This is a genomic window from Massilia sp. Bi118 (genome assembly GCF_918697865.1).
Classification (GTDB): Bacteria; Pseudomonadota; Gammaproteobacteria; order Burkholderiales; family Burkholderiaceae_D; genus Telluria.
This window is the reverse complement of record NZ_CAKKMV010000015.1, coordinates 114,280-155,214: the sequence shown is the minus strand read 5'-3', so window position 1 is coordinate 155,214 and position 40,935 is coordinate 114,280. Positions and strand designations below refer to the sequence as shown.

Sequence of the window (40,935 nt, the reverse complement as noted above, 5' to 3'; positions counted from 1 at the left end):
ACTTTGTTGGGGGGGGCGATTCGGGTGGAGAGCGGACAGGGGAAGGGGACCGCTTTTATTCTGGATTTGCCTCTGCGGGCTTTGCAGGAGAGCGCAAAGGCAGCCTGAACCCCTTACATACCGAGCACCCTGATCAGGTAAAAAGTGAAAAGTCCCAGGCCCAGCAGCGTCAGTACGAAGACTGCGGCCGCCTTGCCGCTCGCGCGCAGCACCGCGCGCATCTCCATCTTTGTGTCTTTGTCCTTCTGCCCTTGATCGTAATGCCACTTGATGGCGAAGAACATACCCGTGCCTAGCACGAGAGCCTTGATCGAACCGAAGACTATAGGAAACCAATCCATGATTTTGCGTATTTCCAGGCTGTTAGTTATGACGATTTATCGTGCATCCGCTTAGAAATTTTCATTGCGCCCATGCACGTTTGAATACATTCTACTGAAAAGCAGTTGCCATATCTCGGGACAAAATGTCCCAGTTGCAAACCATGCAAGCGCATGCGCGCGAGGGCAGATTCGGCTGGAACGTGGACGGTACAGGTCTCGCTCAACTAATGGGGGCTCGAGCGAGCGTGACAGTTGGTGAGCTTTCCCATCCAGCTGCCAAGCTAAAATGGGTAAATGAACCAAGCCGCCAGCCTGCACCAAACCGCCATGCCAAAAGGCCCCGATGCCCGCGGCCCCATGCTCGGTTGGAGTATCAGCCTGGTGGCCCACGCCATCGCCGCAGTGTGTTTGTGGCATGCCTGGCTTCCCCATCGGGCCGACCTGGACGCCGGCCCGGACAAGCGTATCGAGGTCAGGCTGGTGCCGGTCGCCCCTCAAGCGCCGCCCCCGGCGCCCTTGCCGGACAAGGTCATGCCGCGCCCCAGTCCTTTGCCGCTGCGTCCGTCGCGCGGACCGGCGCTACAACGGCAAGCGCTGCCCACGATCGAAGAATCTGAACCGCCGGCGGCTGCCACCCCTGCGACCCCGGCCGACGCCGTCGACCTTGCCGGCAGCGAAACCAATGCGCCCACCGTCGACCTGGCATCCGCACGCGCCACCGCGCGCCTGATCGCACGCGAAAGCGGCAAGGGCCTGGTGGCGCTCCCGGGCCGCAAGCCGGTGCTCAAAGCGCAGCCCGAGGCTCCCATCGTGGGCGCGCTCGAACGCGCCCGCCGTGTCGATTGCCAGAAGGCGCGTGCGGAAAGTGCCAACTTGTTGGCGAATGTGATCGGGCTTGCGGTGGACCTGGCGAAAAACGCCTATGACGACAGTGGCTGCAAGTGGTGAGCACGTAGTCGCCGCGCCGCCTGCACCGGCGGCGTATCCCCGAGCGGCAGCAAGGTCGCCCCACGCCCGAGCGCCCGTACCAGCGCTTCCTCCCCAAACCGCAGCCCCAGTCCACGCAACTGCGGCAAGGAACGCACCGGCTCCGGCGACATCTCCACCGCCGCCCGCACCAGCAAACGCTGAAGCGGCCGCATCGGCCCAGGCACAATCGCCGCCTCGGCCATGATCCGCAAGAACGCCGCCAGAACCTCCGACCCTTCCAGCCCGGGCGCAACAGCAGCCAGCATCGCTTCCCAAGCGGTCCACGATGCCGGCGCGCCGACCGCCCCATACAGCAGGGCAGAAGCCCGGCCCTCGGCAAACGCCGCATCCTTTTCAGCCGCCGACAAAGGCCGCACATAACGGTGATAGGCCTCGGTGAACCCGAAGCTCGCGGTCGCATGCACCCAATCCAGCAGCCGCGGATCGTCGGCCCGATACGGCAGGCCGTCAGGCGTCGTGCCGGATACGCGCCCATGCATCTGCACCACCTGCGCGATCATCTTCTCCGCGGCCGAGCGCGGCCCATACACCGTCATCATCGCTGCAAAGCCGGTACGCCGGAGGCGCCTCACCGGATCGTGCCGGAAGCCGCTGTGGTCCCAGACGCCGGAACGCACCGAGGGCTCGGCCAGCTCCAGCAGCACCGCCGCCACCTCGCCCACGAACAGGGACACCGGATTCGCAAACACGCGCCATGAAACGCCATCCGCCGGCGTCAGCGCCGGCTCGCCCGCCGGCTGGCTGAAGTCGAACTCCATGCCGGCGGGCGGCCGCATCAAATCGCGTATCGATGACAGCATCGACCGGCCGGGTCGACGGCAAGCTTGTTACGCGCTCTTGTGTTTCCGGCGTCCGGCGCCAAGCAGGCCGGCCATGGCGATTCCCAGCAGCGCCAGCGAACCTGGTTCTGGCACCGCGGACGCATTCACGGTCAGGTCGTCGAATACCACGGCATTTGGATCGTTGGTAAAACTGACGGAAGTGACATTGCCGAACAGGCTCTGGTTCAAATTGATCAGCGTGTAGTGCTGGTCGGTGATCTGGAAGGTTTGCGAGCCAAGAAGCGCGCCATTCAGGTAGGCCGAAATCACCAGCGGCGTGCCGCTGCCGTCGAATGAGGTGAAATAGCCGCTATTGAATGCAAAGCTGGTCGCCGAGCTGAACGAGGTGGTGCCGAAGGTCGGATTGAAGCCGACGTGGGTGCCCGACACCAGGCCCTGCGCGACGCCCTGGTAGCTAGGGTAGTCGCTGGCTACGATCGCGCCCGCATTGTTGAATGAAAAGCCCTGGTAGTTGTTGATGTTAGCGACATTTTCGAAATCGAGCACGGTCGCCTGAGCGCAGGACATGCCCACGACGCCGACAGCCGCGGCCAGTACTTTTGCAAGTTTGGTGTACATTTTTTCATCCCTGGTTATTAGTATGCTTTTACTTCAAGCAATTTACATGCCATGAGGAATCATGCTTTAAAAACAGGTATTCACAGCGCAAGCCGATTCTTCGATTGGCAGGATGTAAATTTTTCCGACAGGAATGAACATAAAGGCGGACAGGCCAGAGAGGCAGGGATTACGGAGGTCAGGGTGACAAACCTGCCGCCTGGCCGCCCTGATGCCCGGCAAAGCGCTCGAAGGACTGCGACAGGAATTCGATCAAGGTCCGGATCCGCGCCGACTGGTGCTGGTGCTGCGGGTAGATCGCGTAGATGTCGGCGTCCGGCGTGCGGTAGGCGGGCAGCACGCGCACCAGGCGTCCGCTCTCGAGATAGCGCTCGATGTCCCACTCCGCGCGCATCAGGATGCCGTGGCCGTCGAGCGCCCAGTTGACCGCGATCTCGCCGTCGTTAGTGGTCAGGTTGCCGCGCACCTTGACCGTCTCGCCGGGACCGGGGCCGCCATCGCGTTCGCGGTGCAGGCGCCAGGTGCCGTAGGCTTCGTCGCCCTGGCGGATGCAGATGCAATTGTGGCGCACCAGCTCCCCCGGCGTCGACGGCTCCCCGCGCGCGGCAAGGTACTTGGGCGAGGCGCAAAGGAGGCGTCGGTTCGAGGCCAGCTTCCTGGCGATCACGCGCGTGTCGCCGGGTTCGCCGAAGCGGATGCAGACGTCGAACTGGTCCTCGGTCAGCGGTGGCGGGTTCACCGACAGCTGCAGCTGCACGTCGACCTCCGGGTATTTGAGGACGTACTGCGAGATCGCGGGCGCGATGTGCAGGCGGCCGAAGCCGAGCGTGGCATTCACCCTCAATAAACCTTTCGGCTGGCTTTTCGAGCTGCTCAGCAGCTGGTCGAGGTCGCCGATCTCGCCCAGGATGCGGCGGGCGTGCTCGAACAGGACTTCGCCATCGGGCGTCAGGCTCATGCGCCGGGTGGTGCGGTTCACCAGCGGCACGCCCAGCCGCGCTTCCATCTGCGACAGGCGCTTGCTGACGGCCGCCGTGCTGATGCCGAGTTCGCGCGCGGCGCCGCTCAGGCTGCCGCAGGTGCCCAGCGATACAAAGAAGCCAAGTTCAGCCGGTTGGATGCCGCTACTCATGTTGATTGTTAACCTCGGGTTAAAGACGGATTAAGTCTAGCCAACATCTTTGCCCTCGTCCAGCGTCTAAAGTCGTTCCACGGATGCACTTTCATCGATCACCCAGACAGACCCAGACAGGAGACAGGAACATGAAGACCTACCAAATCGCAACGATCCCCGGCGACGGCATCGGCAAGGAAGTGGTGCCGGCAGGCCGCGAAGTGCTGGAGGCGCTGGCTTCAGCCAGCAACAAGTTCAAATTCGCTTTCGAAGATTTCGACTGGGGCGGCGATTACTACCGCAAGCACGGCGTAATGATGCCGGCCGACGGTCTCGATGCCCTGCGCAACAAGGACGCGATCCTGTTCGGCTCCGCCGGCGATCCGGATATCCCTGACCACATCACCCTGTGGGGCCTGCGCCTGAAGATCTGCCAGGGCTTCGACCAATACGCCAACGTGCGTCCGACCCGCATCCTGCCGGGTATCGACGGCCCTCTGAAGCGCTGCGCGCCGGAAGACCTGAACTGGGTCATCGTTCGCGAGAATTCGGAAGGCGAATACTCGGGCGTCGGCGGCCGCGTGCACCAGGGCCACCCGATCGAAGCCGCGACCGACGTCAGCATGATGACCCGCGTCGGCGTCGAGCGCATCCTGCGCTTCGCCTTCAAGCTGGCCCAGTCCCGTCCGCGCAAGCAGCTGACCGTCATCACCAAGAGCAACGCGCAGCGCCATGCGATGGTGATGTGGGATGAGGTGGCGGTGCAGGTTTCGAAGGATTTCCCGGACGTGAAGTGGGACAAGGAGCTGGTCGACGCCGCCACCGCGCGCATGGTCAACCGCCCGGCCACGCTGGACACCATCGTCGCCACCAACCTGCACGCCGACATCCTGAGCGACCTGGCGGCGGCGCTGGCCGGTAGCCTGGGCATCGCCCCGACCGGCAACATCGATCCGGAGCGCCGCTATCCGTCGATGTTCGAGCCGATCCACGGTTCGGCCTTCGACATCATGGGCAAGGGCCTGGCCAATCCGATCGGCACCTTCTGGTCGGTCGTGATGCTGCTCGAGCACCTGGGCGAGAACGAGGCCGCGCAACGGGTTATGGATGCGATCGAAAGCGTGACCGCGACGCCATCCCTGCACACCCGCGACCTGGGCGGCAGCGCCACCACCGCCGACGTCACCGCGGCCGTGTGCGGCATCCTCGACGGCAGCCAGGAGCGCGCCGCCGCCTGAATACAACATGCCCAGTCCCCCACCGGCCGCGAAGAGCCGGGGGGCGGAAGCAGAAGACCACATAAAGGAGACATCATGAACCGTCGTTTCTTTGGAAGGCTGTACGTCCAGGTGTTGATCGGCGTGATCGCAGGGGGCCTGCTCGGCTACCTGTATCCCAAGCTGGGCACCGACCTGAAGCCGCTGGGTGATTTGTTCATCCGGCTGATCAAGATGGTGTTCGCACCGGTGATCTTTGCGATGGTGGTGCTCGGCATCGCCAGGATGGAGAGCCTGAAGGAGCTGGGGCGCGTGGGTGCACGCGCCCTGATCTATTTCGAAGTCATGTCGACCTTCGCGCTGCTGCTTGGCCTGATCGTCGTGAACGTGGCCCAGCCTGGCGTCGGCATGAACGTCGATCCGACCCACCTCGACACCAAGAGCATCAGCAACTACACGGCGGCCGCCGCGAAATCGACCGGCTTCGTCGACTTCCTGCTGAACATGGTGCCGACCAGCGCGATCGACGCCCTGGCCAAGAACGACATCCTGCAGATCCTGGTGTTCGGCACCATGTTCGGCATCGCGCTGTCGCGCATGGGCCGCCACGCCAAGCCGGTGGTCGACATGCTCGAAGCCTTCAACACCGGCATGTTCATGGTGCTCGGCATGGTCATGCGGATCGCGCCGATCGCCGCCTTCGGCGCGATCGCTTTCACGGTCGGCAAATACGGACTGGGTTCGCTGCTGTCGCTCGGCCAGCTGATGGGTTCCATGTACCTGACCTGCATCGGCTTCGTGTTCATCGTGCTCGGCGCGGTGTCTCGGATCTGCGGCTTCAGCATCTGGAAATTCCTAAAATTCATCCGCGAAGAGATCTTCACCGTGCTCGGAACCAGCTCGTCCGAGTCGGTGGTCCCGCAGCTCATGAAGAAGCTGGAGTACCTGGGCGTGTCGAAGCCGGTGGTGGGCCTGGTGGTGCCGTCCGGCGTCACCTTCAACCCCGACGGCCAGTGCATCTACTACACCATGGCCGCGATCTTCATCGCACAGGCCACCAACACCCCGCTGTCGCTGATGGACCAGTTGGTGGTGATGGGCGTGCTGATGATCACCTCCAAGGGCTCGGCCGGCGTCACCGGTTCCGGCTTCATTACCCTGGCCGCGACGCTGGCGTCGATGGGCAAGATCCCGGTGTCGGGCATGGTGCTGCTGTTGGGCGTGGACCGCTTCATGTCGGAGGCGCGCGCCATCACCAACACCATCGGCAACGGCGTCGGCACCCTGGTGGTCGCACGCTGGGTTGGCGCGGTGGACCGCCAGCGCATGAACCGCATTCTGGACGGCGAGGAGATCGCGCAGGAAGGCTTGCCGGTGCCGCAGCCCAGCGAAGCGCGTGAAGACGTCGGCATCAATCTGGTGAAACCGCAGAACGCATCGGCCTGAGATCATGGAAGCGAAGGAACTCTTGAAGGCGATGTTCGACGCCGCTATCGCCGCGGCCCAGCCGGCGCTCTGCATTCCGCCGCACCTGTCGGCGCCGCGGCGCGGCCGGCTGGTCGTGATCGGGGCAGGGAAGGCGTCGGCGGCGATGGCGCGGGCGGTGGAGCGCCACTACCCTGGCAAGCTCGAAGGGCTGGTGGTCACGCGCTACGGCTATGCGGTCCCGTGCGAACGGATCGAGATCGTCGAGGCGGCGCACCCGGTGCCCGATGCTGCCGGGCTCCACGCGGCGGAACGCATGCTGGAGACGGTGCGTGGCTTGACGGCCGACGACACGGTGCTGTGCCTGATCTCCGGCGGCGGTTCCTCGCTGCTGCCGCTGCCCCTCGAAGGCATCACGCTCGAGGACAAGCAGGCGGTCAGCCGCGCGCTGCTGGCCTCGGGCGCCAGCATCGGCGAGATGAACTGCGTACGCCGCCACCTGTCCGCCATCAAGGGCGGCAGGCTGGCCGCGGCCTGCCACCCGGCGCATGTGGTGACGCTTTTGATCTCGGACGTGCCGGGCGACGAAGCCTGCGACATCGCTTCGGGGCCGACGGTGGCCGACGCCAGCACCTGCGCGGACGCCCTCGACATCGTGCGCCGCTACGGCATCGCGCTGCCCGGCAAGGTGAGGCAGGTGCTGGAGAGCGGGGCAGGGGAGTCGGTCAAACCGGGCGACCCGCGCCTGGCCGGGCACGAGGTGCGCTTCGTCGCCACCCCGCAGATGGCCCTGGAGGCGGCGGCGCGCGTGGCCGGGGAGGCCGGCGTTGCCGTGCACATCCTCGGCGACAGCCTGGAAGGCGAGGCGCGCGACGTCGGCAAGGTCATGGCCGGCATGGCGCTGCAGGTTGCCCGGCGCGGGCAGCCCTTCAAGGCACCCTGCATCCTGCTGTCCGGCGGTGAAACCACCGTCACCGTGCGCGGCGACGGGCGCGGCGGACGCAACGTCGAATTCCTGCTGTCGGCCGCCATCGCCCTGCGCGGCGAGCCCGGCGTCTACGGCCTGGCCGGCGATACCGACGGCGTCGACGGGCAGGAAGAAATCGCCGGCGCCTGGTTTGCGCCGGATACGCTGCAGCGCGCCTTCGACAAGGAGATCCGGCCCATGCAAAGCCTGGACCGCAACGATGGCCACGGCTTCTTCCAGGCCCTCGGCGATGCCATCGTCACCGGTCCCACGCTGACCAATGTGAACGACTTCCGGGCGCTGCTGATCACTGCAGGAGCGTAGTCAGACCTGGACCTGGATGTCGCCGAAGAAGCCCAGCTGCAGGCTGCTGGCGATGCGGTTCGCGACCACGATCGCGGGTTCGGCATGCTCGGGGCCGAAGACCTCGATCGCGGTCATCCTGAACAGGGTCAGCCAGTGCACGAAGTGCTCCTTGCCGATGCCGTTCAAGGCCATGTGCTTGCCGAAGACGTTGCCCTGGAATTCGCCGGCATCCAGCAGGACCTTGGTCCAGAAGGCATACATGCGCGGCATGTGCTCGTGCCAGTGGCCGGCGAGCTTTTCCTCGAACACGGGACCGAGCACGGCGTCTTCCCTGACGCGGGCATAGAAGGTGTCGACCAGCTGGACGATGCTCGCCGGGGTGATGGTGCTGGTGTCGCTCATACCAGGTTCCTGGGTGTGCCGGCCGCCCAGGCGTCGATGTTATCGACCAGCATGTCGGCCAGGGTTTGCATGGCGCCGCCGCTCGCCCAGGCCACGTGCGGGGTCAGGACGAAGTTCGGCAGATTCAGCTTCAAAAGGGGATTCTCGGGCACGGGCGGCTCCTTGCTCAATACGTCGAAGCCGGCGCCGGCGATCACGCCATTGCGTAGCGCCTCGGCCAGTGCGGCCTCGTCGACCAGGCCTCCGCGGGCAGTGTTGATCAGGATGGCGTTCTTCTTCATGGCCGCCAGTTCCGCCGCGCCTATCATGTGGCGGGTCTGCTCGGTGAGCGGCAGGTGCAGGCTGATCACGTCGGCGCTTGCCAGCAGTTCCGGCAGCGGCAGCTGCAGCACATCCGCGTCAGGTACCGGCGAGCGCGAGGCGACCGCGATCTCCATCCCGAACGCGCGCCCGATCTGCGCCACGCGCCGACCCAGCGCGCCATAGCCGACGATGCCGAGCCGGCTGCCGGCCAGGTCGCCGATCGGATGGTCGAGCAGGCAGAAGCGGGTCGACTGCTCCCAGCGCCCGGCCGCGACGTCGGCGGCATAGGCCAGCAGGTTGCGCCTTACCGCCAGCATCAGCGCGAAGCAGTGTTCCGGCACCGACACCACCGAATAATCGCGGATATTGCAGACCGCGATTCCCCGTTCGCGGCAGGCCGCCAGGTCGACGTTGTCGGTCCCGGTGGCGGCCACGGCCACCAGCTTCAGGTCCGGCAGCTGGGCAATCTCGGCGGCACGCAGCGGCACCTTGTTGGTGATCGCGACGGTGGCGCCGCGCAGGCGTTCTACCAGCTCGCGCGGGGCGGTGGCGGGGTAGTCCTGCCAGGCATGCTCGAAGGCGGGCGGACGGACGGTGGCGAGCAGGCTGTCGCGGTCGAGGAAGACGATCTTGTGCATGGCGGCTCTCAACAAGGAAGGCCACCATTGTAGAACGAGGGCGAAAAAAAGACAGGGTGCATGTCCCTGTCTTCTGGAAATGGAGGGGCTTGAGCCGCGTAGGCTTAGTGTGCTGCTGCCGCGTCGGCTTTCTGGTCTGCGTTGGCGGCGGCCTTGTCGGCAGCTGCGTCCGCTTTGGCCTTTGCGGCCTTCTTGTGTGCTTTTACCTTGGTCTTGGCGGCGTCGGCCTTGGCGACGGCGACGTCCGAGCTGGCTTCGGCTTCCTTCTTCTCTAGCTTGGCATCGGCCTTGGCTGCTTTTTTCGCTTCCTTGGCTTCGGCCTTGGCCATATCCTTGTCTGCTTTTACATCTGCCTTGGCGGCATGGGCCGTGGCCGGCGCCGGCGACGTGGCGGTCGACTGGGCGGCGAATGCCGAGGTGGCGAACAGACCGGCGATCAGGGTAGCGACGATTTTGCTCATGGCGATGTTTCCTTCAGTGTCGTTGATATGGTGGGACATTCCCGGGGTGTTACTGGTCCCTCAACGCGCCTGTTCGCCGGTCAGTTGACGCCTTTTTACATCCACTTACAAATAGCTATCAGGGTTCCTTCCGCGCGCCAGCAAGCTGGGCAATGGCCGCCAGCGTGGTCTGCGCCGCGTTCAAGCCCAGCAGGTAATCCTTGTCGCTGAAGGTCGATACCAGGTCGGTCGGCTGGTGCCAGTGCGGGTTCCAGCCGGCGCCGATCTGCTGGCCGCGCTCGTTTTCGCGCAGCGAGATCGAGGGCACGTGGTCCATGAACGGGGTCGAGTCCGTGTTGGTCATGTGCGGGCCGACCGAGGCCGGGTAGTCGGCCGCGTATTTGTCGTTCGCGGCGCGGAAGGCCCAGGCCAGCTTCTGCGCGCCTTCGGCATGCTTCGAATTCGCCTGGAACTCGATGTTGACGTCGGCTTCGCGGCGCTGCTCCAGCGGCGGGGCCGCCACCGTCTTGCCGCCGGCGCCCGTATGCGAAACGGGCATGCCGTGGTCGAACATCATCATGTCGTGCTGGATCATGCCCAGCCAGCGCGGTTCCGGGTAACGGCCCGATCCCTTCGGCGACTCGATGCCCTGCAGATCCTTGCGCTGGGCCACATAGGCCGAGGCGCCGTTCAGGCCGGTCTCCTCGTTGTTCCACAAGGCGAAGCGGATGCTGCGTTCGGTGCTGACGCCGGGCGCATTCAGGATCCGCGCCAGTTCCATGACGAGGGCGGTGCCGGAGGCGTCGTCGTTGGCCGCCTCGCCAAAGCCCAGGCCGTCCATGTGGGCGGCGACGATGTACATCTCTTCGGGATGGGTGCTGCCGACCTTGGTGCAATAGACCTCTTCGCGCGGACCGCCTTTCGGATCGGGCTGTTCGGCATTCAGCGCGCGCAGGCGCTCGTCCGGCTGGGCCATCGGATCCTGGTTGACGCCGGTCGGCGCGCGGGTGCCGAACAGGGTGCTGCCGCCCTGGCCGGACGGGCCGCCGCGGCCGCCGCCCGTCGCCGGCACACGCTCGCGCGGCGCGGCCACGTAGTCGTAATGGATGCGCTCGGTGGCGCAGCCGTAGGACTTCAGCTGCGCTTCGATCCAGGCGATCGCCTTGCGGTTGCGCTCCGTGCCCTGCTTGCGGTCGCCGAAGCGGGCCAGGCCGCGGATGGTCTCCTTGTAACGGCCGAGGTCGAGCTGGCCGACCAGCTGGGCGATCGGGGCGGCCGGTTTGGCTCCAGGTGTGGTCTGCGCCTGGGCGGCGGGTAGGGCCAGGCTGAGGACGAGGAACAAGGCGGAAGGGGCGAGCACGGTGGACGGTTTCACGAGACATCCTTGAAGAGTGCGGAATGGAAACGCCACTATAGGCGATGCGCACGATTGATGCATGTTTGACATTGGAATTTATAAACAGGATACTCATTCGGCATTTCCATCCACTAACAAAACCAAGAGACCGTGAAGACCACCACCTCCCTCGCCATCCTGTCCGCGGCCGCCCTGGCTGCGTCCGTGCAAGCTGCGCCGGCCGCCACGGCCGTCAAGCCCGCCGTGCCCGCATCGCAGGCCGTGCAGATCGAAGCTTCCCACCTGTCGCACGACGTGAAGGTACTGTCCTCTGACGAGTTCGAGGGCCGCGGCCCGAACACGCCGGGCGAAGCCAAGACCGTCGCCTACCTGATCAACCAGTTCGAAGCGGCCGGCCTGAAACCGGGCGGCGACCTGGTCAACGGCAAGCGCGGCTGGACCCAGGACGTGCCGCTGGGCCGTTTCGAGATCAAGGGGCCGGTCACGGTGAGCGTCAAGGGCGGCGGCAAGGAGGAGTCGCTGACCCAGGGCGAGCAGATCGCCGTGCGCGCGGCGATGAACGGCGCGAAGAGCGTCGAGTTCAAGGATGCGCCGCTGGTCTTCGTCGGCTACGGCGTTACCGCGCCGGAGCGCAAGTGGGACGATTTCAAGGGCCAGGACCTGAAGGGCAAGCTGGCAGTCGTCCTCATCAACGACCCCGACTTCGAGACGGTCAAGGGCGAGTTCGGCGGCAAGGCCATGACTTATTACGGCCGCTGGACCTACAAATTCGAAGAACTGGCCCGCCGCGGCGCGCTCGGCACCCTGATCGTCCACGAGACCGCGCCGGCTTCCTACGGCTGGGCGACCGTGAAAAATTCGAACACCAACGTCATGTACGACGTGGTGCGCACCCATCCGACCGCCTTCCACGCGCCGGTCGAGGGCTGGATCCAGCGCGACCTGGCCGTCGACCTGTTCAAACGCGCCGGCCTGGACTTCGACAAGCTGAAGAAATCGGCGCAGACGCGCAGCTTCAAGCCGGTCGCGCTGACGGGCGTCTCGATGTCGGGCAAGTACGCCGTCGACGCCCAGACCATCGTCTCGAAGAACGTGATCGCGCTGCGCGAGGGCAGCCAGCACCCGGACCAGTACGTGGTCTACAGCGGCCACTGGGACCACCTCGGCATCGGCCTGCCCGATGCGAAGGGCGACCGCATCTACAACGGCGCCGTCGACAATGCGACCGGCATCGCGGCCCTGCTGGAGCTGGCGCGCGTGTACGCGGCCGCGCGGGCGCCCCAGCGCAGCGTGGTCTTCCTGGCCGTGACCGCCGAGGAGAAGGGCCTGCTGGGCTCCGAATACTATGCCTCGAATCCGGTGTATCCGCTGGCGAAGACGGTCGGGGTGATCAACATGGACGCCCTCGACCCGCACGGCAAGGCCCGCGACTTCACGATCTCGGGCAGCGCCAAGCTGGAGCTGCTGGACCGCCTGGTGGCCAAGGCCAGGCTGGCGAAGCTGAGCTATTCGCCGGACCCGAAACCGGAAGCCGGCCACTTCTTCCGCTCCGACCACTTCCCCTTCGCCAAGCGCGGTGTGCCGGCGATTTCCTTCGGCTCGGGCGAGAACTGGGAGCAGGGCGGCGTCGCCGCCGGCAAGAAGGAATCGGACCGCTACACGCTTGAGAACTACCACCAGCCCTCCGACGAATGGAAAGCCGAATGGACCTTCGAAGGCATGGCGCGCGACCTCGGCATCCTGTACGCAGTGGGCCGCGAGTTGGCCGACTCGAACGCCTGGCCGAACTGGGCAAAGGATTCCGAGTTCCGGGCGGCGCGTGACCAGAGCTCATCCGAGCGAAAGTAATTGCTCAGTTGAGCAGAGTGCGAGCGGGACGCGCAACGGTTAGCTGCCGTACAGTCGCGCCCGCGCCTCACCGGTACATTGGCAATATTGCTGCTGATGTACAGGTGATACCATGCCCGACGCACTCAAGGAATACAAGGCCAAGCGGAATTTTTCGATCACGTCGGAACCCGCGGAAGGCGGCGACGCCAGCAAGGGCGCGCTGACCTTCGTGATCCAGAAGCACTGGGCCACCAGGCTGCACTACGATTTCCGTCTCGAACTCGACGGCACCATGAAGAGCTGGGCCGTGCCCAAAGGCCCCAGCTACGACAGCCACGACAGGCGCATGGCCGTGCACGTCGAAGACCACCCGATCTCCTACTCCGATTTCGAAGGCACGATTCCGCCCAAGCAGTACGGCGCGGGCGAGGTCATCGTCTGGGACAAAGGAACCTGGGAGCCGATCGGCGACCCGCGCAAGGGCTATGCGAAGGGCGAGATCAAGTTCGAGATCCATGGCCACAAAATGCACGGACGCTGGGTGCTGGTGCGCCTGCGCGGCCACGAGGACGACAAGCAGGAGCCCTGGCTGCTGATCAAGGAAAACGACGAGTACATGCGACCGGCGTCGGAGTTTTCGGTGGTCGACGAGTTCCCGGACAGCGTCAAGGACTTGCCGATGCCGGGTGCGCCCGAGGATCGCGCGGCGGCGCGGACCAAAGTGGCGAAGCTGAAGGCGGAGGCGAAGAAGCCGGCTGCAAAATCGGCTGCGAAGACTGCGGCTGCAAAGACCGCCGCCGCCAAGCCGGCGGCGAAGTCCGCCCGGCGCGGCGCCATGCCCGAAGGCGCCGTGAAAGCCGAGCTGCCCGAGACCATGAACGCCGAGCTGGCGACCCTGGTCGACGGCCCGCCAGAGCGTCCCGAGGAATGGATCTTCGAGATCAAGTTCGACGGCTACCGCATGCTCACCCGGGTTGCCGACAAGGGCAAGGACATCCGTCTGATCACCCGCAACGGCAACGACTGGACCGACAAACTGCGCCCGCTGCAGCAGGAGATCAAGCGCATGAAGCTGCCGGACGGCTGGTACGACGGCGAGATCGTGGTCCACGACGAGAACGGCAAGCCGAACTTCAACCTGCTGCAGCTGGCCTTCGACGGTTCGAATCGCGCCCAGATCGTCTACTTCATCTTCGACGCGCCCTGGATGAAGGGCTACGACCTGCGCGAGGTGCGCCTCGACCAGCGCCGTCCGCTGCTCGAGGAAGTGCTGGCGGCGAAGCCCTCCGACACCGTGCGCTTCTCCAGCGAATTCGGCACCGACCCCAGCCAGCTGGTGGTGGCGGCCTGCCAGATCGGCCTGGAAGGCGTGATCGGCAAGCGCCGCGATTCGCGCTACGTGAACCGCCGCTCGCCCGAATGGATCAAGCTGAAATGCGGGATGCGCCAGGAATTCGTCATCGGCGGCTGGACCGATCCCCATGGCGCGCGCACCGGCATCGGCTCGCTGCTGCTCGGCTACTACGACGAGAAGGGCGTGCTGCGCTATGCCGGCAACTGCGGCAGCGGCTTCAACGGCGCTTCGCTGCGCCACATGCGCGAAACGCTGGAAGCCATCGCGACCGACGAAAATCCCTTCCCGCCGCGCGCGGTGCCCGGCCGCGGCAACCACTGGGTCAAGCCGAACCTGGTGGCCGAGGTGAGTTTTTCGGAGTGGACCGCCACCAATTCGATCCGCCACCCCGTGTTCCAGGGCCTGCGCAAGGACAAGCCGGCGAAGAGTGTGGTGCGCGAGCAGGCCAAGCACGTTCAGGAGAAGTCAGACATGAAATCCGATGAGCAGGCGGCCAGACCGGCCACCAGGGCAGGGAGGGCAGGGCAGGCAGCCAAGGCAGCCAAGGCAGCCAGGCCAACCGAGGCCGGGCCGGACCTGAGCGGCGTGCCGGCAAAGTTCAAGGTCACGCACGGCGAGCGCGTGATGGACAAGGAAAGCGGCGTCACCAAGCTTGAACTGGTCGAGTACTACGCGCTGGTCGGCGAGCTGATGATGGCGCACCTGAAGGGCCGCCCGGTTTCGCTGGTGCGCGCGCCGGAGGGCGTGGGCGGCGAGCTGTTCTTCCAGAAGCATGTGGTCGATCCGCGCAAGATGCCGGGCGTCGGCCAGCTGGCCCAGGCCCTCGATCCGGACCACCCGCGCATGACCCGCATCGACAGCGTCGAGGGCATCCTGTCCTGCGCGCAGTGGAACGTGGTCGAGATCCACAGCCAGAACGCGGTCGAGAAGCGCTACGACACGCCGGACCGCTTCATCTTCGACCTCGACCCGGGCGAGGGCATCAGCTTCTCTCAAGTGCAGGAGGCAGCGGAGGTGATGCGCGTCTTCCTGCAGGAGCTGGGCCTGAATCCCTTCCTCAAGACCAGCGGCGGCAAGGGCCTGCACGTGGTGGTGCCGCTCAAGCCCAGGCTGGACTGGGACACCGTGAAGGACTTCTCGCACGCCATCGTGACCCACCTGGCCAAGACCCTGCCGGAGCGCTTCTCGGACAAGAGCGGCGCCAGGAACCGGGTCGGCCGCATCTTCATCGACTACCTGCGCAACGGCCGCGGCGCCACCACGGTCGCGGCCTGGTCGGCGCGCACGCGGCCCGGGCTGGGGATTTCGGTGCCGGTGCGCTGGGAGGAGTTGATGGATCTGACCTCGGGTGCGCACTGGACCGTGCGCACGGTGGGCGAGCGGCTGGCGATCGGGAATTCGCCCTGGGAGGATTACGAGGACAGCGCGGTCACGCTGACCAAGGCGATGAAGGCGCTCGGGTTCAAGCCGGCGAAGTAACACACCCCGGCGCCGAGGGCGCCGCTCACCGCTTCGGTGGCGGGACCGGGTTGATTTCCTGCGACCAGACCACGGACGCGATCTTCCAGCCGGAGTCAAGGCGCACCAGGTGCCAGCTCTGCTAGCGAGAATGTGCATAGAAGTGTGCACCGTTCTCTTCCTGCCCCGAGCCGTCCTGCTGACCGTGCTCGTCTCTGACAGGCGTCACTTTCCCGCCTCCCGCCGGCCCCGTGCCAGCGGCAGTGCCTGGCGTTACCGCCCGGCTCGCCTCGGGTAGCGCCGGTCGCGCCGCGAGGGCGCCGGTGGCGAGCCGTTGCAAGTTGATCGCCGCGTTGAGGTCGCGACCGTGGTGCGCACCGCAGGCGGCACAGGTCCAGGCGTGCTCGCCCAGGGAAAGGCTGGCGTTGCGCACGCCGCAATGTGAGCACAGTTTGCTTGAGGGGTACCAGCGGTCGGCCAGTACGATATCAGTGCCGTAGCGTGGCGCCTTATACAGCAACTGGCGACGGAACTCGTAAAAGCCGACATCCGCGATCGCGCGCGCCAGCCGGGCGTTGGCCAGCATCCCCTTGACGTTCAGGTCCTCGATCACCACCGCCTGGTTTTCGCGGCAGAGCCGGGTCGTGAGCTTGTGCGTGAAGTCGCGCCGGACTCGGGCGATCTTTGCCTGCAGGCGCGCGAGCGCCAACGCGCCCTTGGTCCGGTTTTTTGATACCGGCAAGCGCGTTCCCTTCGGTATCCGGCCCGTGATACCGGCCGCCGCCTTTGCGCTTTCCAGCTTGCGCGACAGGCGGCGCGATCGGATGCGCAACCTTCGCAATGCGCCTCGGAGTGGCCGTGGCGCGCCGATCTTTTCGCCGCTGGAGAGAGTTGCCGCGCTGCTCACGCCAAGGTCGACGCCGACGATGCCGTCGCCGGTGCGGCGCCGCCGCGCCACGTCGTGCGGCACCTCGACCTGGACCGACAAGAACCACCGGTCCGCTTCGCGCGACACGCTGGCACCCAGGATCCGGCCGGGCCAGCGCAATGCCTCGCGCAGCGCCACGCGGCCGACCTTGGGCAGGATCGCAATCTTATCCTCGAGCCTGAATTTATCGTTTGCCAGATAAAAACTGTCGGTGCAGCGTCCCTTCTTCTTGAAGCGTGGCGGACGAGCCTTCCCTCCGGCGCGGCGCTGCTCGAAATAACGACTCCACGCCCTGGCAAGATTGGCGAAGGGCTGCGCGTGGGCGTCACGATGGATGAGGCGTAACCAGGGCTGGCCGTTGGCATCGAGCCAGGCCGGATCAAGGTACTTGATGGCGTTGAACTGTCTTTTGAGCGCCATCGCATTGGGCTTGCAGCCGCTGGCCACCTGGCGAAGCGACTCGGCCAGCCCCCAGTTCCAGACCCGGCGTGCGGTGCCGGCCGCGCGCGCGAAATAGTCTCGCTGCTCGGGCGTCGGGTCGATCCTGATCCGGTGCGCCAGCAGCATGATCGCCGCGTCTAAGCCCATCGTGTTTTCCATTATCACGATTCGACACTTCTACGCACGCTTGGTTCGACTAGAGGCAAGCTCCTCGATGGCAATAGATAGGCAAGCCCAAGATAGGGATGCGGCTTCTTCTTGTCCAATGAAATGCGCCGAGTCGTGTATCGGGTGCGGCAAAGCGGTGGACACGGCGTGCCCACCCTATGCAGTCTGCGTCTCTTCGCGGCTCTCCGACTCCGCTTCTTTATGGTTGCGGAAAATCGCGCGCACGTTCATGGCCAGCAGGCCGACCTGCAGCGCGATCAAGGCCCAGGCCTCGTCATGCACGCCCCAGACGATCCACAGGATGTTGGAGGCAATGAAGGTATAGAACCCGAAGATCCGGCGCCGCGCATGGCGGGCGCCGACCAGGAAGGCTGCGGCCAGCGTCACCGCCATCGCCGGCCATTGCAGGAAGTCGATCAGCGTATCCAGATCCACTCAGGCCGCCTTCCTGCGCTTGGCGGTGGTCTTGGCGGCGGTGGCGGTCTTGGCGACAGCCTTTTTAGCCGGGGCTTTCGCGGCAGCTTTCCTGGCCGCCGGCTTCTTGGCCGCAGCAGTGTGCGCGTGCACGGTCGCGCGCGAGGAAGACTTGCGCGCACGCGGCGGCGGCGTATCCGACGCATCGTCGTCTTCATCGGCGGCCGGCTTGCGCGACTTTCGCGGCGGCGGATCGTCGTCGTCGTCATCGTCGTCCGCCGCAGCGCGCGCCGGCTTCTTGCCCAGGCTGGCCTGCAGCAGCGAGACCAGGTCGATGACCTTGGCCTTGGCCGGCTTCTTGGCCTCGTCCGGGTCGGGCATGGTGATGGTCTTGGTCTGCTTGGCCGCGATCTTCTTCTTGATCAGGGCCATGACGTCTTCGCGGTAGGTGTCGTGGTACTGGTTCGGCTTCCAGCGCTCGCTCATGCCTTCGACCAGCGCCCTGGCCATCTGCAGCTCCTTGGGCGTCACCTGGGCCGCCTTCGCATTCTCGTCGGGGATCTTGAGTTCGTCGGTCGGGCGGATCTCGTCCGGGTAGCGCAGCGTGATCAGGACGATGGTGTCGCCGACGCAGACCAGCGCCGCCAGGTGCTGCTTGACGCGGATGACGACGTTGGCGATGCCGATCTTGCCGACGTCGCGCAGGGTCTCGCGCAGCAGCGCATAGACCTTGTCGCCGCCCTTGCCCGGAGCGAGGTAGTAGGGCTGCTCGTAGTAGATCAGCGGCACCTGGCCGGCGTCGACGAAGGCCAGGATGTCGATGGTCTGGGTCGCTTCCGGATTGGCGCGGCGCAGGTCCTCGTCGGACAGCACCACGTATTCGTCGTCGGCGTATTCATAGCCCTTGATGATGTCGTCCCAGGAGACTTCCTTGCCGGTGTTCTTGTTGTAGCGCTTGAAGCCGATCGGCGCGAAATCACGGCGGTCGAGCATGTGCAGGTCCAGCGAGTGTTCGCTGGTTGCCGGATACAGTTCGACCGGGATGTGCACCAGCCCGAAGCTGATCGCGCCCTTCCACATGCTGCGAGCCATCGCAATCTCCTCGAAAGTTTATTCGCCCACCGAGCCGGTAATCGGCAGCACCACGCCCGTCACATAGCCCGAGCACACGCTCGACGCCAGGTACACATAGGCCGGCGACAGCTCTTCCGGCTGGGCCGGGCGGCCGAAGGTGGTCTGCTGGCCGAACTTGGTGATGTCTTCCGGCGACTGGTCGGCCGGGTTCAGCGGCGTCCACACCGGGCCCGGGGCCACACAGTTCACGCGGATGCCCTTGTCGAGCAGGTTGGCCGCCAGCGACATCGTGAAGGCGTGGATCGCGCCCTTGGTGGTCGAATAGTCGAGCAGCTTCTTCGAGCCCTTCAGGCCCGTCACCGAGCCGGTGTTGACGATGGCGGCGCCGCGCTTCATGTAGGGCAGGCAGGCCTTCGCCATGTGGAAGTAGCCGTAGATGTTGGTGCGCATGGTCTCGTCGAAGCGGTCTTCGGTCAGGTCCAGCAGCGATTCCGCGTGTTCCTGGAAGGCGGCGTTGTTGACCAGGACGTCCAGGCGGCCGAATTTGGCGACGATCTGGTCGACGGCCTGCTGGCAGAACGCCATGTCCTTGACGTCGCCGGCCACGGTCACGCACTGGCGGCCTTCGGCTTCGATGTAGCGCTGGGTCTCGGCGGCGTCCTCGTGTTCGTTCAGGTAGAGGATGGCGACGTCGGCGCCTTCGCGCGCGAACAGGATCGCGACCGCACGGCCGATGCCGGAATCGCCGCCGGTGACGATGGCGACCTGGCCTTCCAGCTTGCCGCTGCCCTTGTAGCCCTCGGCCATGAACTTCGGCTTCAGCTCCATCTGCGCTTCCAGGCCCGGCTTGGCCAGGTGCTGGGCCGGGAAGTCGCCGGAGGGCTGCCTGACGCCGGTCTGGGCGGCGCTGTCACCGCCGCCGCCGCCCTGATCGCCCTTCTGCATGCTGGCGTCGTGCTGGTCCTGGCGGTTCTGGATTGCCTTCTGCTTGTTCGCTACATCGTCCTGATTGGCCATGCTCATTCTCCTTGTCCGAAGCGTGTTTCCCGATTCCGCAGTATTCACGCCGCAGCGCGCTTGCTACCGTGCGCTTCCACACACAGCGCCGCATTTGCTGGCCGCACCAGGTGCTTTGTGGCAAACTTCGGCCTGTAACAGGCTTCATTGACCGGCTATACCAGGAGCGCAGATGTCGCAGCAGGACCAGCAGCACGCAGGATCGACGGGGATCTACCTCAGCCCGATGGCGCAGCGGCGCGCGGATTTCGACCAGGCTTGCGCCCCGCTGTTCGCGCAGCTGCACCTGGCCGACAGCGTCGATGGCGCCACCAGCCTGCTGGCCGGGGCGCCCGCCGGCCTGCTGGTGATCGACCTCGAACGCTTCGAACCGAGCATCGACCTGGACGCGCTGGCCGGCTTGCTGGCGCGCCGCGGCGACGGTCCGGTCCTGCTGCTGTGCCCCTACACCTACGCGCGCTGGCTGCCGCTGCTGAACCGCGTCAGGCCGGCGGCGTATGTCATCACGCCGATCGAACCGGCGCGGCTGCGGACAGCCGTCCAGCAGTGCCTGGACAACGCCGGCGGCGCAGTTCCTGCCGCCGATGCGGATGCTCTGCGCGCGCTGCTCGACTTGCGCGCCCATGTGCAGGCCGCGCTCGAGGCGCCGATGGAAGCGCCCGACCTGGGCGAACGCCTGAGCCAGGCCCTGCTGGCATGGCCGGGCGTGCTGCACGCCGCCATGTTCCGCCTGCGGCCGGACGGCGACCTGCAGCTCGAGGCCGAACAGGGAAGAGACAGCGCAGCCGGGCTGCGCCTGGGCGTCCTCCTGCAGCGCAGCGAGCGCCTGCTGCAGGCGCCGCTGCGCCACGCCTTCCCCGGCCTGCTGGCTGCCGCCACCGGCGAGCCGGCGCTGCTGGACACCCTTGACCAGGCCGCCGAACCGGCCCTGGCGCAGGAGCTGCGCGCGCATGGTGTGGTGCAGGCGCTGGGCCTGCCGATTCCGGCCGACGGCCCGGGCGCTCCGCGCGGCGCGCTGTCGCTGCTGCTGGCTAGCCCCGCCGCGCTGGCGCCGGAAGCCTGGTCCACGCTGGGCGATTGCGCCGCCATGGCCGCGCTGGGCCTGCGCCTGGCAGACATGAATCTTGAAGCCGAGCAGCTGCTGGCGCGCCTGACCTACGTGTCGACCACCGACGCCCTGACCGCCGTCGCCAACCGCCGCCACGGCGAGGAGCTGCTGGAGCGCGAAGTAAAGCGCGCGCGCCGCTACCGTGCGCCGCTGGCGCTGCTGTCCTTCGACATCGACCGCTTCAAGGCGATCAACGACAACTATGGCCACCCGGTCGGCGACGTCGCACTGCGCACGGTGGCCGATTGCGTGCGCGCGCTGCTGCGCTCCAGCGACGTGCTGGTGCGCTCGGGGGGCGAGGAATTCCACGTGATCGCGCCGCATACCAGCGCGATCGACGGCCTCAAGATGGCCGAGAAGATCCGCCACGCGGTCGAGCAGGCGGCGATTCCCGGCTGCGACCACGTCACGGTCAGCCTTGGCGTGGCCCAGCTGGGCGAGCAGGAGAGCGCCGACTCGCTGGTGCAGCGGGTCGAGGCCGCGATGGCGCGCGCCAAGCGGGCAGGGCGCAACTGCGTCGAACTGGCGATGCAATGATGCTGGCCTGGGTGAAAAACTACCGCCGCGCGTGGCTGGCGGGAGATTTGGCCGCGGGCGCGGTGGTTGCCATGATGATGATCCCGCAGGGGATGGCCTATGCGCTGGTGGCCGGCCTGCCGCCGGTCGCGGGCATCTACGCCAGCATCCTGCCGCTGCTGCTGTACGCGCTGTTCGGCACCAGCAGCAGCCAGTCGGTGGGGCCGATGGCGATCATTTCGCTGATGACGGCGTCCGCACTGGCGCCGCTGGCGGCGCCGGGCACCGTCGTCTACGCCACGCTGGCCGGCCAGCTGGCCCTGCTGTCCGGCGTGGTGCTGCTGGCCTGTGGCCTGCTGCGCCTGGGTTTCCTCGCCAATTTCTTCTCGCGCCCTGTCATGAATGGCTTCACGATCGGCTCCTCGATCCTGATCGCCTGGGACCAGCTGGGCACCCTGCTGGGCGCCGCGCCGCCGCACTGGCATGGGCCGAGCGCCGCGCTGGGCCTGGGCGCGCTGGCGCTGCTGGTGCTGGCGCGCCGCCACGGGTCCGCGCTGCTGCGGCGCTGCGGCCTGCCGCCGTCCGCCGCCGACATCGGCGCGCGCCTGGCGCCGATGCTGGTGGTGCTGGGCGCGATCGCGGCGGTGGCCCTGCTGGGCCTGGACCGGATGGGCGTACGCGTCATCGGCCAGGTGCCGGCGGGGCTGCCGCACCTGAACCTGGCCACCTCGGGCGCGCACTGGCAGCTGCTGCTCAAGCCGGCCCTGCTGATCGGCTTCATGTGCTTCCTGCTGTCGATGTCCGGTGCCCAGGCGCTGGCCGCCAAGAAGGGCGAGAAGCTGCTGACGAACGCCGAGCTGGTGGGCCTGGGCGCCGCCAACATCGGCAGCTTCCTGAGCGGCGCGTTTCCCGTCACCGCCAGCCTGTCGCGCTCCGCCGTGAATTTCTCGGCCGGCGCCAACTCCCAGCTGGCCGGGGTCGTGACCGCGCTGCTGCTGGGCGCGGCCCTGGTGCTGCCGACCGGCTGGCTGGCGCTGCTGCCGCTGCCGGTGCTGTCGGCCACCATCATCGTCGCGGTGCTGGGGATGCTGGAGTCAGGCACCCTGCGCACCGCCTGGCGCTACGACCGCGCCGATGCGCTGGCGCTGCTGGCCACCGCCGGCGGGGTGCTGCTGATGGGCGTCGAGGCAGGGGTCGTGGTCGGCCTGCTGCTGTCGATGGGAGCGATGATCTGGCGCGAGAGCCGGCCGCACATCGCGGTGCTGGGACGCATCGCCGGCACCGAGCATTTCCGCAACGTCGACCGCTACGATACCGAGACCCGCAGCGGGGTCTTGCTGCTGCGCGTCGATGCCGGCCTCTTTTTCGGCAACGTCGAGGCGGTCAGCGCCCGTGCCGAGGAAGAGCTGGGGCAGCACGAAGGCGTGCGCGAACTGGTGCTGGTGCTGTCGGCGGTGAACGCGATCGACACCTCGGCGCTGTTCGGCCTGCTGGAGCTGAACGCCACGCTCGCGCAGCGCGGCGTGCGCCTGCATCTTGCCGAGGTCAAGGGGCCGGTGATGGACCGCCTCAAGCAGTCGACCCTGCTGGAGCGCCTGAGCGGTCAGGTCTTCCTCAGCACGGCAAATGCGTGGCATGCACTTAGCAGCAAGGGAGATGATTGCCAAGATTCTGTCGGTATGGCAATATGATTTGTGTCAATACTTCCGGGGGGGGAGTCATGTCGAGTCGAAACAGCCTTTCCTTGTTGTTGTCTGCAATCTTCCTCTACCTGCTTGTCAGCCGGGCCACGCCCATGCAGGCGTTTGCCGCGCTCATCGTGGCCCTGGGTTTCGAACTCACCCTGAACAGGCGCCACCGCGACCGGCTGGAGAATGCCCGGATCCGGGTCCGCGTGCGGCGCCAGCGCGACCTGCGCTGAGTTCCCCCATGCTGCCCCGCACATCGCCCACGTCCGGGCTCACCTCCGGCGCGCTGGCGCTGGCCATGCTTGCTGCCTCCCCGATCGAGGCAAGCGAAGGCCTGAGCCTGTCCGGCCGCATCGCCTTCGGCGGCGTCACCCGCCTGGAAGCGCCCGATCCGCTCCTGCTCACCGCCGGCAACGCGGCTGCGATCGGCCTGGTCGGCCACGGCATGGGCGCCAACGCCGACGACGCCAACCTGAATTATGCGCGCCACGACTGGGTGTCGCGCGCCTGGCTCGGCAACCTCGACCTGCGCTACGAGGGCGCGGGCGTAACAGGGCTGGCGCGCATCAAGGCCTGGTACGACGACGGCCAGCGCCATGACGCCCGGCCCTGGGGCAACTCGATCAGCCGCTATGCCGCCGGACAGCCGCTCGGCGATGCCGGCATGGGCAGCTTGAACCGCTTTTCCGGCGTCGCGCTGGGCGAAGCCTGGCTCGAGCGCAGCATGGCGCTGGGCGGGGGCAGCCTGCTGGTGCGCGCCGGCCGCCAGCTGACGCCGTGGAGCGAGCGCGGGCCGGCGCTGGACGCCATGGGACCGCGCGATTTTCCGGCCTTGCGGCGCGCCGGCAGCCTGCCCCAGGAGACACGGATCGCGGCGCCGATGCTGTTCGCGCGCGCCGGCCTGGCGCCCGGCTGGGCGCTGGAAGGCTTCGTGCAGGGCTTCCGTCCTGGTGTGAGCGATACCTGCGGCACTTTCTGGGCGATCAGCGACTACGCGGCCGAGGGCTGCGACACCGTGATGGGCGGCCCGCCGCTTGGCCTGAACGACCGTGCGCGAGTGGCCCAGGGCGCGGTCATACAGCGCCTGCCGAGCGTGCAGCCCGGGGCGCCGAACCGCGGCCTGGCGCTGTTCTGGCAGGCCGGGGCGGATACCGAATTCGGCCTCTACCATGCGCGCTACGGCTGGCGCATGCCGGTGCCGAGCATGCGGCGTTCCGCGCGCGTCGGCGCGCCCCTGATTCCAGGCGATCCCGACGGCCTCAACATGCGTTTTCTTACCGAGTTCGTCGGTAACGCGGGCCTGTCCGCCTTGACTGCGCGGCGCCGGACCGGCGCCACGACCTTCGGCGCCGAGCTGTCCTGGCGTGAAAGGATTCCTTTCATGCTGTCGCCGGCGGACGCGCTGCCGGCTTTCCTCAGCCCCAACGCGCCGTCGCTTCTGCGCGCCAGTATCGATGCCATGCCGCCGGGCGCCATCTTCCACGGCTACGACCTGTATTCGATGGCCCAGCTGCAGCTGAGCGTGCAGCACCGCTGGAATGTCTTCGGCCTCCCGCTGACCGGGCTGGTGGAACTGCTGGGCAAGCACACGCCCGGCTTGCCGCACCAGGCCGTGCGCCGCTATGGCCGCGCCGACGTCTTCGGTCCGGGGCCGGTGAACGGCGTCTGCACGGTAATGACGGGCGATGCGGCGCGCCAGTGCAGCCTGCGCGGCTACCACACGGCCAATGCCTGGAGCTACCGCCTGCGCCTGGACACGCGGCTCCCCGAGCTGGGGGCCGGCCTGGAGATGAAGCTGACGGCCGGCTTCGGCCATGAGGTAAAGGGCTGGTCCGGCGATTTCGCGATCAACGAAGGCCGGCACATGCTGTCGGCCGGCTGCCAGTTCGAGTACCGCAAGCGCTATTTCGCCGACCTGCACTACGTCGGCATCTGGGGCGGCGACTACAACCCGACGACGGACCGCGACACGCTGGCGCTGTCCGCCGGAGTACGCTTCTAGCTGGTCAGGCCGGCTTGCGGGCCTCGTCCGAACCCGGCTCGGCCAGGCGGATCGGCGCCGCATCCTTCGGGTACCTGGCCTGCACGCCTTCGTAGACGGCGGCGATGGCCGCCATGTCGGCGGCTTCGTCGTCGCTCAGGGTGATGGATTTGGTGACGTCGACGATCTTCCTGCCGTAGTCGATCGACACCAGCAGCACCGGCACCCTGGCGGCCAGCGCGATGCGGTAGAAACCGCTCTTCCAGTAGGGACGGTAGCTGCGCGTGCCTTCCGGCGTGATCGCCAGCCAGAACCATTTCGATTCCAGCATGTCCTCGGCCAGGCGGCGGATCGCGCCCTGCGGCGCGCTGCGGTCGACCGCCACGCCGCCCCAGTAGCGCATGACGATGCCCATTACGCCGCGGAACAGCGAGTCCTTGGCCAGCCAGCGGAAGTGCAGGCCGACCGCCCACTTGGCGAGCAGGCCGACGAAGAAGTCGATGTTCGAGGTGTGCGGATAGACGACGGCGATGCCATGCGGGCCGGGAAGGGGTTGGAAATAGACGTTCCAGCCAACCAGGTTCAGCAGGCGCAGGGCGGTGCGTTGACCCCAGGTCGGCAGGGCTGCCGGGCGCATCAGGTGTTCTTGCATTGTCTGTCTTTCAACCGGGTTTGTTCCGTTGCGTCCCGGAAAATAAAGCGGGGATTCTATAGCGGGAAAAAACGCCGGACAAGCAAAAAGACTGGAAGCGTTGTAGCGGCGTCGGTATGATCCCTTGCCCAAGCAGCAAGTCGGCAGCTTATTTGAAGAGGAATTTAACGATGGACATCAAGATTTTTCACAATTCGCGCTGCGGCACCTCGCGCACCACGCTGGACGCGATCCGCGACGCCGGCCATGAACCGGAGGTGGTCGACTACCTGGCCAATCCGCCGGCACGCGAACAGCTGAAGAAGATGATCGCGGACGCCGGCCTGTCGGTGCGCGAGGCGGTGCGCAGCAAGGAAGCGCGCTACGGGGAACTGGGGCTGGACGGCGCCGATGACGAGGCGCTGCTGGACGCCATGGTCGCCAACCCGATCCTGATCAACCGGCCCTTCGTGGTCACGCCCAAGGGTGTGCGCCTGTGCCGGCCGTCGGAACTGGTGAACGAAATCCTCTAGAGCGTTCAACAACGGCCCCAGGGCGAGACGCTGCAACGCCGCCATGGGGCCGTTGTTGGACGCTCTCAGTGCTGGCAGGCGCCGATGTCGACCGACTCTTTTTGCCCGCGTGACTTGCCGTAGAAGTCGGGCCCGTCGGCGCCGTGCTCCAGGCCTTTGCCGATGGCCGGCGAATCCGCCGCGAGGCGGAAGTCCGGCGTGCCGCTGCGCGAGTAGCTGAGGAAGCCCGGTGCGGCGGCGACCGTGCCGGCATGCCGCATGCCCTCGGCCAGCCGCCAGTCCGCTTCCTTGTTGCCGAACACCAGGTTGTTGCGGTAGCTGTTGTGTTTGCCCGTGGCGCCCTGTTCGGAGATGCCGTAGCGGTTGTCGTACACGATGTTGTTGAACACGTGGGTGTTATCGTTCGGCCCCTTGGTGTGATAGAAGTCGCCGCCGCCCACTAGGATGCCGGTGTTCGAGGCCGTGATCGTGTTGTTGACCACGATGACCTTGTGCGCGTCGTGCCACAGGTGGACGCCGGCCTCGGCGACCCGGTAGACGATGTTGTTGCGCACCGTGCCCGGCGTGTTCACGTAGATGCCCTGCACGTAGCGGCAGCCCGGCGGGCCGATGTCGTGCACGCTGTTGCCGATGACCTCCGAATACATGCCCTTGTAATAGCTGTCGACCCCGATGCCGGAGCCGCCCTTGCTGGTGCAGGGCAGCGTGGTGGCGATGTGGTGCACGTGGTTGGAGGCGATGCGGTTATAGGAGCCGCCGCTGTAGATGCCGGTGGTCCAGGGCTGGCCCTCGGTACGCGGCGAGCCGTCGACCTCGAAGCCCTGGATGTCGACATAGCTGGCGCGGTTGTCCCAGGCCATGTCGGTGCCGGAGACGGGCGGCGGCACCAGCCGCGCCTGCCAGCGTTCCGTCGAGCGGAACACGATGCGGGCATTCGCCATGCCGTTGATGCTGGTGCGGAAGCCGCCCTGATAGGTGCCCGGCAGCACGTTGACGGTGGTGCCGGGCGTGACCAGCTGGGCCGCCCGCGCGAGCGAGCGCAGCGGCGCGGCGCGGGTGCCGGGATTGCTGTCCAGGCCATCCTGCGCCACCCACAGCTCGGTCGGCACCACCTGGGGCGTGACTGCCACCGGGTGGCTGTCCTTGACGGTGCAGCCGACCGCCGCAAGCGCCGCACAGGCGCACAAGGTGGTGATCATGGTCGATGCGCACCGCGCCAAGCGGTGCCTTAAAGAAACGATGTGTGTCGGTGTCATGGTCGCGCTACATGCGGGAACTAACCGGTCCAGTGTGCGCCTCCCATCTGGCACGCAAAGCCGTCTGGCTCAATCTCGCCCTTGAGCGCGCACAAACCCTGAGTTATCGTTGCCCTTCACGCAAAGGAGGGCACATTGAACAGTTTGCTATTACCATCGGGCAGCCGGATTCCCGTGCTCGGCCAGGGCACCTGGAACATGGGCGAGGACCCGTCCGCGCGCCGGGACGAAGTCGCGGCCCTGCGCCTCGGCATGGACCTGGGCGTGACGCTGATCGACACGGCCGAGATGTACGGCGAGGGCGGCGCCGAGGAAGTGGTCGGCGAGGCGATCGCCGGCCGCCGCGAGGAAGTCTTCCTGGTGAGTAAAGTCTATCCGCACAATGCCGACCGCCGCGGCGTGCAGGCCGCCTGCGAGCGCAGCCTGCGGCGCCTGAACACCGAACGCATCGACCTCTACCTGCTGCACTGGCGCGGCAATGTGCCGGTCGGGGAGACCCTGGAAGCCTTCATGCGCCTGCGCGAACAGGGCAAGATCGGCGACTTCGGGGTGAGCAACTTCGACCTCGACGACATGCTGGAAGCAGCCGCGCTGCCCGGCGGCGAACTGCTGGCCGCCGACCAGGTCCTGTACAACCTGTCACAGCGCGGCGTCGAATGGGAGCTGCTGCCCTGGTGCCGCGAACGGCGGATCCCGGTAATGGCGTATTCGCCGCTGGAATCGGAGCCGGCCTCGCAGGCCGCGATGCTCGGCAATCCCCAGCTGGCGGCGGTGGCGCGCCGCCACGGCGTTACGCCTGCCCAGGTGGCGCTGGCCTGGCTGCTGCGCCAGGAGGACGTGGTGGTGATTCCGAAGGCAGTGCGGCCGCAGCACGTGCGCGAAAACCGCGCCGCGCTGGACCTGAACCTGACGGCGGAAGACCTGGCCCAGCTCGATGCCGGCTTCCCGGCCCCGAGCAGGCGCCGGCCGCTGGCGATGCGCTAAATAACTAGCGCCTGAGAAAGCTCTCAGGGCAAGGCGCATCGTCGAAGACGGTACGCGAGTACGGCGAGACGATGCAACGCCGCCATGGGGGCTTTATCAGGCGCTAAGCCGCCGCAGGCAAGGCTGCGCGCAGCCAGTCCAGCAAGGCCGGTGAGGTGAGAGGACGGCTGAACAGATAGCCTTGTCCCTTGGCGCACTGCTGGTCGCGGACGGCGGCCGCCTGCGCCTCGGTCTCGATGCCCTCGGCCACGGTGTTCATGCCCAGGCTCTGGGCGACCTTGACGGTGGCTTCGATCAGCACGCGGTGGTGCTGGCTGGTGTCGGCCTGGCAGACGAAAGAGCGGTCGATCTTGACCGTGTCCACCGGCAGCTGGTGCAGGCTGGACAGCGAGGAATAGCCGGTGCCGAAGTCGTCCAGCGCCAGCGTGATGCCGATCGCCTTCAGCTCGTGCAGGCGGTCCTGCACCTGCTGGTCCTGGGCCGCCAGGCTTTCCGTCACCTCCAGCTGCAGCTGGGACGGATGCATGCCCTCGAGCTCGAGGATCTGCTGTACGGTGGCCGGCCAGTCCGGCTGGCCCAGCTGGGCGCGCGACAGGTTCACCGCCAGCAGGCGCGGCGCGCCGGACCCGAGCTCGCGCTGCCAGGCCATGAAGTCGCGGCAGGCGCGGCGCAGCACGAAGTCGCCCAGCGCCCCGATCAGGCCCGATTCCTCGGCCACCTGGATGAATTCGAAAGGCGGCACCACGCCGCGCGCCGGATGCTGCCAGCGCACCAGGGCCTCGACCCCGGCCGAAAAGTCGGTGCCGCCGTCCGCTCGCAGTCCCACCACCGGCTGGTAGACCACGAACAGCTGCTCTTCCACCAAAGCCAGGCGCAGGTCCGCTTCGATGTCGGCGCGGCGCGCGGCGCGCTCGCGCATGGCCGGCTCGAACACCGTGCAATGGTTGCCGCCGGTGTGCTTGGCTTCGACCATGGCGATGCTGGCGTCGCGCAGCATCTCGCCCGCGAAATCGCCGGCGTCCGCGCCCCAGACCAGGCCCATCGACAGCTTGCAGGTGATCTCCTGGCCGCTGGGCAGCTGGTGCGGGCGTGCCAGCGCTTCGAGCAGGCGCAGTGCGATCTTCAGCGCGTCCTCGCGCGAACGCAGGCCGTCCAGCAGCACGGCGAATTCGTCGGCGCCGACCCGCGCCGCCATCTGGCCGCTGCCGGCATTCGGGTCGATCCGGTCGCTGGGCGGGCGCAGGGTAGCGCGGACCCGCTCGCCGATCTGCACCAGCAGGCGGTCGCCGGCGCTCTGGCCGAGGGCGTCGTTGATCTGGCGGAAGCGGTCGCAATTCATGAACAGCAGCGCGAAGCCGGTGCTGCTCGCAGGCCGCCCCAGCATCTGCTGCGCCTGTTCCAGCAGCGCTTCGCGGTTCGGCATGCGGGTCAGGGCGTCGGTGCGGGCCGCCGTCTTGAGGCGTTTGGCCAGCCTTTCCTGCTCGCGCAGCACCTCGTGGCTGGCGTCGGTGACCACGGCCATCAGGCGGCTCGGGTCGAGCTTCAGCACCGACAGCGACAGCCATTGCGGCGCGCCCGGCGTGGCGGCGTCGCCCAGTTGCAGGCGCAGGCCTTCGCAGACGGCGCCGGAGGGCTCGCCGAAGCTGTCCGCCAGTTCGCGCAGCTGCGGCGCCACGCCCTGCAGCACGGTGAACAGGTTGTCCATGCTGCCGTCGCGCACCAGTGGCATCAGGAGGCTGGAGGACATCGGGTTGAGCATGTCGACCGTGCCGTCCAGGCTGCACTGCACCAGGCCGATCGGGGCGCGGTACAGGAATTGCACCAGGGCTTCGTAGGCGTCGAGGGTATTCGGCTGGTTGTCAGGCTGCATCGAGGTCTCCGTTCCAGCATTCGACGCGGTTGCGGCCCTTCGCCTTGGCGGCGTACAGGGCCCGGTCGGCGCGTTTGATCAGGGTGTCGAGGTCGATGGTCTCGCCGGCGCGGATCGCGGCGATGCCGGCGCTGACCGTGTAGGCAATCGAGGCGCCCTCGAAGCCGACCGGCTGGCCTTCGACCAGCTGGCGCAGGCGCTCGGCAACGGCGGCGGCGCCGGCCAGGGTCGAGGAGGGCAGCAGCACGGCAAACTCTTCGCCGCCCACGCGCGCCACCACGTCGACCTGACGGAAGGTGAGCGCCAGCGCGGCGCCGAGCTGACGCAGCACGCGGTCGCCGGCGGGGTGGCCATGGCGGTCGTTGATCTGCTTGAAGTGATCGGCGTCGAACAGGATCAGGGCGGTCGGGCGCGGCGTGCGGCGGTTGCGCGTCAGCTCGAGTTCCGCCGCTTCGAAAAAGGCGCGGCGGTTGGCGACGCCGGTCAGGTGGTCGCAGAACACCGACCTGCGGCGCTTGTCGATGGCGTCGCGCTTGTCGCTGATGTCGCGCAGGACCAGGCAATAGGCCGGCTCGCCCTCGGCGACGTCGCTCGGCTCGCGGTCCGGCATCGGCGAGATCATGCTGCTGCCGAAGAACTGGCTGCCGTCGGCCCGCAGGCGCGGGCCTTCGTCCAGGCTCCAGCCGTTGGCATCGGCTTCGCGCAGGCGGTCGCCGACCAGGTCCGGGGTCGTCGCGCCCTCCGGATAGAACACGGAATAGGGCTGCCCGACCACTGCCGGCGTGAAACCGGTGACGCGGGCGATGGTCTCGTTCCAGCCGCTCACCCGGCCTTCGCGGTCCAGCCCCACCAGCGCGTAATCGCTGATGCTGGTGAGGAGGGCGTTCAGCCAGGCGTCGCTCTGGCGCAGCTGGCGTTCGCGGCGCACCTGCTCGCTGACGTCCGACAGCACGGCCATCAGGCGCGCGCCGTCCAGCTTCAGGAGGCTCAGCGACAGCACCTGCGGTACGCGCATGCGCTTGTCCGCCACACCGCTGTTCAGGTGGATGTGCAGGCCGTCGCAGATCATGCCGTTCGGAGGCGTGAAGGTCTCGCACAGGTGGCGCAGTTCGGGCGCCACGTCTTCCAGCGCGGCAAACAGATTGGTCAGGCAGCCGTCGCGCGACAGCGGCATCAGCAGCTGGGCGGAGATCGGATTGATCATCGCGATCTCGCCGTCGATGCCGGTCTGCACCAGGCCCACCGGGGCCAGGTACAGGAACTGGATCAGCGCTTCGTGCTCGGCCGCCAGCTGGGCGTGCGCATCCAGGCCCACAGCCACGCTCACAGCTTGCGCTGCACCAGCACGTAGCGCTGCGCGCTGCCCGGTTCGGCCAGCAGGCGCAGTTTCACCTTGATTGGACGCATGCGCAGGGTCAGCACGTAGTCGATGGTGTCGTCGAGCGGGCTGCCCTCATCCTGTGCGTCTTCGAAGCGCTGGGCCACCATGAAATTGTTCATGCAGGGCGCGACGTTGGTGAACAGCGGTTGGCCGAGCACGCGCGAGGTGCTCAGGCCGGCGGCTTCGGATTCGGTCTGGTTGTACTGACTGACCACGGTCTCGCCATCGAAGCCGATCACGCCGAAGTCCAGGCGGTCGAGTTGTTCTGCGCTCAGTTGCGCCAGTTGGCCGTGCAGGGCGGGTGCAGTGAAAGACAGGTCGGTGACGGCGTTCATGGCGTTCTCTTGTGAAGAGGGGATTGTTGCAACTAAGAAAGGAATGATGTCATGTCAGATAGGACATGTCAAATCGAATCGTATGAACTGTGACATTGGCGCAAGCAGGCGGTCCGGCTAGCCGACGATGGCCGGCATATAGGCTTCGAGGAACGCGGGCGGCATGCGGCGCGGCTTGCCGGCGGCGATGTCGATGCAGACCAGGTCCCAGCGCCCGCGCAGCACGGTGGCGCCGTCGCTGTCGCGCACCAGCTGGAAGCGGCGCTCCATCGTCAGCTTGCCGTCGCCGCCCACCAGCCAGGTGGCCAGCGTCAGCGCCTCGCCTTCGAAGGTCGGCAGGAGGTAGTCGTACTCGCCGCGCCGGATCGCCATCGCGCGGTCCAGGCGCCGGTAATCCTCCAGGCTGAGCCCCAGGGCCTCGGAATGGGCCCAGCCGATCTGCTCGCACCAGCGGACGTAGACGGCATTGTTGGTATGGTTCAGTCCATCGATGTCGGCGGCTACGGGCACGCGCGGCAGCGTGAAAGGGGCGGCGTAATCCCAGTTCAAGATGCTTCCTTCCTGGCAGTTGCGGTCGGGCCGGCCATTCTACAGGCCGTCCATGCGACACGCCAGGACACGATTTGCGATAATGGCAACGGCGATGGCGCCGGCGCCGCTGCCGGCTAGCCGAGTTCGAGCAGCAGCGGCTGGTGATCCGAGCCGCTTTCAAGCTCGCCTACGCGCATGTCGCAAACCTGCAGCCCGCGCACGCGCGGGGCCAGGTCGGCGCTGACGAAGGCATAGTCGAACGTGAGGGGCGCGCCGCCGGGGTCGTGCAGGCCGACCGTGGGCGCGTGCGGCCGGCCCGGATGCGCCAGTGCCCAGGCGTCGCGCCAGGGAGGGGCATGGTCGCGGCTACCGTCCTCGAAGGGCGCCAGCAGGGCCTGGTGCGAGCCCGAGCCCGGCAGCATGTTGAAGTCGCCGACTAGCAGCGCCGGCGCGGGCCGCGGCACGAAGGCGAAGGGCGAGTCCGGATCGCCGCCGGGGCCGGCATCGCTGCGCGGCTGGCGCGCGTGCGACCAGGCTTCGCGCTGCAGGGCGCGCAGTGCCTCGACCTGGGCCAGGCGCTGGCGCTCGGAAAAAACTTCGAGGTGGGCGTTCAGCAGGCGCAGCCGTCCCAGCGGCGTGTCCAGCGTGGCCTCCAGCACGACGTGCGGCATGCTGGGGACGGCATCCGCCGGCCACGGCAGGCTGTGGCGCAGCACCTGGATGATGGGACACCGTGAGAACACCATGCTGCCCAGCCTGCGGCGGCCGCCGTTCGGCGCCAGCGTATCGACCGTCCAGGCGCTCGCGCAAGGCCAGTCCGGCAGGCGCCGCGCCAGACCGGCGAACTGGTCGCCGCACGGGCTGCCGTCGCGCGCCCTGAAGCCGCAGGCCACTTCCTGCAGGCAGAGCACATCGGCGTCCGGGGCGAAGCGGTCGATGCAGGCGAGCACGCCGTCGAGATCGGCGCCGCCGGCCGGGGAACGTGCGGACTGGATGTTCCAGGTAAGGACGCTGAACATGGCTGTGCTTTGAAGACCGTCGAAGCACTCAGGCTAAAACAGGGCGGGCGAACGGGGCTGATCCGCCTCAGGCGTGCGCCGGGGAACATCGCGGCGGATCTGTGGTCAAGCATCCGTCCATTGCAGGAGTAACGATGTACACGATGATTTTGTTGTTGTATCTGCAGTCGGGCCTGGACGTGACCCTGGACCAGGCCAATCTGCGCGGCGAGTTCAGGAACAAGGCGTCCTGCGAGGCCGCGGCGGACAAGCTGCGCGGACCGATCCCGATTCCGCGCAACGTCCAGGCCGCGTGGCAGGACGTCATGTGCATCAAGCTGAACCCGAACGTGAGCGTCAACCAGATGAAGCCGGTCGAGCTGGGCCGGCTGCTGCAGCAGAACCCGCCGCTGGGCTGCCAGGCCGAGGGGGCGTGGGCGCGGGTGGCCGAGATGTGCGCGGCGCCGGCCAGGTCTCAGCCGCCGGCGGCTGCGCCCGAGCGTGGCGGCAGGCGCTAGCGCGGGAGGCGGCCGCTTCAGTCCTTCTTCCAGTCCACACCGCTTGGGCAGGGGACGTTCTCCTTCACCTGATTCCCCATCGCCATGCCGTTCATTCCGAGCGGGTTGATGCTGCCGCTGCGCCGGCAGATGGCGCCCTTGCCGATGCGCTTGCGGTAGATGATCGTGCCGTCCGGCGAGGTATAGCTGTCTTCGAAGACGGCGTTCGAGCGGTCGACGTGGGCCGCCTCCAGGCCGCGCCGGAAGCGGCCCATGGGCGTGTCGGGCTCGTCCGGGATGCCGGATTTGCCCTTGCGCAGTTCGCGGTCGATGCGGCCGGCCTGGCGTTTGGACAGGTTGAGGCCGAAGCCGCCTTCGGCTTGCTTTTGTTCGCGGATGGCGTCCTGGACGGTGGCAGGTGCGCGCGCGTCGTCCAGGGACGGTGTGGGGTCAGGTGTGGGCGGGGCGGGTGTGACGGGTGCCACAGCGGTGGCTGCGGCGGATTCGGCGCCGGGTTTTGCCGGCGCCGGGGCTGGGAAGTCGAAGAAATCCTGTATCGGCGGCAGATGCGTGCGCCGCGGCCGCGGATAGCCCGATTCCACAGGTTCAGGCGGCTTTGGCCTGGCCTGCGGCACGGCAGGCCGCAGCAAAATCGACACCACATGCGGCGCGTCCGGCAAGGGAAGCGGCCGCTGGCGCATCCACACGAACAGCGCCAGCATATGCATGCCGAAAATCAGCGCCAGCGCAGCCCGGTTCCTGTTCGGGAAACCTGCGGCGCCGGCGCTTTCGACCATCGGCTTACTTCACCGTCATGGCCTGCTTGATGGCCACGCAGCGCTGGTCGTCTTCCAGCGTGCCGAGCAGGGCGCGGCGGGTGCCGGCCGACAGATCCTTCATCTTCTCGCTGGCCGCCTGCAGGCGCTTGACGCTGGCCGGGGTGCAGCTGGCCGGGATCATGCTCGGGCCGTAGGCGCGCATGTAGACCGGGCCGGCGCTCTTGTCCAGTTCCTGCAGCTTGGCCAGGCGCTGGTCGGCGGTCTGCTCGGCCAGGGCTTTCTGCTCGGACGGATACAGGCTGCCCATCGCCGTGCGCACCTTCGAGAACGGCAGCTTGGTCCTGGTGTCCTGGATCGTGCCCAGCCACTCGGCTTTCACCGCCGGGTCAGGACGGATCACGGTCGCCGCCAGGGCCGCGGACTGGCCGCTGTCCGACTTGTCGCGTTCCTGCTCGGCCTTCACCAGCTCCATCGCGCCCGGATAGTCGAAGCGGTTCAGGCGCGCGATGATGGCCCAGCGCAGGTCCTGGTTGACGGTCAGGCCGTCCAGCGTCTGCTTGCCTTCCAGCAGCGCCGCCAGGCGGTCGAGGGCCGGGCGCGAGCTGGCCATGCCGATATAGGTGCCGAACCAGCGGCGCTGGAAGTCGTCGTTGCCCTTTGCGGCGACGGCGGCGTTCCAGGCCATCTCTTCGAGCTGGCGGCCGGCCTGCTGCGCGTAGGCGCTGTTCGGGTCCATCGCGGACAGGTAGTACTTGGCCGCGCCGACCTTGCCCAGCACGTCGCCCAGCAAGGTGTAGTCCTTCTCGTGCGGCGCGTTGTTCAGCGCGGTGGTGATGAAGTCGTTCAGCGGCAGCTTGGCGTCGCGCACGCCGTCCCACAGGCTTTGCCACAGCATCGCGCGCAGCAGCGGATCGTCGACGCCGGCCAGGCTGGCGCGCGCGGTGTCGAAGGAGCGCTTGTCCAACTGGACCTTCACGAAACCCCAGTCCTCGAAGTTCGGGTAGACCAGGTCCGGGCAGGCGGCGCCCACCATGCCCGGCACGGCGGTCTTCGCGCCCTTGTAGATGATGGCGACGTTCTTGTCGAGCTTGAGCTGCTTGCCGTCCATGCGGAAGCTGGCGACCTGCACGCGCTGCTCGCGCAGGGTCGGGAACTGCTTGGTGGCCGACTGCTCGAGATTGAACGCAGCGATCTTCCCGTTCTTGCAGCTGAAGTTGGCGGCGATGGTGTTCACGCCCGGCTGGTACAGCCACTCCTTCGTCCAGCCCTTCAGGTCGCGGCCGGCGGCTTCGCCCAGGCTGCCGATGAAGTCGTCCAGGGTGGCGTTGCGGTACTGGTATTTGACGAGGTAGTTGTGCACGCCCTTGCGGAACACGTCCGCGCCCAGCAGGTGCCGCAGCTGCATCAGGGTCGAGGCGCCCTTCGAATAGGTGATCGCGTCGATGTTGTCGAAGGCGTTCTGGGTCGACGGCACCGGCACTTCGATCGGGTGCGTGGTCGAGCTCTGGTCCTGGACGTAGGCGCCCTGCTTGCCGTGCGAGTAGAAGGAGCGCCAGGCGTCCTTGAACTCGGTGCTTTCGGCGGTCGCCAGGGTGCCCATGAAGGAGGCGAAGCTCTCGTTCAGCCACAGGCCGTTCCACCACTTCATGGTCACCAGGTCGCCGAACCACTGGTGGGCCATCTCGTGCATGATCACCGACGCCAGGTTCTGGCGCTGGTCCGACGTCATGTCGGCCTTGTACATGAAGCCGCGCTCGGCGAAGGTGATGGCGCCGGCGTTTTCCATCGCGCCGTACAGGAAGTCCGGGACCAGGATCTGGTCATACTTCTCGAACTGGTAGGGGATGCCGAAGTAGTCGTCGAAGAAGGCCAGGCCCGACTTGGTGTACTTGAACCACTCGGCCGGCTTGATCTGTTCCGCCACCGACTGGCGCGCGAACAGGCGCATCGGGTACTTGCCGCTGTTGTCTTCCCATTTTTTATACGGGCCGGCGTGCATCGAGAAGTTGTACGGGCTCAGCTTCTTGGTCTTCGGGAAGGTCCAGCGGCGGCTGTCGCCAGCCGCTTCGATCTTGCTCTCGCGCGTGGTCGAGATCACTTCCCAATCGGCCGGGACGCTGACGTTGACCTGGTAGGTGCCCTTCAGGTCCGGCTGGTCGAACACCGCGAACATCTGGTGCGCGGCGGCCGGCTCGAAGTGCGAGTAGGTGTAGACGCGCTTGTCGACCGGGTCGACCATGCGGTGCAGGCCTTCGCCATTGGTGCTGTGCGGGCGCTCGTAGACGATGGCGACGGTGTTGCGGCCCTTGACCAGGTCCTGCGCGGCCAGGGTGACGAACCAGCCGTTGTACTGCGGGGTGACGCTCTTGCCGTTGACGGTGACCGACTTGACGGTGGCCTTGTCGAGGTCGACGGTCAGCGGGGTCGATGCGTCGTTGAGGTCGAAGCTCAGGGTCGTGGTGCCGCCGAAGTTTTCCTTGCCGGTCAGGGTGAAGTCGAGCACGTAGTCGACGTTCGAGACGCGGGCGGCGCGGGCGGCGGCGTCGGCCTGCGACAGGAAGGCGTTCTCGGCGCGGGCGGCCATCGTGGTGGCGTTGGCGGCGGGGGTGAAGGCCAGCGCGGTGGCGATGGCGAGCGGCAGCAGGCGAAGAGCGGAGGTGTTCACGGTGGTCCTTGCGCGGATTGACGGAAATGGATCGCGCAAGAATAGCATGTCAGCAACATTATTCGTATCGGTGTGCGGCTTGAAACGGTGAATTTTTGCTGCCGGGATGCCCAGGAGGGAAAAGAAACTGCCCTTCGATATATGCATGCATACGTCGAAGGGCAGGGAGCGCTTAAGCGGCGCCCAGCGCCGGATAGTCGATATAGCCTTCCGGACCCGGCGCGTAGAACTTCTCCGGGCGGGCCGGGTTCAGCGGCGCGTTCTGCTGGAGGCGCGCCGGCAGGTCCGGATTGGCGATGAACCATTGGCCCCAGGCGACGGCATCGGCGTCGCCGCTGGTGAGCAGCTGCTCGGCGGCTTCCTTGGTCATTTTCTCATTGGCGATGTAGACGCCGCCGAAGGCCTTCTTGAGTTCCGGGCCGAGGGAATCGCCGCCGACCGCTTCGCGGGCGCAGATGAAGGCGATGCCGCGCTTGCCCAGCTCGCGGGCGACGTAGCCGAAGGTTTCCAGCGGGGTCGAATCGCCCATGTCGTGCGAATCGCGGCGCGGCGCCAGGTGCATGCCGACGCGGTCGGCGCCCCAGACTTCGATGCAGGCGTCGGTGACTTCCAGCATCAGGCGCGCGCGGTTCTCGATCGAGCCGCCGTAGGCATCGGTGCGCCGGTTGGTTTTATCTTGCAGGAACTGGTCGAGCAGATAGCCGTTGGCGCCGTGGATCTCGACGCCGTCGAAGCCGGCCTTCTTCGCGTTCTCGGCGCCCTTGCGGTAGGCGGCGACGATGCCCGGGATCTCTTCCAGGTCCAGCGCGCGCGGCGTCTCGTAATCCTTGATCGGACGCACCAGGCTGACGTGGCCGGCCGGCTTGATGGCCGAGGGAGCCACCGGGGTGTCGCCGTTCAGGAAGATAGGATCCGAGATGCGGCCCACGTGCCACAGCTGCAGGACGATGCGGCCGCCGGCCTTGTGCACGGCTTCGGTCACCAGCTTCCAGCCTTCGACCTGCTCGTCGGACCAGATGCCCGGGGTGTCGGCGTAACCGACGCCCATCGGGGTCACCGAGGTCGCTTCCGACAGGATCAGGCCGGCCGAGGCGCGCTGCTCGTAATATTCCGCCATCATGGCGTTCGGGACGCGGCCTTCGCCGGCGGCGCGCGAGCGGGTCAGCGGCGCCATCACGATGCGGTTCGGCAGTTCCAGGGCGCCGACTTTCAAGGGATCAAACAACGTAGTCATCAGTACTCCTGTTCTTGTTGACTGAGAATTCAGTAAGGCCTCGGCATCTTACGCCAGACGTAAAAATCCTGCCGAGACCGCCCCATTTTTGACTGCGCGTCACAAATCCCCGGCAGGCGGCCAGTGCTATACTTGCCGCCTTTTGTGTGTCGATGAGCGGAGAAGACGATGAGCTGGGTGTATTTGGTGATTGCCGGACTGCTGGAAGTGGGCTGGGCCGTGGGCCTGAAGTACACGGCCGGCTTCACGCGGCTGTGGCCGTCCGTGCTGACCCTGGGGACCATGGCCGGCAGCGTCGGCATGCTCGGCCTGGCGCTGCGTGCGCTTCCGCTCGGCACGGCTTATGCGGTCTGGACCGGCATTGGCACCGTCGGCACCGCCGTGTTCGGCATGGTCATGCTGGGCGAGCCGGCCGGCGCGCTGCGCCTGCTATCGATCGCGCTGATCGTGGCGGGGATCGTCGGCCTGAAGCTGCTGAGCCCCGCGTAAGCCGCTTCACCAGCCATCACGGCGTGGCGGACCAGTGCGCGTAGATCCGGTCCAGCTCGCCGTCCGCCCTGAGTTTGTCGATGGCGGCGCCGAGCATGCCGGGGAGGGCGGGATCGGCCTTGCGGCTGACCCAGAAATAGGCAGGCTCCGCACCCAGCACCACCGGTAGCACGCGCGCGCGCGCCGCCAGCTTGTCGCTGCGTAAATAATGCTTCAGGCTGAGCTCGTTGAGATAGGCAAAGCGCCCATGCCCGCCCAGCATCTTGTGGAGGTTGAGGCCATTGTCGTCGCTGGCGTCGTCGACGAGCACGCCGGCCGCTTTCAGCGCCTCCGTAAACACGGAGCCGCGCTGGCTGGTGACCAGGGCGCCCATGCGCACCAGGTCCTGCAAATCGCGCACGACGGCCGGATCGCCGGCGCGCACCGCCAGCATGTGGCGGGTGATGTACACATATTTTCCTGCCGGGACGGCGATCGCATGCCGGCGCTTCGATGGGACCAGCGCGCAGGCGGCGTCCAGGCTGCCCGTTTCCAGGCCGGCCTCGATGCCCGGCAGCGAGCGGCTGCGGCGGTAGCCCGTGAAGTGCAGGCGCGGCTCGACCCGTTCGATCGCGGCGATGATGTCCGGGCAGATGCCGGCCGCGCGATGCGGCAGCTGGAACCATTTCGGGGCGATCGCCTCCTGGGCCGCGACCCGTACGTCCATGCCCGCTGCGGCGCCCGCCGCCGTCAGGCCGAGGGCGAGGGCAAGCAGGCGCCAAGCCGCTATATTGGTGTTCTCCATTGTTATCGTTCTTATTCTTTGCAAGCCGCGGGATTGTCGCACGAAGCGCGCACCTGCAGCGCGCCGATCAATGCGCGCACATTTGATCCGTTCGGCATAAACACAGCAGCAGCTCCCTAAACTCGGTGGCGAAGCGGGGCCGTGGCGCCCCCATCCGAGGAGAGATTCGATGATCCTGTTGACCGGCGTGGCCGGCTTCATCGGCATGCACCTGGCGCGGCGCCTGCTCGCCGAGGGCCATGAGGTGGTGGGCGTCGACCATCTCGGTCCCTGCGCCGCGCCGGGCCTGAAAGAGCGCCGGCTGGCCGCGCTCGATGGCCTTGCCGGCTTCCGCTTCCGCCGCCTCGACCTCAGCGATGCCGCGGCGCTGGAGGCGCTGTTCCGCGCACAACGCTTCGAGCGGGTCATCCACCTGGCCGCGCAGACCGGCGTGCGCTATTCGACCGAGCATCCGCAGGAATCCGTGCTGCACAACGTGGTGGCCTTCGCCAACGTGCTCGAATGCAGCCGGCGCTACGGCGTGGGGCACCTGGTCTATGCCAGCAGCTCCAGCACTTACGGCGCCAACCGCCGCCTGCCTTTCAGCGAGCACGACCCGGCCGGCCATCCGCTCAGCGTGTACGCCGCCACCAAGCGCAGCGGCGAACTGCTGGCGCACAGCTACAGCCACCTGTACGGCCTGCCGACCACCGGGCTGCGCTTCTTCACGGTCTACGGGCCCTGGGGCAGGCCGGACATGGCGCCGATGCTGTTCGCGAACGCGATTGCCGCCGGCCGGCCGATCGAGGTCTACAACGGCGGCCACATGCTGCGCGACTTCACCTATGTCGATGACGTGGTCGAAGCGGTGCTGCGGCTCGCCGCGCAGCCGGCCGAAGCCTGTTCCGACTTCGATCCGCTGCACCCGGATCCGGCCGCCAGCCATGCGCCCTTCCGCATCTACAACGTCGGCAACCAGCAGCCCGTGCGCCTGTCCGACTTCATCGGCGCGCTCGAGGAGGCGCTCGGACGCCGTGCCGAAAGGCTGGCGCGGCCGATGCCGGGCGCCGACATGGCCGCCACCTGCGCCGACACCCAGGCTCTGCGCGAGGCGATCGGCTGGGTCCCCG

38 protein-coding genes (1 of these 38 only partly in view) are annotated in these 40,935 nt (G+C 67.0%); 15 read left to right on the top strand and 23 right to left on the bottom strand.

All coding sequences use genetic code 11. From position 1 onward, the window contains the following. Positions 1-113: 113 nt before the first annotated feature. Positions 114-341: a hypothetical protein gene (locus LQV39_RS21035; RefSeq protein ID WP_230028700.1), complete on the bottom strand. Its 228-nt coding sequence runs from the start codon at positions 339-341 to the stop codon at positions 114-116. 339 nt (positions 342-680) lie between these two features. Between LQV39_RS21035 and LQV39_RS21030 the strand changes: the two genes are divergently transcribed. After that, positions 681-1,271: a hypothetical protein gene (locus tag LQV39_RS21030; RefSeq protein ID WP_230028698.1), complete on the top strand. Its 591-nt coding sequence runs from the start codon at positions 681-683 to the stop codon at positions 1,269-1,271. On the opposite strand, the gene LQV39_RS21025 is transcribed toward LQV39_RS21030, so the two are convergent. The 3 genes from LQV39_RS21025 to LQV39_RS21015 form a co-directional block, all read right to left on the bottom strand. After that, complete coding sequence (locus LQV39_RS21025; RefSeq protein WP_230028696.1) at positions 1,244-2,113, bottom strand: oxygenase MpaB family protein; 870 nt, start codon at positions 2,111-2,113, stop codon at positions 1,244-1,246. The two genes, LQV39_RS21030 and LQV39_RS21025, sit on opposite strands and share 28 nt — an antisense overlap. Before the next feature lie 27 nt (positions 2,114-2,140). Further along, positions 2,141-2,713, bottom strand: coding sequence for a PEP-CTERM sorting domain-containing protein (locus LQV39_RS21020; RefSeq protein ID WP_230028694.1), 573 nt, complete (start codon positions 2,711-2,713; stop codon positions 2,141-2,143). Between the two features lie 178 nt (positions 2,714-2,891). Next, a complete protein-coding gene (locus LQV39_RS21015) occupies positions 2,892-3,845 on the bottom strand; it encodes a LysR family transcriptional regulator (protein WP_230028692.1) in 954 nt (317 codons plus the stop codon). Between the two features lie 131 nt (positions 3,846-3,976). Between LQV39_RS21015 and LQV39_RS21010 the strand changes: the two genes are divergently transcribed. From LQV39_RS21010 to LQV39_RS21000, 3 genes are all read left to right on the top strand, one after another. Then, entirely contained in the window at positions 3,977-5,065 is a 1,089-nt protein-coding gene (locus tag LQV39_RS21010) for a tartrate dehydrogenase (protein ID WP_230028690.1), read from the top strand. Positions 5,066-5,140: 75 nt separating this feature from the next. After that, positions 5,141-6,490: a C4-dicarboxylate transporter DctA gene (gene dctA / locus LQV39_RS21005; RefSeq protein WP_230028688.1), complete on the top strand. Its 1,350-nt coding sequence runs from the start codon at positions 5,141-5,143 to the stop codon at positions 6,488-6,490. 4 nt (positions 6,491-6,494) lie between these two features. Beyond that, positions 6,495-7,760, top strand: coding sequence for a glycerate kinase (locus tag LQV39_RS21000; RefSeq protein ID WP_230028686.1), 1,266 nt, complete (start codon positions 6,495-6,497; stop codon positions 7,758-7,760). On the opposite strand, the gene LQV39_RS20995 is transcribed toward LQV39_RS21000, so the two are convergent. The 4 genes from LQV39_RS20995 to LQV39_RS20980 form a co-directional block, all read right to left on the bottom strand. Beyond that, a complete protein-coding gene (locus LQV39_RS20995) occupies positions 7,761-8,144 on the bottom strand; it encodes a group III truncated hemoglobin (protein ID WP_230028684.1) in 384 nt (127 codons plus the stop codon). It abuts the gene before it with no gap. Beyond that, positions 8,141-9,085, bottom strand: a complete 945-nt coding sequence (locus LQV39_RS20990; RefSeq protein WP_230028682.1) for a D-2-hydroxyacid dehydrogenase — start codon at positions 9,083-9,085, stop codon at positions 8,141-8,143. Before LQV39_RS20990 ends, LQV39_RS20995 begins: the two co-directional genes overlap by 4 nt. Before the next feature lie 104 nt (positions 9,086-9,189). Beyond that, on the bottom strand, positions 9,190-9,546 hold the full coding sequence (locus LQV39_RS20985) for a hypothetical protein (RefSeq protein ID WP_230028680.1): 357 nt from the start codon (positions 9,544-9,546) through the stop codon (positions 9,190-9,192). A 118-nt stretch (positions 9,547-9,664) separates the two neighbouring features. Further along, on the bottom strand, positions 9,665-10,900 hold the full coding sequence (locus LQV39_RS20980; protein WP_230028678.1) for a M20/M25/M40 family metallo-hydrolase: 1,236 nt from the start codon (positions 10,898-10,900) through the stop codon (positions 9,665-9,667). Positions 10,901-11,032: 132 nt separating this feature from the next. Here LQV39_RS20980 and LQV39_RS20975 point away from each other — a divergent pair, with 132 nt between their 5' ends. Next, the gene (locus LQV39_RS20975) at positions 11,033-12,730 is read left to right on the top strand and encodes a M28 family metallopeptidase (RefSeq protein WP_230028676.1); all 1,698 of its coding nucleotides are present in this window, start codon (positions 11,033-11,035) and stop codon (positions 12,728-12,730) included. Positions 12,731-12,842: 112 nt separating this feature from the next. Further along, positions 12,843-15,545: a DNA ligase D gene (ligD, locus tag LQV39_RS20970; RefSeq protein WP_230028674.1), complete on the top strand. Its 2,703-nt coding sequence runs from the start codon at positions 12,843-12,845 to the stop codon at positions 15,543-15,545. A gap of 121 nt (positions 15,546-15,666) precedes the next feature. On the opposite strand, the gene LQV39_RS20965 is transcribed toward ligD, so the two are convergent. From LQV39_RS20965 to LQV39_RS20950, 4 genes are all read right to left on the bottom strand, one after another. Beyond that, positions 15,667-17,052, bottom strand: a complete 1,386-nt coding sequence (locus LQV39_RS20965; protein ID WP_230028672.1) for a transposase — start codon at positions 17,050-17,052, stop codon at positions 15,667-15,669. A 165-nt stretch (positions 17,053-17,217) separates the two neighbouring features. Next, complete coding sequence (locus LQV39_RS20960) at positions 17,218-17,496, bottom strand: hypothetical protein (RefSeq protein ID WP_307727862.1); 279 nt, start codon at positions 17,494-17,496, stop codon at positions 17,218-17,220. Then, complete coding sequence (locus LQV39_RS20955) at positions 17,497-18,567, bottom strand: Ku protein (protein ID WP_230028670.1); 1,071 nt, start codon at positions 18,565-18,567, stop codon at positions 17,497-17,499. 18 nt (positions 18,568-18,585) lie between these two features. Beyond that, complete coding sequence (locus tag LQV39_RS20950) at positions 18,586-19,566, bottom strand: SDR family oxidoreductase (RefSeq protein WP_230028667.1); 981 nt, start codon at positions 19,564-19,566, stop codon at positions 18,586-18,588. A gap of 172 nt (positions 19,567-19,738) precedes the next feature. On the opposite strand from LQV39_RS20950, the gene LQV39_RS20945 reads away from it, so the two are divergent. From LQV39_RS20945 to LQV39_RS20930, 4 genes are read left to right on the top strand one after another with little or no spacing between them, the layout of a single operon-like run. Then, positions 19,739-21,211, top strand: a complete 1,473-nt coding sequence (locus LQV39_RS20945; protein ID WP_230028665.1) for a diguanylate cyclase — start codon at positions 19,739-19,741, stop codon at positions 21,209-21,211. Further along, positions 21,211-22,881 (top strand): SulP family inorganic anion transporter, encoded by a 1,671-nt coding sequence (locus LQV39_RS20940; protein ID WP_230028712.1) that lies wholly within the window; start codon positions 21,211-21,213, stop codon positions 22,879-22,881. The genes LQV39_RS20945 and LQV39_RS20940 overlap by 1 nt, the downstream gene beginning before the upstream one ends. Positions 22,882-22,910: 29 nt before the next feature. Beyond that, positions 22,911-23,111, top strand: a complete 201-nt coding sequence (locus LQV39_RS20935) for a hypothetical protein (protein ID WP_230028663.1) — start codon at positions 22,911-22,913, stop codon at positions 23,109-23,111. Between the two features lie 8 nt (positions 23,112-23,119). Next, on the top strand, positions 23,120-24,880 hold the full coding sequence (locus LQV39_RS20930; protein WP_230028661.1) for a DUF1302 domain-containing protein: 1,761 nt from the start codon (positions 23,120-23,122) through the stop codon (positions 24,878-24,880). 4 nt (positions 24,881-24,884) lie between these two features. Here the strand turns inward: LQV39_RS20930 and LQV39_RS20925 are convergent, their stop codons facing one another. Next, on the bottom strand, positions 24,885-25,511 hold the full coding sequence (locus tag LQV39_RS20925; RefSeq protein ID WP_230028659.1) for a 1-acyl-sn-glycerol-3-phosphate acyltransferase: 627 nt from the start codon (positions 25,509-25,511) through the stop codon (positions 24,885-24,887). 170 nt (positions 25,512-25,681) lie between these two features. Here LQV39_RS20925 and arsC point away from each other — a divergent pair, with 170 nt between their 5' ends. Next, complete coding sequence (gene arsC / locus LQV39_RS20920) at positions 25,682-26,023, top strand: arsenate reductase (glutaredoxin) (RefSeq protein WP_230028658.1); 342 nt, start codon at positions 25,682-25,684, stop codon at positions 26,021-26,023. Positions 26,024-26,088: 65 nt separating this feature from the next. On the opposite strand, the gene LQV39_RS20915 is transcribed toward arsC, so the two are convergent. Further along, positions 26,089-27,222 carry a right-handed parallel beta-helix repeat-containing protein gene (locus tag LQV39_RS20915; RefSeq protein ID WP_230028656.1) on the bottom strand — a complete coding sequence of 378 codons (1,134 nt, stop codon included), beginning with the start codon at positions 27,220-27,222 and terminating at the stop codon, positions 26,089-26,091. A gap of 192 nt (positions 27,223-27,414) precedes the next feature. Here LQV39_RS20915 and LQV39_RS20910 point away from each other — a divergent pair, with 192 nt between their 5' ends. Then, positions 27,415-28,263, top strand: coding sequence for an aldo/keto reductase (locus LQV39_RS20910; RefSeq protein ID WP_290368617.1), 849 nt, complete (start codon positions 27,415-27,417; stop codon positions 28,261-28,263). A gap of 103 nt (positions 28,264-28,366) precedes the next feature. Here LQV39_RS20910 and LQV39_RS20905 read toward each other — a convergent pair whose 3' ends face one another. The 5 genes from LQV39_RS20905 to LQV39_RS20885 form a co-directional block, all read right to left on the bottom strand. Further along, positions 28,367-30,133, bottom strand: coding sequence for a bifunctional diguanylate cyclase/phosphodiesterase (locus LQV39_RS20905; protein WP_230028654.1), 1,767 nt, complete (start codon positions 30,131-30,133; stop codon positions 28,367-28,369). Continuing rightward, the gene (locus LQV39_RS20900) at positions 30,123-31,460 is read right to left on the bottom strand and encodes a sensor domain-containing diguanylate cyclase (protein ID WP_230028652.1); all 1,338 of its coding nucleotides are present in this window, start codon (positions 31,458-31,460) and stop codon (positions 30,123-30,125) included. Before LQV39_RS20900 ends, LQV39_RS20905 begins: the two co-directional genes overlap by 11 nt. Further along, on the bottom strand, positions 31,457-31,849 hold the full coding sequence (locus LQV39_RS20895; protein WP_230028650.1) for a phosphonate transporter: 393 nt from the start codon (positions 31,847-31,849) through the stop codon (positions 31,457-31,459). Before LQV39_RS20895 ends, LQV39_RS20900 begins: the two co-directional genes overlap by 4 nt. A 117-nt stretch (positions 31,850-31,966) precedes the next feature. Beyond that, entirely contained in the window at positions 31,967-32,398 is a 432-nt protein-coding gene (locus tag LQV39_RS20890; RefSeq protein WP_230028648.1) for a thioesterase family protein, read from the bottom strand. A 116-nt stretch (positions 32,399-32,514) separates the two neighbouring features. Continuing rightward, positions 32,515-33,399 (bottom strand): endonuclease/exonuclease/phosphatase family protein, encoded by an 885-nt coding sequence (locus LQV39_RS20885; protein ID WP_230028646.1) that lies wholly within the window; start codon positions 33,397-33,399, stop codon positions 32,515-32,517. A gap of 134 nt (positions 33,400-33,533) precedes the next feature. On the opposite strand from LQV39_RS20885, the gene LQV39_RS20880 reads away from it, so the two are divergent. After that, on the top strand, positions 33,534-33,896 hold the full coding sequence (locus LQV39_RS20880) for a hypothetical protein (protein ID WP_230028644.1): 363 nt from the start codon (positions 33,534-33,536) through the stop codon (positions 33,894-33,896). A gap of 17 nt (positions 33,897-33,913) precedes the next feature. Here LQV39_RS20880 and LQV39_RS20875 read toward each other — a convergent pair whose 3' ends face one another. The 3 genes from LQV39_RS20875 to LQV39_RS20865 form a co-directional block, all read right to left on the bottom strand. Then, positions 33,914-34,672: a hypothetical protein gene (locus tag LQV39_RS20875; RefSeq protein WP_230028641.1), complete on the bottom strand. Its 759-nt coding sequence runs from the start codon at positions 34,670-34,672 to the stop codon at positions 33,914-33,916. A 4-nt stretch (positions 34,673-34,676) separates the two neighbouring features. After that, on the bottom strand, positions 34,677-37,319 hold the full coding sequence (gene pepN, locus LQV39_RS20870; RefSeq protein ID WP_230028639.1) for an aminopeptidase N: 2,643 nt from the start codon (positions 37,317-37,319) through the stop codon (positions 34,677-34,679). Positions 37,320-37,491: 172 nt separating this feature from the next. Next, positions 37,492-38,553 (bottom strand): alkene reductase, encoded by a 1,062-nt coding sequence (locus LQV39_RS20865; protein WP_230028636.1) that lies wholly within the window; start codon positions 38,551-38,553, stop codon positions 37,492-37,494. Between the two features lie 168 nt (positions 38,554-38,721). On the opposite strand from LQV39_RS20865, the gene sugE reads away from it, so the two are divergent. Next, positions 38,722-39,042, top strand: coding sequence for a quaternary ammonium compound efflux SMR transporter SugE (gene sugE / locus LQV39_RS20860; RefSeq protein WP_230028635.1), 321 nt, complete (start codon positions 38,722-38,724; stop codon positions 39,040-39,042). A gap of 16 nt (positions 39,043-39,058) precedes the next feature. Here the strand turns inward: sugE and LQV39_RS20855 are convergent, their stop codons facing one another. Next, complete coding sequence (locus tag LQV39_RS20855) at positions 39,059-39,826, bottom strand: ABC transporter substrate-binding protein (protein WP_230028633.1); 768 nt, start codon at positions 39,824-39,826, stop codon at positions 39,059-39,061. 169 nt (positions 39,827-39,995) lie between these two features. Between LQV39_RS20855 and LQV39_RS20850 the strand changes: the two genes are divergently transcribed. Continuing rightward, on the top strand, positions 39,996-40,935 hold the 5' portion of the coding sequence (locus tag LQV39_RS20850) for an NAD-dependent epimerase/dehydratase family protein (protein WP_230028631.1). It continues 71 nt past the right edge of the window; only the first 940 of its 1,011 coding nucleotides appear in the window; the start codon lies at positions 39,996-39,998; its stop codon lies off the right edge, out of view.

What these genes read in the sequence shown, in the direction of transcription:
- LQV39_RS21030 (WP_230028698.1), top strand. Translation starts at nt 681, where the DNA reads ATGCTCGGTTGGAGTATCAGCCTGGTGGCCCACGCCATCGCCGCAGTG.
- LQV39_RS20995 (WP_230028684.1), bottom strand. Translation starts at nt 8,144, where the DNA reads ATGAGCGACACCAGCACCATCACCCCGGCGAGCATCGTCCAGCTGGTC.
- LQV39_RS20855 (WP_230028633.1), bottom strand. Translation starts at nt 39,826, where the DNA reads ATGGAGAACACCAATATAGCGGCTTGGCGCCTGCTTGCCCTCGCCCTC.
- sugE (WP_230028635.1), top strand. Translation starts at nt 38,722, where the DNA reads ATGAGCTGGGTGTATTTGGTGATTGCCGGACTGCTGGAAGTGGGCTGG.
- dctA (WP_230028688.1), top strand. Translation starts at nt 5,141, where the DNA reads ATGAACCGTCGTTTCTTTGGAAGGCTGTACGTCCAGGTGTTGATCGGC.
- LQV39_RS20875 (WP_230028641.1), bottom strand. Translation starts at nt 34,672, where the DNA reads ATGGTCGAAAGCGCCGGCGCCGCAGGTTTCCCGAACAGGAACCGGGCT.
- LQV39_RS20925 (WP_230028659.1), bottom strand. Translation starts at nt 25,511, where the DNA reads ATGCAAGAACACCTGATGCGCCCGGCAGCCCTGCCGACCTGGGGTCAA.
- LQV39_RS20965 (WP_230028672.1), bottom strand. Translation starts at nt 17,052, where the DNA reads ATGGAAAACACGATGGGCTTAGACGCGGCGATCATGCTGCTGGCGCAC.
- LQV39_RS21020 (WP_230028694.1), bottom strand. Translation starts at nt 2,713, where the DNA reads ATGTACACCAAACTTGCAAAAGTACTGGCCGCGGCTGTCGGCGTCGTG.
- LQV39_RS21010 (WP_230028690.1), top strand. Translation starts at nt 3,977, where the DNA reads ATGAAGACCTACCAAATCGCAACGATCCCCGGCGACGGCATCGGCAAG.
- LQV39_RS21025 (WP_230028696.1), bottom strand. Translation starts at nt 2,113, where the DNA reads ATGCTGTCATCGATACGCGATTTGATGCGGCCGCCCGCCGGCATGGAG.
- LQV39_RS20950 (WP_230028667.1), bottom strand. Translation starts at nt 19,566, where the DNA reads ATGGCCAATCAGGACGATGTAGCGAACAAGCAGAAGGCAATCCAGAAC.
- arsC (WP_230028658.1), top strand. Translation starts at nt 25,682, where the DNA reads ATGGACATCAAGATTTTTCACAATTCGCGCTGCGGCACCTCGCGCACC.
- LQV39_RS20985 (WP_230028680.1), bottom strand. Translation starts at nt 9,546, where the DNA reads ATGAGCAAAATCGTCGCTACCCTGATCGCCGGTCTGTTCGCCACCTCG.
- LQV39_RS20935 (WP_230028663.1), top strand. Translation starts at nt 22,911, where the DNA reads ATGTCGAGTCGAAACAGCCTTTCCTTGTTGTTGTCTGCAATCTTCCTC.
- LQV39_RS20865 (WP_230028636.1), bottom strand. Translation starts at nt 38,553, where the DNA reads ATGACTACGTTGTTTGATCCCTTGAAAGTCGGCGCCCTGGAACTGCCG.
- LQV39_RS20885 (WP_230028646.1), bottom strand. Translation starts at nt 33,399, where the DNA reads ATGTTCAGCGTCCTTACCTGGAACATCCAGTCCGCACGTTCCCCGGCC.
- LQV39_RS20915 (WP_230028656.1), bottom strand. Translation starts at nt 27,222, where the DNA reads ATGATCACCACCTTGTGCGCCTGTGCGGCGCTTGCGGCGGTCGGCTGC.
- LQV39_RS20880 (WP_230028644.1), top strand. Translation starts at nt 33,534, where the DNA reads ATGTACACGATGATTTTGTTGTTGTATCTGCAGTCGGGCCTGGACGTG.
- LQV39_RS21000 (WP_230028686.1), top strand. Translation starts at nt 6,495, where the DNA reads ATGGAAGCGAAGGAACTCTTGAAGGCGATGTTCGACGCCGCTATCGCC.
- ligD (WP_230028674.1), top strand. Translation starts at nt 12,843, where the DNA reads ATGCCCGACGCACTCAAGGAATACAAGGCCAAGCGGAATTTTTCGATC.
- LQV39_RS20990 (WP_230028682.1), bottom strand. Translation starts at nt 9,085, where the DNA reads ATGCACAAGATCGTCTTCCTCGACCGCGACAGCCTGCTCGCCACCGTC.
- LQV39_RS20940 (WP_230028712.1), top strand. Translation starts at nt 21,211, where the DNA reads ATGCTGGCCTGGGTGAAAAACTACCGCCGCGCGTGGCTGGCGGGAGAT.
- LQV39_RS20905 (WP_230028654.1), bottom strand. Translation starts at nt 30,133, where the DNA reads ATGCAGCCTGACAACCAGCCGAATACCCTCGACGCCTACGAAGCCCTG.
- LQV39_RS20955 (WP_230028670.1), bottom strand. Translation starts at nt 18,567, where the DNA reads ATGGCTCGCAGCATGTGGAAGGGCGCGATCAGCTTCGGGCTGGTGCAC.
- LQV39_RS20930 (WP_230028661.1), top strand. Translation starts at nt 23,120, where the DNA reads ATGCTGCCCCGCACATCGCCCACGTCCGGGCTCACCTCCGGCGCGCTG.
- LQV39_RS20945 (WP_230028665.1), top strand. Translation starts at nt 19,739, where the DNA reads ATGTCGCAGCAGGACCAGCAGCACGCAGGATCGACGGGGATCTACCTC.
- LQV39_RS21035 (WP_230028700.1), bottom strand. Translation starts at nt 341, where the DNA reads ATGGATTGGTTTCCTATAGTCTTCGGTTCGATCAAGGCTCTCGTGCTA.
- LQV39_RS21015 (WP_230028692.1), bottom strand. Translation starts at nt 3,845, where the DNA reads ATGAGTAGCGGCATCCAACCGGCTGAACTTGGCTTCTTTGTATCGCTG.
- LQV39_RS20895 (WP_230028650.1), bottom strand. Translation starts at nt 31,849, where the DNA reads ATGAACGCCGTCACCGACCTGTCTTTCACTGCACCCGCCCTGCACGGC.